This window comes from Corynebacterium hesseae, assembly GCF_037850265.1.
GTDB lineage: Bacteria > Actinomycetota > Actinomycetes > Mycobacteriales > Mycobacteriaceae > Corynebacterium > Corynebacterium hesseae.
Genome location: NZ_CP137211.1, coordinates 56,549 through 109,899, shown reverse-complemented (window position 1 = coordinate 109,899; position 53,351 = coordinate 56,549). Strand labels below are relative to the sequence as shown.

General features: G+C 60.7%; 60 protein-coding genes and 1 tRNA gene (2 of these 61 running past the window's edge). 27 read left to right on the top strand and 34 right to left on the bottom strand.

Translation table 11 applies throughout. The features are described 5' to 3' along the window. Together R3O64_RS00590 and R3O64_RS00585 are read left to right on the top strand one after the other, a co-directional pair. Positions 1–327, top strand: partial view of a DUF1648 domain-containing protein gene (locus tag R3O64_RS00590; RefSeq protein WP_070533423.1) — the 3' end only. 405 nt of this gene lie to the left of the window's left edge; only the last 327 of its 732 coding nucleotides appear in the window; its start codon lies beyond the left edge, outside the window; the stop codon is at positions 325–327. A gap of 4 nt (positions 328–331) precedes the next feature. Further along, positions 332–1,099, top strand: a complete 768-nt coding sequence (locus R3O64_RS00585; protein ID WP_154762314.1) for an NAD-dependent deacylase — start codon at positions 332–334, stop codon at positions 1,097–1,099. On the opposite strand, the gene R3O64_RS00580 is transcribed toward R3O64_RS00585, so the two are convergent. Together R3O64_RS00580 and R3O64_RS00575 are read right to left on the bottom strand one after the other, a co-directional pair. Continuing rightward, on the bottom strand, positions 1,068–1,322 hold the full coding sequence (locus tag R3O64_RS00580) for a Txe/YoeB family addiction module toxin (RefSeq protein WP_070596290.1): 255 nt from the start codon (positions 1,320–1,322) through the stop codon (positions 1,068–1,070). The two genes, R3O64_RS00585 and R3O64_RS00580, sit on opposite strands and share 32 nt — an antisense overlap. Further along, the gene (locus R3O64_RS00575; RefSeq protein WP_070818031.1) at positions 1,323–1,574 is read right to left on the bottom strand and encodes a type II toxin-antitoxin system Phd/YefM family antitoxin; all 252 of its coding nucleotides are present in this window, start codon (positions 1,572–1,574) and stop codon (positions 1,323–1,325) included. A gap of 101 nt (positions 1,575–1,675) precedes the next feature. On the opposite strand from R3O64_RS00575, the gene R3O64_RS00570 reads away from it, so the two are divergent. Continuing rightward, entirely contained in the window at positions 1,676–1,954 is a 279-nt protein-coding gene (locus tag R3O64_RS00570) for a hypothetical protein (RefSeq protein ID WP_154762313.1), read from the top strand. Positions 1,955–2,462: 508 nt separating this feature from the next. Here R3O64_RS00570 and R3O64_RS00565 read toward each other — a convergent pair. After that, positions 2,463–2,550, bottom strand: a tRNA-Ser gene (locus R3O64_RS00565). Between the two features lie 153 nt (positions 2,551–2,703). Here R3O64_RS00565 and R3O64_RS00560 point away from each other — a divergent pair. Beyond that, positions 2,704–3,600 (top strand): NAD(P)/FAD-dependent oxidoreductase, encoded by an 897-nt coding sequence (locus R3O64_RS00560; RefSeq protein WP_339017114.1) that lies wholly within the window; start codon positions 2,704–2,706, stop codon positions 3,598–3,600. A 15-nt stretch (positions 3,601–3,615) separates the two neighbouring features. Then, positions 3,616–4,572, top strand: a complete 957-nt coding sequence (locus R3O64_RS00555; RefSeq protein ID WP_339017113.1) for an NAD(P)H-quinone oxidoreductase — start codon at positions 3,616–3,618, stop codon at positions 4,570–4,572. Here R3O64_RS00555 and R3O64_RS00550 read toward each other — a convergent pair. Then, the gene (locus R3O64_RS00550; protein WP_070520243.1) at positions 4,569–5,780 is read right to left on the bottom strand and encodes an aminotransferase class V-fold PLP-dependent enzyme; all 1,212 of its coding nucleotides are present in this window, start codon (positions 5,778–5,780) and stop codon (positions 4,569–4,571) included. The genes R3O64_RS00555 and R3O64_RS00550 overlap by 4 nt on opposite strands. 196 nt (positions 5,781–5,976) lie before the next feature. Between R3O64_RS00550 and R3O64_RS00545 the strand changes: the two genes are divergently transcribed. Further along, positions 5,977–6,828 carry an ABC transporter permease gene (locus R3O64_RS00545; protein WP_070533525.1) on the top strand — a complete coding sequence of 284 codons (852 nt, stop codon included), beginning with the start codon at positions 5,977–5,979 and terminating at the stop codon, positions 6,826–6,828. Positions 6,829–6,840: 12 nt separating this feature from the next. Beyond that, the gene (locus tag R3O64_RS00540) at positions 6,841–7,638 is read left to right on the top strand and encodes an ABC transporter ATP-binding protein (protein ID WP_070561654.1); all 798 of its coding nucleotides are present in this window, start codon (positions 6,841–6,843) and stop codon (positions 7,636–7,638) included. A 111-nt stretch (positions 7,639–7,749) separates the two neighbouring features. Here R3O64_RS00540 and R3O64_RS00535 read toward each other — a convergent pair whose 3' ends face one another. Beyond that, a complete protein-coding gene (locus tag R3O64_RS00535) occupies positions 7,750–8,355 on the bottom strand; it encodes a GNAT family protein (RefSeq protein ID WP_339017112.1) in 606 nt (201 codons plus the stop codon). A 187-nt stretch (positions 8,356–8,542) separates the two neighbouring features. On the opposite strand from R3O64_RS00535, the gene R3O64_RS00530 reads away from it, so the two are divergent. The 3 genes from R3O64_RS00530 (at position 8,543) to R3O64_RS00520 (ending at position 10,520) form a co-directional block, all read left to right on the top strand. Further along, complete coding sequence (locus R3O64_RS00530) at positions 8,543–8,941, top strand: hypothetical protein (protein ID WP_070564145.1); 399 nt, start codon at positions 8,543–8,545, stop codon at positions 8,939–8,941. Positions 8,942–9,089: 148 nt separating this feature from the next. Next, positions 9,090–9,554: a hypothetical protein gene (locus tag R3O64_RS00525; protein ID WP_339017111.1), complete on the top strand. Its 465-nt coding sequence runs from the start codon at positions 9,090–9,092 to the stop codon at positions 9,552–9,554. Between the two features lie 60 nt (positions 9,555–9,614). Next, entirely contained in the window at positions 9,615–10,520 is a 906-nt protein-coding gene (locus R3O64_RS00520) for a glycosyltransferase family 2 protein (RefSeq protein WP_339017110.1), read from the top strand. Here the strand turns inward: R3O64_RS00520 and R3O64_RS00515 are convergent. The 4 genes from R3O64_RS00515 to R3O64_RS00500 are packed head-to-tail and all read right to left on the bottom strand — an operon-like array spanning position 10,517 to position 12,706. Further along, the gene (locus tag R3O64_RS00515; protein ID WP_239248773.1) at positions 10,517–10,972 is read right to left on the bottom strand and encodes a GtrA family protein; all 456 of its coding nucleotides are present in this window, start codon (positions 10,970–10,972) and stop codon (positions 10,517–10,519) included. The two genes, R3O64_RS00520 and R3O64_RS00515, sit on opposite strands and share 4 nt — an antisense overlap. A 2-nt stretch (positions 10,973–10,974) precedes the next feature. Then, positions 10,975–11,364: a GtrA family protein gene (locus R3O64_RS00510; protein ID WP_070520260.1), complete on the bottom strand. Its 390-nt coding sequence runs from the start codon at positions 11,362–11,364 to the stop codon at positions 10,975–10,977. Positions 11,365–11,396: 32 nt separating this feature from the next. Next, positions 11,397–12,263, bottom strand: a complete 867-nt coding sequence (locus R3O64_RS00505) for a hypothetical protein (RefSeq protein ID WP_070533529.1) — start codon at positions 12,261–12,263, stop codon at positions 11,397–11,399. A 20-nt stretch (positions 12,264–12,283) separates the two neighbouring features. Further along, on the bottom strand, positions 12,284–12,706 hold the full coding sequence (locus R3O64_RS00500; protein ID WP_101736500.1) for a hypothetical protein: 423 nt from the start codon (positions 12,704–12,706) through the stop codon (positions 12,284–12,286). A 36-nt stretch (positions 12,707–12,742) separates the two neighbouring features. On the opposite strand from R3O64_RS00500, the gene R3O64_RS00495 reads away from it, so the two are divergent. The 5 genes from R3O64_RS00495 (at position 12,743) to R3O64_RS00475 (ending at position 20,722) form a co-directional block, all read left to right on the top strand. Then, the gene (locus tag R3O64_RS00495) at positions 12,743–13,021 is read left to right on the top strand and encodes a hypothetical protein (protein WP_101736501.1); all 279 of its coding nucleotides are present in this window, start codon (positions 12,743–12,745) and stop codon (positions 13,019–13,021) included. Positions 13,022–13,169: 148 nt separating this feature from the next. Further along, positions 13,170–14,585 (top strand): FAD-binding oxidoreductase, encoded by a 1,416-nt coding sequence (locus R3O64_RS00490; RefSeq protein WP_339017109.1) that lies wholly within the window; start codon positions 13,170–13,172, stop codon positions 14,583–14,585. A gap of 14 nt (positions 14,586–14,599) precedes the next feature. Continuing rightward, a complete protein-coding gene (locus R3O64_RS00485) occupies positions 14,600–15,358 on the top strand; it encodes a decaprenylphospho-beta-D-erythro-pentofuranosid-2-ulose 2-reductase (protein WP_070520274.1) in 759 nt (252 codons plus the stop codon). Positions 15,359–15,396: 38 nt separating this feature from the next. Then, positions 15,397–17,349: a galactan 5-O-arabinofuranosyltransferase gene (locus R3O64_RS00480; RefSeq protein WP_339017108.1), complete on the top strand. Its 1,953-nt coding sequence runs from the start codon at positions 15,397–15,399 to the stop codon at positions 17,347–17,349. Positions 17,350–17,380: 31 nt separating this feature from the next. After that, positions 17,381–20,722, top strand: coding sequence for an arabinosyltransferase domain-containing protein (locus R3O64_RS00475; protein ID WP_339017107.1), 3,342 nt, complete (start codon positions 17,381–17,383; stop codon positions 20,720–20,722). Positions 20,723–20,725: 3 nt separating this feature from the next. On the opposite strand, the gene R3O64_RS00470 is transcribed toward R3O64_RS00475, so the two are convergent. Beyond that, entirely contained in the window at positions 20,726–21,556 is an 831-nt protein-coding gene (locus tag R3O64_RS00470) for an alpha/beta hydrolase (RefSeq protein WP_339017106.1), read from the bottom strand. Between the two features lie 14 nt (positions 21,557–21,570). Next, complete coding sequence (locus R3O64_RS00465) at positions 21,571–23,487, bottom strand: M13 family metallopeptidase (RefSeq protein WP_339017105.1); 1,917 nt, start codon at positions 23,485–23,487, stop codon at positions 21,571–21,573. A gap of 42 nt (positions 23,488–23,529) precedes the next feature. Between R3O64_RS00465 and R3O64_RS00460 the strand changes: the two genes are divergently transcribed. After that, complete coding sequence (locus R3O64_RS00460; protein WP_070520291.1) at positions 23,530–24,021, top strand: hypothetical protein; 492 nt, start codon at positions 23,530–23,532, stop codon at positions 24,019–24,021. Next, positions 24,018–24,860 carry a PrsW family intramembrane metalloprotease gene (locus R3O64_RS00455; RefSeq protein ID WP_339017104.1) on the top strand — a complete coding sequence of 281 codons (843 nt, stop codon included), beginning with the start codon at positions 24,018–24,020 and terminating at the stop codon, positions 24,858–24,860. Before R3O64_RS00460 ends, R3O64_RS00455 begins: the two co-directional genes overlap by 4 nt. Before the next feature lies 1 nt (position 24,861). Here R3O64_RS00455 and R3O64_RS00450 read toward each other — a convergent pair whose 3' ends face one another. After that, entirely contained in the window at positions 24,862–25,464 is a 603-nt protein-coding gene (locus tag R3O64_RS00450) for a hypothetical protein (RefSeq protein WP_101736505.1), read from the bottom strand. Between the two features lie 101 nt (positions 25,465–25,565). Further along, positions 25,566–26,339: a hypothetical protein gene (locus R3O64_RS00445; RefSeq protein WP_101736506.1), complete on the bottom strand. Its 774-nt coding sequence runs from the start codon at positions 26,337–26,339 to the stop codon at positions 25,566–25,568. Positions 26,340–26,664: 325 nt separating this feature from the next. Here R3O64_RS00445 and R3O64_RS00440 point away from each other — a divergent pair, with 325 nt between their 5' ends. Then, positions 26,665–27,924, top strand: a complete 1,260-nt coding sequence (locus R3O64_RS00440) for an HNH endonuclease signature motif containing protein (RefSeq protein ID WP_339017103.1) — start codon at positions 26,665–26,667, stop codon at positions 27,922–27,924. A gap of 47 nt (positions 27,925–27,971) precedes the next feature. Here R3O64_RS00440 and R3O64_RS00435 read toward each other — a convergent pair whose 3' ends face one another. From R3O64_RS00435 to R3O64_RS00410, 6 genes are all read right to left on the bottom strand, one after another. Next, positions 27,972–28,271, bottom strand: a complete 300-nt coding sequence (locus R3O64_RS00435; protein ID WP_339017102.1) for an MGMT family protein — start codon at positions 28,269–28,271, stop codon at positions 27,972–27,974. After that, positions 28,243–28,947, bottom strand: coding sequence for a VOC family protein (locus R3O64_RS00430; protein WP_339017101.1), 705 nt, complete (start codon positions 28,945–28,947; stop codon positions 28,243–28,245). Before R3O64_RS00430 ends, R3O64_RS00435 begins: the two co-directional genes overlap by 29 nt. Then, positions 28,947–29,225 carry an RNA-binding S4 domain-containing protein gene (locus tag R3O64_RS00425; RefSeq protein ID WP_046648682.1) on the bottom strand — a complete coding sequence of 93 codons (279 nt, stop codon included), beginning with the start codon at positions 29,223–29,225 and terminating at the stop codon, positions 28,947–28,949. The genes R3O64_RS00430 and R3O64_RS00425 overlap by 1 nt, the downstream gene beginning before the upstream one ends. Before the next feature lie 19 nt (positions 29,226–29,244). Then, on the bottom strand, positions 29,245–29,892 hold the full coding sequence (locus tag R3O64_RS00420) for a LysE family translocator (RefSeq protein ID WP_339017100.1): 648 nt from the start codon (positions 29,890–29,892) through the stop codon (positions 29,245–29,247). An 80-nt stretch (positions 29,893–29,972) separates the two neighbouring features. Then, positions 29,973–30,665 (bottom strand): SDR family oxidoreductase, encoded by a 693-nt coding sequence (locus tag R3O64_RS00415; RefSeq protein ID WP_339017099.1) that lies wholly within the window; start codon positions 30,663–30,665, stop codon positions 29,973–29,975. A 5-nt stretch (positions 30,666–30,670) separates the two neighbouring features. Then, positions 30,671–31,207 (bottom strand): NADPH-dependent FMN reductase, encoded by a 537-nt coding sequence (locus tag R3O64_RS00410; protein ID WP_070683127.1) that lies wholly within the window; start codon positions 31,205–31,207, stop codon positions 30,671–30,673. Between the two features lie 139 nt (positions 31,208–31,346). On the opposite strand from R3O64_RS00410, the gene R3O64_RS00405 reads away from it, so the two are divergent. The 3 genes from R3O64_RS00405 to R3O64_RS00395 are packed head-to-tail and all read left to right on the top strand — an operon-like array spanning position 31,347 to position 35,258. Next, positions 31,347–32,432, top strand: coding sequence for a Fic family protein (locus tag R3O64_RS00405; protein WP_339017098.1), 1,086 nt, complete (start codon positions 31,347–31,349; stop codon positions 32,430–32,432). A gap of 23 nt (positions 32,433–32,455) precedes the next feature. Continuing rightward, positions 32,456–33,070 (top strand): sugar O-acetyltransferase, encoded by a 615-nt coding sequence (locus tag R3O64_RS00400; protein WP_339017097.1) that lies wholly within the window; start codon positions 32,456–32,458, stop codon positions 33,068–33,070. After that, positions 33,063–35,258, top strand: coding sequence for an ATP-dependent RNA helicase (locus R3O64_RS00395; protein ID WP_339017096.1), 2,196 nt, complete (start codon positions 33,063–33,065; stop codon positions 35,256–35,258). Before R3O64_RS00400 ends, R3O64_RS00395 begins: the two co-directional genes overlap by 8 nt. Here R3O64_RS00395 and R3O64_RS00390 read toward each other — a convergent pair. Continuing rightward, complete coding sequence (locus tag R3O64_RS00390) at positions 35,255–36,031, bottom strand: TSUP family transporter (protein ID WP_425248925.1); 777 nt, start codon at positions 36,029–36,031, stop codon at positions 35,255–35,257. The genes R3O64_RS00395 and R3O64_RS00390 overlap by 4 nt on opposite strands. 16 nt (positions 36,032–36,047) lie before the next feature. On the opposite strand from R3O64_RS00390, the gene R3O64_RS00385 reads away from it, so the two are divergent. Continuing rightward, positions 36,048–37,100 (top strand): AbrB family transcriptional regulator, encoded by a 1,053-nt coding sequence (locus R3O64_RS00385; protein WP_425248910.1) that lies wholly within the window; start codon positions 36,048–36,050, stop codon positions 37,098–37,100. On the opposite strand, the gene R3O64_RS00380 is transcribed toward R3O64_RS00385, so the two are convergent. The 3 genes from R3O64_RS00380 to R3O64_RS00370 all read right to left on the bottom strand — a co-directional run bounded on the left by R3O64_RS00380 (position 37,080) and on the right by R3O64_RS00370 (position 40,715). Then, positions 37,080–38,330 (bottom strand): ATP-binding protein, encoded by a 1,251-nt coding sequence (locus R3O64_RS00380; protein WP_339017094.1) that lies wholly within the window; start codon positions 38,328–38,330, stop codon positions 37,080–37,082. The two genes, R3O64_RS00385 and R3O64_RS00380, sit on opposite strands and share 21 nt — an antisense overlap. An 83-nt stretch (positions 38,331–38,413) precedes the next feature. Further along, positions 38,414–40,075, bottom strand: a complete 1,662-nt coding sequence (locus R3O64_RS00375) for a DUF885 domain-containing protein (protein WP_339017093.1) — start codon at positions 40,073–40,075, stop codon at positions 38,414–38,416. A gap of 70 nt (positions 40,076–40,145) precedes the next feature. Beyond that, positions 40,146–40,715 (bottom strand): TIGR00730 family Rossman fold protein, encoded by a 570-nt coding sequence (locus tag R3O64_RS00370; RefSeq protein ID WP_339017092.1) that lies wholly within the window; start codon positions 40,713–40,715, stop codon positions 40,146–40,148. 98 nt (positions 40,716–40,813) lie between these two features. Here R3O64_RS00370 and R3O64_RS00365 point away from each other — a divergent pair, with 98 nt between their 5' ends. Then, positions 40,814–41,890, top strand: coding sequence for an ROK family protein (locus R3O64_RS00365; RefSeq protein ID WP_143334501.1), 1,077 nt, complete (start codon positions 40,814–40,816; stop codon positions 41,888–41,890). Here R3O64_RS00365 and R3O64_RS00360 read toward each other — a convergent pair. The 6 genes from R3O64_RS00360 to amn all read right to left on the bottom strand — a co-directional run bounded on the left by R3O64_RS00360 (position 41,887) and on the right by amn (position 46,878). Continuing rightward, a complete protein-coding gene (locus tag R3O64_RS00360; RefSeq protein WP_070520350.1) occupies positions 41,887–42,465 on the bottom strand; it encodes an HAD-IA family hydrolase in 579 nt (192 codons plus the stop codon). The genes R3O64_RS00365 and R3O64_RS00360 overlap by 4 nt on opposite strands. Then, positions 42,398–42,793 carry a hypothetical protein gene (locus R3O64_RS00355; RefSeq protein WP_070520352.1) on the bottom strand — a complete coding sequence of 132 codons (396 nt, stop codon included), beginning with the start codon at positions 42,791–42,793 and terminating at the stop codon, positions 42,398–42,400. Before R3O64_RS00355 ends, R3O64_RS00360 begins: the two co-directional genes overlap by 68 nt. 63 nt (positions 42,794–42,856) lie before the next feature. Continuing rightward, positions 42,857–43,339 (bottom strand): ferritin, encoded by a 483-nt coding sequence (locus R3O64_RS00350; protein ID WP_070520355.1) that lies wholly within the window; start codon positions 43,337–43,339, stop codon positions 42,857–42,859. Positions 43,340–43,457: 118 nt separating this feature from the next. Continuing rightward, complete coding sequence (locus tag R3O64_RS00345; RefSeq protein WP_339017091.1) at positions 43,458–44,906, bottom strand: SulP family inorganic anion transporter; 1,449 nt, start codon at positions 44,904–44,906, stop codon at positions 43,458–43,460. Then, the gene (locus R3O64_RS00340; RefSeq protein WP_070520361.1) at positions 44,906–45,421 is read right to left on the bottom strand and encodes a phosphoribosyltransferase; all 516 of its coding nucleotides are present in this window, start codon (positions 45,419–45,421) and stop codon (positions 44,906–44,908) included. The genes R3O64_RS00345 and R3O64_RS00340 overlap by 1 nt, the downstream gene beginning before the upstream one ends. A gap of 53 nt (positions 45,422–45,474) precedes the next feature. Next, positions 45,475–46,878 (bottom strand): AMP nucleosidase, encoded by a 1,404-nt coding sequence (gene amn / locus R3O64_RS00335; protein ID WP_070520364.1) that lies wholly within the window; start codon positions 46,876–46,878, stop codon positions 45,475–45,477. Positions 46,879–47,046: 168 nt separating this feature from the next. Between amn and R3O64_RS00330 the strand changes: the two genes are divergently transcribed. Further along, positions 47,047–47,796, top strand: coding sequence for a triacylglycerol lipase (locus R3O64_RS00330; protein WP_339017090.1), 750 nt, complete (start codon positions 47,047–47,049; stop codon positions 47,794–47,796). Here R3O64_RS00330 and R3O64_RS00325 read toward each other — a convergent pair. The 3 genes from R3O64_RS00325 to bioB are packed head-to-tail and all read right to left on the bottom strand — an operon-like array spanning position 47,793 to position 49,962. Next, on the bottom strand, positions 47,793–48,716 hold the full coding sequence (locus tag R3O64_RS00325) for a Sir2 family NAD-dependent protein deacetylase (protein ID WP_339017089.1): 924 nt from the start codon (positions 48,714–48,716) through the stop codon (positions 47,793–47,795). The genes R3O64_RS00330 and R3O64_RS00325 overlap by 4 nt on opposite strands. A gap of 11 nt (positions 48,717–48,727) precedes the next feature. Beyond that, entirely contained in the window at positions 48,728–48,982 is a 255-nt protein-coding gene (locus tag R3O64_RS00320) for a hypothetical protein (RefSeq protein WP_101736513.1), read from the bottom strand. Next, positions 48,982–49,962: a biotin synthase BioB gene (gene bioB, locus R3O64_RS00315; protein ID WP_070745377.1), complete on the bottom strand. Its 981-nt coding sequence runs from the start codon at positions 49,960–49,962 to the stop codon at positions 48,982–48,984. The genes R3O64_RS00320 and bioB overlap by 1 nt, the downstream gene beginning before the upstream one ends. A gap of 78 nt (positions 49,963–50,040) precedes the next feature. On the opposite strand from bioB, the gene R3O64_RS00310 reads away from it, so the two are divergent. After that, positions 50,041–51,363, top strand: coding sequence for a M20/M25/M40 family metallo-hydrolase (locus R3O64_RS00310; RefSeq protein ID WP_339017088.1), 1,323 nt, complete (start codon positions 50,041–50,043; stop codon positions 51,361–51,363). A gap of 35 nt (positions 51,364–51,398) precedes the next feature. Beyond that, complete coding sequence (locus tag R3O64_RS00305; protein ID WP_425248909.1) at positions 51,399–51,902, top strand: hypothetical protein; 504 nt, start codon at positions 51,399–51,401, stop codon at positions 51,900–51,902. Between the two features lie 4 nt (positions 51,903–51,906). Here the strand turns inward: R3O64_RS00305 and R3O64_RS00300 are convergent, their stop codons facing one another. Further along, complete coding sequence (locus R3O64_RS00300; RefSeq protein WP_250223937.1) at positions 51,907–52,197, bottom strand: CHY zinc finger protein; 291 nt, start codon at positions 52,195–52,197, stop codon at positions 51,907–51,909. Continuing rightward, positions 52,194–52,916 (bottom strand): hypothetical protein, encoded by a 723-nt coding sequence (locus R3O64_RS00295; protein ID WP_339017087.1) that lies wholly within the window; start codon positions 52,914–52,916, stop codon positions 52,194–52,196. Before R3O64_RS00295 ends, R3O64_RS00300 begins: the two co-directional genes overlap by 4 nt. Positions 52,917–52,985: 69 nt before the next feature. On the opposite strand from R3O64_RS00295, the gene R3O64_RS00290 reads away from it, so the two are divergent. Further along, on the top strand, positions 52,986–53,351 hold the 5' portion of the coding sequence (locus R3O64_RS00290) for a VC0807 family protein (protein ID WP_339017086.1). It continues 267 nt past the right edge of the window; only the first 366 of its 633 coding nucleotides appear in the window; it begins with the start codon at positions 52,986–52,988; its stop codon lies off the right edge, out of view.

Sequence of the window (53,351 nt, the reverse complement as noted above, 5' to 3'; positions counted from 1 at the left end):
TCGGGCTTTCTCCTCGTGGCCGCGTGGATAGCCTTCACCGTGTTCATCATGATTCAGGGCGTCCGGTTAACGCTGACATCTGCGAAGGCTGTGAAAGCCATACCAACCGACGATGATGAAAAGGTTCGCAACGAAGCACTTCGTTTTGCCGGTGGCATGGGCGTCTACAACGAGCCCACAGACCCCATGTGCATGGCAGTCTTCCCCACGAATCCATCGAAGCTGCAGATCAACACCGCGCACGAACCGGGCCGGCGCTACCTGTGGCGCATGGGCATCGCCCTCACTGCATCCATAGCATTCTGCGTGCTCATCGACGTACTCTAGGCATATGGAGCACCTGTTTGAGCGCGCACACTCGATTCTTTCTGATGCCACCCACGTCGAGGTGTTCACCGGCGCGGGCATGAGCGCGGATAGCGGCATCACCACGTACCGCGATGCGCAGACGGGGATTTGGGAGAATGTGGATCCGGTGGCGATGGCGTCGATAAGCGCATGGCGAACCGAGCCAAAGCCCATGTTCGCCTGGTATCTGTGGCGCGCACAGCTTGCGCAGCGGGCCGAGCCCAACGCCGGGCACCGCGCGATTGCTGCCGCACGCGGCATGACGGTGACCACACAGAACATCGATAACCTGCACGAGCGTGCAGGAAGCCAAGACGTGGTTCACCTACACGGCTCCTTGTTCTCCTTCCGCTGCACCGACTGCGATACGCCTTATGACGAGGACATTGCACTGCCGAACGAACCGGTCGAGAGCATCACGCCACCCGAGTGCCCCGTGTGCGGCGGGCTCGTGCGCCCGGGCGTGGTGTGGTTCGGCGAGGCCCTGCCCGACGACGAATGGGCTGAGGCCGAGCGCCGCATGTCCACCGCGGACGCGCTGCTCATCGTGGGTACCTCCGGCGTGGTCTACCCCGCCGCCGGCCTGCCACAGATTGCCCACGCACGCGGCATCCCGATCGTGGAAGTCACCCCGCAGCCCACCGACCTCTCGCCGCTTGCCAGCGTGGTGGTCACCGCCACCGCAGCGGAGGCGCTACCTCGCATCTTGGCGGGGCGAATCAGTAGTGATAGCGAGCCTGCAGGATCCTAAGCTCGCCGTCTTCGACTAGATAGACAATCCTGTGCTCGTCCGTGATTCGCCGCGACCACGCATTCGGAATTCCGTACTTTAACGGTTCCGGTTTTCCGATTCCTTCAAAAGGGTCCCGCATCATGTCCTTCAAGAGTTGGTTGACCCGCTTGAGGACTTTCCGATCCTTGCGCTCCCAGTACAGGTAGTCATCCCACGCGTGCGGGGTCCATGACAAAAGCATTTACGCATCCAGATTGATGTCGTGTTCTTCCGCTTTTCCATTAAGCGCTTGCTCGTAAGACTCCAATAGCCGGCGGGCATTAGCTGGAGATCGGAAAAGGTAAGCAGTCTCCACCCACGCCGAATAGTCGTCCGCTGACATCAAGACAGCGTTCCCATTGCGGGACACGATCTCTACGGCATCCCTATCCTGATTTACCTTCTCAATCAGGGGGAAAAGAGTACGGCGAGCTTCCGAAGCACTAATCGACATGTCCAACCTCCACGTTGTGGTACAACAATACGGTACCAGAACACTTGTAAGGTGCTCTGTTCGTCGCTACAATCTTTTCCTCCTCCAAAGGAGATGAATCCATGCTCTACCTTGTTCCAGGAGCCTTAGCGGGAATCGTCTTTTATGTCATTCTCACAGCAGTGAGCTGGGCCATCGGGAAAGCCTGGCCACAACGACGTCTAGGCGCACATAGCCGGTTAGCCATCCACTGCCTTGCCGCAGTTGCATTTTCAATTTTTCTCGCCTTGCCTGGCGGCGGCGGAAACTGGGCCACCCACCTGCAAATTGGCGGATTCCTATTGGCAGGATGCGTTCTGAGCTGGGTGACTGCAGCGATGAACAACGGAGACAATGCCTGACGCCGTAGAGCGATAACTTCCCTTAATCGTCATTCCTCACATCCCTAATGGATACAAACCCTGTGAGTTGTTCTCCGGGGAGGCATAAGGGCTTCTTCCCTGCATTTTCTCTTCGCTCATTAACGGAGAAAACGAATTGAGCGAACTGGGGAACAATCTGTACCGATGGAAAAAGCTCCCTTAATTGGTGAGTAATACGCCATCCCGCGTCGTACCATCGAAATCTATCGAATTGGTCCTTCCAACGCGGACGCTGGCGAAAGCTATCGGGTTTCTCGAGGAAATTCTGCTGAAACTCCTCCGTCCACTCAAGGATTTCGCATCCCAGATCGGACTCAATTCCTAAGTCTTCAGGAAGATAGAATCCGATTCTATTGGCCCCAGAAACTATGAGTTCTTTAGACGGCCACAGCGAGCTTGGGTGGCTGTACTCTGGGCGGAGGAATATTTGCCGATTGGCCATGGAACTAGAATAGCCCAGCGCCACTGCTAAAAATACGAAAGCTTTTGGCGGAGGCGGCGGGATTTGAACCCGCGGTGAGTTTCCCCACGCTGGTTTTCAAGACCAGTGCATTCGGCCGCTCTGCCACGCCTCCTCGTCACGCGTCAGCATGCACCGCGCGCAACACGTTCAGAGTACTAGACTCCGCCGCGGGAGAAGAATTCGCCTCATCACGTTGTGCAAAGCGCCCGACACAACCTACCGAAAACCATTGCCGCACGCACCTTGCTCTGGTTTACTCGGGCCCATGCAGACAGTCGATTCCCTCATCATCGGCGGTGGCGCAGCCGGCCTTCAGGCAGCGCTGGTCATGGTCCGCGCCCGCCGCAGTGTCCTCGTTGTTGATTCCGCCACTCCCCGCAACCGCTTCGCCCACGAAATCCACGGTGTCATCGCCCTCGAGGGCACGCCACCCCTTGAGTTCCAGGAGCGCGGCAAAGAGCAGCTGCGCAGCTACGGCGTAACAATCGCGAACGCCACCGTAGATTCCGTTACCGATAATGACCGCACGCTCACCGCCACGTTGAGCAACGGGGAGACCGTCGCGGCCCGCTCCATCATCGTCGCCAGCGGCGTGGACGACGTACATCCAAACATCCCGGGCCTCGAAGAAAACTGGGGAGATACAGTCCTTCACTGTCCTTATTGCCACGGGTTCGAGGTGGCGGACAAGAAGCTCGGCGTTCTCTGCATCGGCGAGTTCTCCCTGCACCATGCGGCACTCCTGCGCCAGTGGTCCAAGGACATCACCTTCTTCACCAACGGCATGGAGCTCACCGAGGAGCAGCGCGCGGACCTGACTCGGCGCGGCATTGCGCTTGTCGACGGCCCCGTCACCTCCTTCCAAGATGGAAAGGTCCTGGTTGGAGACAGCGAACATGCCGTCGACGCCCTGTTCTACATGCCTGTTCCTCACCCGCACGATGAGTTCCTCGCTGACCTCAACCTCGAACGCCACAGCCCGCCGGCTGCGATGGGCGGAAGCCTCATCAAGGTGGGCCCCGCCGGTGCCACCAGCCACCCGCGCATCTGGGCCGTGGGCAACGTGGTTAACCCGCCGGCACAGATGGCAGTAGCGATGGGCGAGGCCAACGCCGCAGCCATCGCGGTCAACGCGTTTCTCGTCGAGGATGATTGGATTTAAGTACGGTGGTGTGGCATGAAAGCCATCATTCAGACCAATCTGGAAGACCCACACTCACTGGAGTTGGGGGAAGCCGATAAGCCACAACTCCAAGCCGGCGAAGTCCTCGTTAAAGTCAAAGCCGCCGGTGTGAACCGCGCCGACCTGCTCCAGGCCCGCGGGCACTACCCGCCGCCGCCGGGCGCTTCGGAGATTATTGGTCTCGAAGTCGCAGGCGAAGTCGTCGATGCAGGCGACACCGACGTCGAGGTTGGCTCCAAGGTCGGCGCACTGCTGGCCGGCGGCGGCTATGCCGAATACGTCGCCGTACCCAAGGGCCAGCTGCTGCCCATCCCCAGCGGCTATTCCTTTGCCGAGGCCGCATCCGTCATCGAGGTGGCCTGCACCGTGTGGTCGAACATCGCGATGGAGGCGAAACTAAATAAGGGCCAGACCATCCTCATCCACGGCGGCGCGGGCGGCATTGGCACCTTCGCCATCCAGGTGGCGAAAAACCTCGGCGCCACCGTCGCGGTGACGGCTGGCTCGGACGAAAAGCTCGAGACCTGCAAGGAACTCGGCGCGGATACCCTCATCAACTACAACGAGCAGGACTTCGCCGAGGAACTGAAGAACCAGTGCGATGTCATCCTCGACATCATGGGTGCGAAGTACCTCAAAAAGAACCTCATCGCGCTAGCTAAGGGCGGCCACATGGTCACCATCGGCATGCAGGGCGGCACAAAGGCCGAGCTCAACATGGGCATCCTCCTTAACAAGCGCCTGACCCTGCAGGGCACCACGCTGCGCTCCCGCTCGCTGGAGGGCAAGGCCGCCATCGTTGCGGATACCGTTAAGAACGTCTGGCCTTGGCTGGAGAACGGCAGCGTCAAGCACCATTTGCACGCTACCTACGCGCTTGCCGACGCCTCCGAAGCCCACCAAGCCCTCGACTCCGGCGAGGTCACGGGCAAGCTTGTCCTCGAGGTCTAAGCCAGGGACGCGACCACGCGGGTCAAGTGCTCAACGTCGTGGTACGTGCTAAACGGACTCAACGAGACCGTGACGGCACCGCCGACCTCTTCCACGCCCATCTCCGTGAGCAGCGGGGTGTGCGGGGCGATGGTAGTAACCAAGCCATTGTCGAAGAGCCGGCGGTGGATCACATCCGCAGGCACGTCGCGCACGGCGAAGGTCAGGCGCGGGAGGCGATCATCGGAGGCGTCGGCAGCCGCCTCACCCGTCACGCCCAGGATGTGAACGGCCGGCAGCGTGCCCAACAAGCTATAGAGATCCCCCGTGAGATCCTCCATGTAACCCGCGAGGGCTTCCATCGAACGCGTCAGGCGCACGCGGCGCGAACCGCGCTCCCCGCCGGCAAGTTCTGCCAGATGATCCACCAAGGGCCCAACGCCACCCGCCAAGCCCGCGGAGACCGGACCAACGACAATCTCATCGAGGCGGCGGAACATCGCGGTATCGCGGAAGACCAGCGCCGCCATCTGCGGGCCACCCAGCGCGCCCACATCCACACCAAGAATGTCTGCCCCAATCGCATCAAAGTCGAGGAGACGGTAGGGGGCGATCGATGAGACGTCGACAAGCGCCCATGCGCGCGAACGCTCATGGACCGCATCAACTATGTCCGAGGCCGGCGTGACCGTGCCCAGCAGCTCGTGCGCGGCGGAAAAAGCGACGAATCGCGTCGAGCCATCAACCAGATCGGCGTATTGGAAGGCTGGGAGCTCGCCCGTACCCAAATCCGGCTGCGCCCACCGAATATCAGCACCCACGTGCTCAAACGCGCGTGTCATCTCCGGCGAATCAAAGCGGGAGAGCACCACCGAAGACTGGCGGCGCAGCAGCGGGCGCAGTGCAACGCCCAAGGACTGGTAAAGCACCGGCAAGGACGGGCCCAGGATGACCCGTTCCGCCGTGGCACCCGTGAGATCCGCCACCGCCCGGCGCGCGGAGGCATACATGTCTGCCGCGTGGAGCTCCCCCGGATCGTTGTGCGCCGAGTGCGCACCCACGGCGTCCTCCAGCGGCTTCACCGTGGCGGACATGCGGAAAGAACGGGCAACACCAGAGGCCACGCGCTCCGCAATCTGCGGCGCGGCATGCGCGTTCAGGTAGGTCCAACCATCGGACAGACCAGTGTAAAGACCTCGCACGCTGGCGACGTCATACTGTTCCGTCATGCTTCAACCCTTCCTTCCGATGCGGATGAACGCCCCCTACTCTATACGCCCCACCTGAATCTTTCCTAACCCTCGGTTTTCCCAGCTCGCCCGTGTTTTCCCAGGTTACGGGCGTGTGTGTAGGTGTTTGTGGGACGTGCGCGCTAGGGTGAAGGGCGTGCAAGACAAGAAAAACCTGCGTGACGACGTCGCCCGCATGACCTCCGCGCCTGCACCCGGCGAGGAGCCGGCCTCGCGTTCCATGACCATGTCGGCGGCCTTCGCCGATCTCCTGCAAGGCGCTCGCCAGCGCGAGCTGTGGTTCAAGCTGGGCATCCAAGACATCAAGCAGCGCTACCGCCGCTCGGTGCTGGGTCCGTTCTGGATCACCATCGCGACCGGTGTCATGGCCGCGGCGCTTGGCCTGCTGTACTCCATGCTCTTCCAGATCCCCGTGGCGGAGTTCCTGCCCCACGTGACCGTGGGCCTGATTATGTGGAACTTCATTTCGGGCGCCATCAAAGAAGGCTCGACGGTCTTCATCGACAACGAGGGCTTAATCAAACAGCTGCCCGCGCCACTGTCGGTGCACGTCTACCGCCTGGTCTGGCGGCAAACCCTTTTCTTGGGTCACAACCTCATCATCTGGCTGTTGCTCATTCTTATCTTCCCGCGCCACTTGGGCTGGGAGTTCTTCCTGTTCATCCCTGCGCTAGGACTCTTCCTGGTTAACGGCGTGTGGGTTGCCATGTTCTTCGGTATCATTGCCACCCGCTTCCGTGACGTTGCCCCGCTGCTGGAGGCGCTGACCCAGCTGCTCTTCTACGTCACGCCGATCGTGTGGATGACCAACACCCTGAAGGATCAGGGAGGTGCCGTGGCCAGCCGCGCACGCATCGCTGAGATCAACCCGCTGTATCACTACATGGAGATCATCCGCGCCCCCATGATCGGCGAGCCCGTCGCCGGTTATCACTGGCTCATCGTCATCGCCTGCACCGTCGCCGGTCTGCTCATCGCCGGCCTGGCCATGCGCCAGTGGCGCTTCCGCGTCTCCTACTGGGTCTAGAAAGGATCGTCCATGGTTTCCATTGATACGTATAACGCTTGCGTGGACTTTCCCATCTTTGATGCCAAGTCCCGCTCTCTCAAGAAGGCGATGCTCTCCACGGCCGGTGGCTCCATCGGCAAGAATGACCAGAACGTGGTCATGGTGGAAGCGCTCAAGGACATCAACCTCCACCTGCGTGAGGGCGATCGCGTCGGCCTCGTTGGCCACAACGGCGCGGGCAAAACAACCTTGCTGCGCCTGCTCTCCGGCATCTACGAGCCCACCCGCGGCGCCGCCGATGTCCGCGGGCGCGTGGCCCCCGTCTTCGACCTCGGCGTGGGCATGGACCCGGAGGTCTCCGGCTACGACAACATCATCATCCGCGGCCTCTTCCTGGGCCAGACCATCAAGCAGATGAAGGCCAAGATGGATGAGATCGCGGAATTCTCTGAGCTGGGTGATTACCTCTCCATGCCGCTACGCACCTACTCCACCGGTATGCGCGTGCGCCTAGCGCTGGGCGTGGTGACCTCCATTGAGCCGGAGATCCTGCTTCTCGACGAAGGCATTGGCGCCGTCGACGCCGCCTTCATGGCCAAGGCCCGCGTCCGTCTTCAGGACCTGGTGAAGCGCTCCGGCATCCTGGTCTTTGCCTCCCACTCCAATGACTTCCTGGCCCAGCTGTGCGATACCGCCCTGTGGATCGACCACGGCCAGATTCGCTCGGTGGGCGAGGTCTCCGAGGTCGTCGGTGAATACGAAGGCCCTGAGGTGGGCCAGTACGTGCGGGATTTACGCAAGCGCTTCGACAACGAGGAGAACGCCTAAGTTTCCGTGAAAACAGGCAACAATTCACTTGCTTTCACGGAAATCTTGCTGTTCCTACTGCCCTAGTTGCCAAACTTTTCGGGCCTCAGCGAATGGTCGGCCATACTTTCGTCACTTAGGGCACCTCACCCCAAGCAGCTCGCCCAGTTCCTCGCTCATGCCACGCACATTCACTTCCGGCCACGGCTGGTAGTCCTCTTTGCGCAGCACGGCCTTGTTGCCTTCGATGGTGTAGCCCAGCTTGCGCGATACAGCCTGCGACGCCTCGTTCCCCGGCTCCCATTCTGAGCGCAGCCGGCGCGCACCCAGGTATTCAAAACAAAAGACCGCAGCGGCGTGGCGGACCTGCGTACCTATCCCGCGGCCCTGAAGGCGGTGGTAGATCCACGATCCGGTTACGACCTCATGGTTATCGGGAAAATTCTTCGCCCGCAGATCCACCGAACCAATGACTTCACCATCAAGATGCACTCCGAAGTCGAGCGACCACTCCTCCGGGGACATCTGCGCGCGGTGCGCCCACCGGAAACTCGGATCCGGCTTCTGCTTCAACCACGGAAACGTGTAATCCGGTAGCGGCTCACCAAAAATCTCAGCGGCGGTAACGCCATGAATCGCGGCAATGTCACTATCACGCAGCACGCGTAAGGTCAGCTCACCCACGTGGATGGAAACTCGAAAGGGAGCCCACATTTCTTCAACGCTTCTCGCAGTCATAAGGCCACTCTACTGTGCACTGACCCCAGCCATTGGGCCCATGCGCTGGAAAAATGCATACCCCTGTATGGGTGCAGCGCGATAGAAACTTTTTCTATTTGCTTCTTTTCCTCAATCCAATCCACTTAAGATAAGCAAGATCCTGAAGCACAGGAATCGTTCTCTCTAGACTCTAAGGAGCCCTATCATGAAGCGTTTCGCTGCTGGCGTTGTTGCCGCCGCTACCGCACTGTCCCTGTCCACTGGTGTTGCCTCTGCACAGACCCAAGGCGATTGGGAAGATGCAGGCACGCTGATTGGTGCTGGCTTCGTCGCAGCCGCAAACGGCATCTCCGACCCTCACCAGGAATCTTCCAAGACCAGCTCGGATGCCATCGACGATATGGACTCTGACGCAGCTCGCGGCTCTACGAAGGCTCACGCTAAGTTCTACAAGTCCTCTTGGAAGAACGACGCCGAGAACGACTACGCTCTTGGCACCACCGCTGACATCCTCTGGGGCGTTGGCATCGCCGCTGCCGTCCTCGGCGCTGCTTACACTGCAGTTCAGAACGGCCTGATCCCGGGCGTTTCCCTTCCGTTCTAATTTGAACGCATCAAGCTTTTAGCTTTGAAGTTCTAGCTCCAGTCCTTTAAGGGCTGGAGCTTTTCCATATCGCATACTTTTTAGCCTTCACTTCTTTATCATTTTCTTTACTTTCGCTACCTCTACCTTTCTTCCAAGGAGTACCTCCATGAAGCGTTTCACCGCCGCTGCCGCTGCCGTTGCCGCCGCCACTGCACTGTCCCTGTCCATCGCCCCGGCTACTGCTACTGAGAAGGGTTCTTCTGAGGTCTCCGAGGCTGAGGTCTTTGGCTACATCCTGAAGCAAGGGGCTAAGGAACTCGTCGGCGGTGACGGCTTCGCCTCCTCCGTGGATTACGGCATTGAGAAGGGCGCTGAAGCTATCAGCAGCAAAGGCAGCAGCGAGGGCAGCAGCACTCCTGAGGAAATCAAAGAAGGACTTGAGACTGCCGGCTCCGCCAAGGACGTGGCCATGTCTTCCCTGAAGAATGACACTGCCAAGGAATACCCGGTGGGCACCACCGCTGAGATCATCGTTGGCACCTCCATCGCCGCGATTGTGCTGGGCCTCATTGCTGGTGTTGTCAATGCTGTGAACTCCGGTCTCATCAAGATTCCGGGCTTCAACGCCTAAACCTCGGCCACCTCCATGTCACGCACCTGAGCGCCACATGCGGGTGGCACAATAGAACCCATGACTGCCACCCTGTCCCAGGCCGGAACAACGGCCGCTGTGATCGTCACCCACCAGCGCGTGGAGCTGCTGCGCGCCTCCCTTGAGCAGGTGGTGAACCAGACGCACCCGGTGCAGTGGGTGATCGTGGTGGATAACGGTGCGGAAGCAGCAGTGAAGGAGCTCCTCCACGAACTGGCCGGCGAGCGCGGCGTCTACGTGCCTTCCGAAACCAATCTGGGCGGTGCCGGCGGCTTCGCGTTGGGATTCCTGACGGCTCTGGCCCTGGGCGCGGATGCGGTGTGGTGTGCGGATGATGACGGACGGCCCGCCGACCACCAGGTGCTAGAGGAGCTCTACCGTGTTGCGGAAAACCACGCACTCCACGAAGTCTCCCCCGCCGTGTGCAATATCAATGAGCCCGCCAAGCTGGCCTTCCCACTGCGCCAGGGCCTGGTGTGGCGGCGCTACATGAACGAGCTGGAGGGTGACTTCCTCCCCGGCATTGCCTCCCTCTTCAACGGCGCGCTCATCTCCGCAGAAGCCATGGAGATCATCGGTGTTCCGGACTACCGCCTGTTCATCCGCGGCGATGAGGTGGAGTATCACCGCCGCCTGGTCAACTCGGGCCTAAACTTCGGCACCGCGCTGACCACGAGCTACCTGCACCCGGATGGCTCCGATGAGTTCAAGCCCATCCTCGGCGGCAAAATGCACACGCAATACCCGGAGGGCGAGTTCAAGCGCTTCTTCACCTACCGCAACCGCGGCTACCTTCTGTGGCAGCGCGGCATGCGCAAGCTGCTACCGCAAGAATTCGCGCGATTTGGCTGGTTCTTCATCGTGCAGCAGCATGACGTGAAGGGATTCATGGAATGGCTGCGCCTGCACAACCGCGGACGCAAGGAAGACTTCCGCCGGCCCTAAACCTCAAAGGACTTGCGCGTGCTGCGGAAGATCACCCACCGCTGCACAAAGAAGTTGATAAGCGTTGCCGTGCCCTGGGCAATCACGAAAGCGACCGCCAGCGCCCAGGACGAAGGCCAGTCCAGCGTGTGATCAAAGAAGGGGAAAGCCCAGCGATACAGCACAATGTTGATCGCATAGGTCATGGCGTAGGTGGCAAACACGGCAGCAAAGCGGCGCTTCGATGCCCGCGCGTTGAAGGTCCACCGCCGGTTCAATAAATAAGCCACCAAGGTGCCGGCGGCAAAGCCAACGGTCCGCGAGGCCACATCGCCGAACATACCTAAACCAATTTGAAAGAGCCAGGTCAGGGAGACGTCGATAAGCGCGGCAATGGCTCCCGTGATTGCAAACTTCGCGCCCTGCGCCTGCAGGGAATTCGACCGTGAGAGGCGTTCGGCGCGACCAGCCATGGTTACTTTCCTTTGAAGATGAAGGCGCGCTGAATGGCGAAGTTGGTCACCGTGGCAACGCCTTGTGCGATGACGAAGGCGATGGTGTCCTTGACCGCGCCTTCAAAGCCCAAGCTGATCAGCGGGGCGTTGAGCACCCAATACAGGAAATTCTGTACTGCAAAGGTGGACAGGTACAGCAAGCCCACGGCACCGGCGGTGCGGCCGGAAACCTGGGCACCAAAAGTCCACCGGGCATTGGCCACGTAGGCGGCGATGGTGCCGAAGACCCAGCCAATCGCCTTCGCCAGGGAACGATGCAAACCCAAATAAGTAAGGAAGAGGGTCAGGCCATAATCAATCGCCGCGGTGAAAACACCAACGGACACGAAGCGCACGAGTTGGGTCTTCATGCTAGAGGTAGGTTCAGTCACGGCGAAATACTCTACCCGCGGATAAGGGCGCGGTAAATGTCCAGGCGGTCCACGGGCGCGACGGCATCTTCGCCATAGGCGCCGAGGGATGACAAAACCTTAAGCGACGCCGAGCACAGCTCCCGAATCGCCGAACCGCGTAATTCCTCACCGTCATCGTCGACCCAACCCAGCGCCGCCATGGCGGTCTCTACGACGGAATCAGTCAACTCGCGCCCGCCCATGCAGGACAGTGCCAGAGCCATGGACCAGAAAGCATCCTTGCCCTCATTCGTCACCTCGCGCGGCAAGGTGCGCAGCTGGCGGAACGCCTGAGCATCAATGCTTACCTCACGCTTCAGGTCCAGTGCTTGGAGGAGCGGAACGAAGTCGTAGAGACGGGTTCTCTCAATCAGCGCGCGGACGGGACTAATAACAAGATCCAACACCTCATCGATGGTTTCCTGGCCCGTTAGCTCCGCATTCACGGCGGTGAGATCAAAGGGGGTCTGGAAAGAGCCGGAACCGCCCACGCACAGGGCCTCCGGCGTCCCGCTATCGCGCGGGTAGGTCTCCACCACAACGATTTCAAAGTCCCACAGCCCCCAGGCGTAATCAACCTGTTCGCCTTCGCGGCTCAAGAATTCGCGCACGGTGTGGCTCGGATCGATGCGCTGGCCGCGGGCATCTGTGTGCTCAAAGAAGTGCCACGGTGAATCCTCTTGCGGCAGCCCGAAGCAGATTTCAAGAATGTGGTGGAGCTCTTCCAACGTGAGCGCGTCAGAGAAACCGATCTGGCGGTGAACCTCTGCTTCTGCGCGAACATTGGATACCTGGCACAGGAGGGTTTCACCACGATTGGCGCGGACCTGCGCCAAATCTGTGACCTGTGAGCTCATGTGCCCCACCATACGCATTTTTAGTTACGCGCGGTGAGCTCGCGTGCTTCAAGCTCGCTAAGGATGAGGACGATGGCAGCACTAATTCCGCCCCATACCGTCCAGGGTTTTGCCGCCCCACGGCGGCGAATAAACCGGACCACGCTTTGCTCAGTCTTCACGGTGATCCATCCACCAAGCAGCAGAATGGCGAAGGCAACCGGGATGGCCCACACGGGAACGTCGGGGGTCTCCGGCTCCGGGCGGTCCTCGTGGCTCTCTGCATTAGTGATAGCCACGAGCGCGCCGAATCCGAGGAAGGACAGCACGTAGGCGAAAACGAGCGCAGTCTTATTCTTGATCCAGTCAGGGAACGCGGTCATGATGCCCACGGCCGCAGCTTGGGTGATGCGTCCGGCAAGGGTGTCATCCAGCGCATAATTGTCTTGCTTGGGAGAAGTCATACCGCCCCACTTTAGGCGGGCGGTAGGCTACCGTGCATGTACTCCTCCAAAAAAGAGCACCTCACCCCGGCCCAGCGAGCAGCGCAAGATGAGCGCGCCGAGGAAGACAAGCGCCACGGCCACTATCTGGCCACTGAACACACCTCGCTGCCGCTCAATGGTTTCATGACGCGGCTCATCGCCGAGGAACTCCCCATCCTCGACTCAGCTTCGCGCGGGCGCGTCTATGAGATCCTGCGCGCCTACGAAGGCCCGGAGATTACCTCCCAGGAAGAGCTGCCGGAAGAGATCCGCGAGATTATGGATCTGTACTAATTCCGAACTAAAACCACATAACCGGACAGTACAAATGTTCCGTTTACTTGGCTTTTGTACCTAATCTCACGTTTTCACTCACGCCACAGGCACTGTCACCTAGGTAGGGTAGAGAACCGACCCATCACATCGAATCAAAGAGTAAGAGATGGAACTGCATACTACTGAGAAGTCCCTCCACGGTTGGGGCCGCACGGCGGCGACAACCGCCCACGTTTTGTCCACCCCAGACGTCGACGTCATCAAGACTGCCGTCGCCCAGGTGGCTGAGGACAACGCTGATAAGCCCGCCCACCTGCGCCGTGGCGTCATCGCCCGCGGTATGGGCCGTTCCTACGGTGACCCCGCGCAAAACGCCGGTGGCCTCGTCATCGACATGCAACCCCTCAACAAGATCCACTCCATCGATCCGGAGTCGGGCATTGTCGACGTCGACGGTGGCGTCACCCTTGACCAGCTCATGAAGGCCGCTCTGCCCTACGGCCTGTGGGTTCCTGTCCTGCCGGGTACCCGCCAGGTCACCATCGGCGGCGCTATCGGCCCGGACATCCACGGCAAGAACCACCACTCCGCCGGTTCCTTTGGTAACCACGTCACCTCCATGGAGCTGCTCGTCGCCGATGGCCGCGTACTACATCTGAGCCCAGAGGGCTCAGATGAGGATCCAGAAGGAGATCTTTTCTGGGCCACCGTCGGCGGCATGGGCCTGACCGGCATCATCCTGCGCGCGCAGATCAAGATGACCAAGACCGAAACCGCCTACTTCATCGCGGATACCGACCGCACCGATAACCTCGATGAAACCGTGGCCTTCCACTCCGATGGCTCGGAGCACAACTACACGTACTCCTCCGCGTGGTTCGACGTCATCTCCCCGGAGCCGAAGCTGGGCCGCTCCACCATTTCGCGCGGCTCTTTGGCCACCTTGGAGCAGCTCGAGGAGCTCGCCCCGAAGCTGGCGAAGGACCCGCTGAAGTTCAATGCTCCGCAGCTGATGACGGTTCCGGATATCTTCCCGAACTTCACCATGAACAAGCTCTCCCTCATGGCTATCGGTGAGGCCTACTACCTCATGGGCGCCCCGGCGCGTAACCAGGTCAAGAACCTCACGCAGTTCTACCAGCCGCTGGATCTCATCGGCGAGTGGAACCGTGGCTACGGTTCCAACGGCTTCCTGCAGTACCAGTTCGTGGTGCCGACCGACGCCGTCGAGCCCTTCAAGGAGATCATTCTGGACATGCAGCGCTCCGGCCACTACTCCGCGCTCAACGTGTTCAAGCTCTTCGGCCCCGGAAACAAGGCCCCGCTGTCCTACCCGATGCCAGGCTGGAATGTCTGCGTGGACTTCCCCATCAAGCCGGGCCTGGGCGCCTTCCTCGACGATCTGGATAAGCGCGTCATGGAATTCGGCGGCCGCCTCTACCTGGCCAAGGAGTCCCGCACCTCGGCGGAGAACTTCCACAAGATGTACCCGGGCCTCGAGGGCTGGCTCAAGACCCGCAACGACATCGACCCGACCGGCGTCTTCGCCTCCGATATGTCCCGCCGCCTCGAGCTGCACTAGAAAGGAATCACCTCATGCTGAATGCAGTAGGCCAAGCACAACACATCCTCCTTCTCGGCGGCACCTCCGAAATCGGCCTGGGCATCGTCGAAGAATTCCTCGAGCGCGGCCCGGCCAAGGTCACCCTCGCGGCACGCGCCGACTCCCCGCGCATCGCGGATGCCCGCGCGACCATCGAGTCCCGCGGCGGCGACGTCGAGGTCATCGACTTTGACGCGACTGACTTCGAGGGCCACGGGGACGTCGTCAAGCGCGCCTTTGAGCGCGGCGATGTCGACGTCGCCATCATCGCCTTCGGCACCCTCGGTGACCAGGAAGAACTGTGGCAGGACCAGGCCAAGGCCGTCGCCTCCGCCCAGACCAACTACACCGCACCGGTCTCCCTTGGCGTCTTGCTCGGCCAGAAGTTCAAGGAGCAGGGCCACGGCACCATCGTGGCGATTTCCTCCGTCGCCGGCATGCGCGTGCGCCGCTCCAACTTTGTCTACGGCGCCTCCAAGGCCGGCGTGGACGGCTTCTTCATCAACCTCGGTGAGGCCCTGCGCGGCTCCGGCGCCAACGTGCTCGTGGTTCGCCCGGGCCAGGTCCGCACCAAGATGTCGGCGGAAGCCGGCGAAGCGCCACTGACCGTCAACGTCTCCGACGTGGCCAAGGCCACCGTCAAGGCGGTCCTGGACGGCAAGCAGTCCATCTTCGTGCACCCGCTGTTTGAGTACGTGTCCTTGGGATTCAAGTTCATCCCGCAGGCGATCTTCCGGAAGCTGCCTTTCTAAAGTTCCGCTATGTCCACGGCGTGTGGGAAACTACTTACATGACTGAGTCTCCCACCATGTCGTCTCCCGCCGTGTCCCCCACCATGGAATATGACGTCGACCGCCTATCGCGTCGCGCCACCCTCGTGGGTATCGCCGCCGCCGCTCTAGGTGGCGGCCTTGTCACGCTTCTTGGCTTCTTTGCCTTTAAGACGGTCTCCCTCCCGGCGTTCAGTACGTCGATGGTGACCCGTGCGCTGAGCACCGCGGGAACTGCGCTCACCGTTCTCCTGGTGGGCGCTCTGTGCGTGTGGTGGGTTATTGGTGCCTCGCCGCGGCCCCGCTGGCGGACGTGGCTCACCACCGCCCTGTGCTATATTTCTCCGGCGCTTCTTACGCTGACCAGCATTGGCCTGCCACTGTCGGCCTCCCGTCTCTGGCTCGACGGCGTCCAGGTCGATCAGGTGTTCCGCACCCAGTTCCTCACCCGCGTCACGGAAGCCAGCTCCTATGCGGACATGAACTACGAAGGCCTGCCCACCTTCTACCCGTTGGGCTGGTTCTGGTTGGGCGGCCGGCTGGCCAACATCCTCAACATGCCCGGCTGGGAGGTCTACCAACCCTGGAGCCTCATCTCCCTGGCTGTGGCCGGGTGCATCCTGGTTCCGCTGTGGCAGCGGCTTGCCGGTTCCCTACCTGTGGCCACCGCCATTGCCTTGACCACCACAGCGGTGACCCTGACCATCGGCGCTGAAGAACCGTATTCCGCGGTCATCGCAATGGGCGTACCAGCGGTAGCTGTCCTGTGTTCACACGCCTTCTACGGCTCCTCGTGGTTCTCCGCCGCCGCAATCGCCATCTACCTCGGAATCTCCGCCTGCTTCTACACGCTGTACACGGGAGCCGTGGCGCTTACCATCGTCAGCCTCATTGCACTCGTCACGTGCGTGGGCGAGCGTACGTGGACTCCCCTCGTGCGCCTCGCCGCCATCGCGGCCGGATCCCTGGCCATCGCCGCGATTGCTTGGGCACCGTATCTGCACGCCGTCCTGCACGCCACCGCCCCGCTAGAATCCACCGCGCAGCACTACCTGCCGGAGGAGGGCACCCAAATCCCGGCGCCCTTCCTCTCTTTGTCCGTCATCGGCGCCCTCAGCCTTATTGGCCTGATCTACCTCATCTTGCGCGTCGATGAGCCCGAAATCCGAGCTATGGGCACCGCGCTCGTCGGTACCTACCTGTGGACTTTAGCTTCCATGGTCATGACTCTTGCCGGCAGCACGCTGCTGGGCTTCCGCCTGGAGCTGATGGTCGCGGTGCTCTTCGCCACGGCGGGCATTCTCGCGCTGGCCGACGTCCGCCTCATGGGCCTGCCCACCCTCTACCCGGCGGGCATTACTGAGACCACCAGCAAGCGCGTGACCCTGGTCTTTGCCATCATCATGGGGCTGGGCGGTATTTACTATGCGCAGCAGATCCCCGCGACGAACGTGACCGCCTTGGATCACGCTTATACCGATACCGACGGCTACGGGGAGCGCGCGGACCGCTACACCAGCGATTCTTCCGCTAATTACGGAAAGATCCGTGAGTTCATCGACGCCCAGGGCTACGCGGCCGACGACACCGTCGTCCTCACGGACGAAAAGCTCTTCATGGCCTATAACCCCTACTACGGGTTTAACGCCTTCACCAGCAACTATGCCAACCCGTTGGGAGAGTTCAGCACCCGTAACCTGCAGATTGAAGAGTGGGCTTCCAATTCCTGGGACCAGACTCCGAAGGAATTCTCGCATTCCCTCGAGTCTTCACCGTGGCGCGGCCCAGACGTGCTCATCTTCCGCGGTGATATCGAAGAACCCGGGGATGGCTACAAGACGCACTTGGCAGAAGACATTTACCCCAATCAGCCCAACGTGCGCTACCGCGCGGTGTTCTTCAACCCGGAGGTCTTTGAAGAAGGCTGGACCACTAAACAAATTGGCCCCTTCGTCGTCGCGGCCAGATCTTAATAAGCCATGGCGGTGACGTAGACTGATCGCCGTGTCAGATCGGAATACCTCTTCACTGCGAGCACCGCAGTCTCTGCGGCTCACCGCCATCATCGCTGGATTCATCGGTTTCCTGTGCTTTGTGGCCACGCCGCTGCTGCCGGTGAACCAAACCCAATCTTCCTTCGATTGGCCCCAGCAGGAGTCCCTGCAGTCCATCAACGCCCCGCTCATCTCGGTGGCGCCGGAGGAGATCGATGCAGAGATCCCTCTGAAGGCCGTCGATAAGCTGCGCGATGGCCAGGACCTGCTTTACGGCACCGTGCCCCCAGAGTCCAAGAAGGCCTCCAACCGCGGCATGTTTGTCCGCGCCGGCGAGGATGGTCTCTCGGTGACCAGCCTCGATGAGGTCATTTTCTCTCTCACGGCCGAGCAGGTGGCGAAGCTGCCTGAGGACTCCACGCTCCGCATCCAATCCACCGGTGACGGCACCACCGTCTCCTTGGGCAAGCACAAAGAGACCTCCGAGGAGGATCTCCGCCCTCAGGTCACCGGCGTCTACACCGAAATCGACGACACTCCGGAGAACCTCGCCGAGCTTGGCGACGACCTCCGCATCCACGTGGAGATCAACTCCCGCTTCACCTCCTCCCCGACACCGCTCAAGCTCATCGCCATGTGGCTGGGCCTGGCCATGGTGGTCATCAGCCTGGTCTGCCTGTGGCGAATCGACCGCCTCGATGGCAAACGCCTCGGCTTCATGCCCGAAACCTGGAAGCAGATCCGCCCGCTCGATGGCGTCGTGGCGGCTGTTCTCGGCTGGTGGTACATCTTCGGTGCTAATACCTCCGACGATGGCTTCATCCTCACCATGGGACGCGTTTCCGATCACGCGACCTATATGGCGAACTACTACCGCTGGTACGGCGTCCCCGAGGCCCCGTTCGGCGCGCCGTACTACGACCTCGTGGCATGGCTGGCGCAATTCTCCAGCGCGTCTATCATCGTGCGCCTGCCTGCGCTTATCTCAGCGCTCATCATCTGGTTTATCTTGTCGCGCGAGATGCTTCCGCGCTTCGGCGCTCGCGTCAACGAGCGCCGCCTGGCGCACTGGACCGCCGCGTTCATGTTCCTGGCTTTCTGGCTGCCCTATAACAACGGCATCCGCCCCGAGCCCATCGTGGCCCTCGGCGTCATGCTGACGTGGGCCTCTTTCGAGCGCGCCATCTCCACCCAGCGCCTCCTTCCGGCGGCGGTGGGCACCATCATCGCCACCATCACCCTGGCCGCTGGCCCCACCGGCCTCACCGCGGTGGGCATCTTCCTGGTCTGCCTGCCCGCCCTGTTCCGCATCATGGGCAAGCGCGCTCCCCAGATCGGCTGGACAGCTCTCATCGCCCCGTTCCTTGCCTGCGGCACCGCTGTCATGGTCGCTGCCTTCGGGGACCAAACGCTGGCGTCGGTCCTCGAATCCACTCGCGTGCGTTCCACGGTCGGCCCGTCCCTGCCGTGGTACTCGGAGTTCGTGCGCTACTCCACGCTCTTCGAGCCCTCCGTGGACGGCTCCCTGACGCGCCGTTTTGCCATGTTCACCATGCTCTTCTGCTTGGCGCTCATCATCTATGCCTTCATCAAGGACCACCGCGTCGTTGGTGCGGAGGCAGATCCCACCAAGCGCCTGCTGGCCATCATGGCGCTCTCGGCCTTCTTCCTCATGTTCACGCCGACGAAGTGGACGCACCACTTCGGCATTTACGCCGGTGTCGCCGGTGTCATCGCCGCGCTCGGCTCGGTGGTCCTTTCCCAGATTGCCATGCGCTCCCCGCGTGCCCGGACCTTCTCCATCGCCGCGGTGATCTTCCTCCTGGCCATCTCCCTGGGCGGCTGGAACGCCTGGTGGTACGTGTCCTCCTTCGGCATCCCGTGGTGGGACCGCACCGTGCAGTTCAAGGGCATCGAGGCCAACACCGTGGTGCTGGCCATCGCCATGGTGGTCCTGGCGATTGGCCTCTACCAGTCCCTGGTTCACAGCTATCGCAAGAACAAGGCCGAAGCCGCCGGCACCCTCGAGGAATTCGAGGCCGCCAATGCCGCCAAGGTCTCGCGCTGGGCGGGTGTCATGTCCGCACCGATTGCGGCGGCCTGCATTATCATCGTGGCCTTCTCGTGTGCCTCCTTTGCCAAGGGCTACGTGGCCCAGGCGGATTCCTACTCCGTGGGCAAGGGCAACCTGGCTTCCCTGCGCGGCGATACCTGCTCGCTGGCGGATTCCACCATGGTGGAGACCAACACCAATGAATCCTTCCTCACGCCAGTCGAGGGCGAATTCCAGGACTCGCTCGTTGACAAGAAGGAGGACAACTTCGGTTTCGGCCCCAATATGATCAAGGAAGATATTGAGCCGGAGAACCTCAACTCGGCGTCGGTAGGCGCTATTGCCAACACCACCAGTGATGACTCCGCTGCGTCTAACGAGCAAACCGAGACCGAAACTGAAGAAAAAGCAACCGAAGTCACCGACTCCTCCGCCGGCGGCGTGCGCGGAACCCTGGGTGTCAACGGCTCCGAGATGCACCTGCCGTTCAACCTGGATTACCGGAAGGTCCCGGTCATGGGCTCCTACGATGAATCGCAGCGCTCGACCGCCACCATCACCACCCAGTGGTATAACTTGCCGGAACCTGGCGAAAACACCCCCGTCCTCTCGGTCGCTGCCGCCGGCAAGATTTACCACCACGACGTCAACGGAGTGGAGCAGGAGGGCACCGAGCTCACCTTGGAGTACGGAACGCTCAAGGATGGCAAGGTCACCAACAAGGGTGAGGCCGAGCTTTCCGACGTCGGCGCGACCCCCAAATGGCGCAACCTCCGCATTGCTCTAGACGAGCTCCCAGAGGAGGCCAACGTTGTGCGCCTCGTCGCGGTCGATGATTCCACCGATGAAGACGATTGGATGGCGTTTACCCCGCCGCGCGTCCCGGAGCTTGCCACCATCAACTCCCAGTTCGATTCCTCTACCCCGGCACTCCTCGACTGGTCCGTCGCCCTGCAGTTCCCCTGCCAGCGCACCTTCGACCACTACGCCGGCGTGACCGAGATCCCGCAGTTCCGCATTCTTCCTGACGCCGCCGCACAAACCTCCCTCACGGACTTCCAGTCCTTCTCCGGTGGTGGTGCGCTGGCAACCGCGGAGGCAGTGAACTACTCCTATGAGATCCCGAGCTACCTCAACAACGATTGGGCGCGCGACTGGGGCTCCATTGAAAAGTATGAGCTGCGCACCAACTCCCGCGGCGAGGCCCCGCTCGAGGCAGATATCGACCAAGAAATTATCCAGCGCTCCGGCCTGTGGAAGAACTCCGAGATGAAGATTCGCCCGGAGGGCGAACAGTAGGGATTAGAGAAACTCGGCCGAATCTTTAACCCGCTGACGCGCCACGGCCGGGGTCGAAATACGGTGCATGGACACGTACTCCGCGGTCTGTGCACCGGGGATCTCCACGCGCTCAGCAATCTCGTCCTGCGCCGCGGTCTGGACCAAGATGTCAGAATACAGCCCCGGCAGCTTCTCAACATCGAGGACGTAGTCGCCGCGGATCTCCTCCGGCAGCTTGGCCAGCGCGCCGAAGTCGGGGAAGGTGAGGAGGAGGGCGTCGGCAGGCACCAGCGCTGCGAGCGCCCCACCGGAGGAATATCCCCACACCGTCACGCGCTCGGCACCATGCTCGCGGGCATAATCGACGGCCGCCTGAACCGACTGAACCATCTCCGCCACGGTGTGCTCCGGCGCCAACGGATAATCGACATCAACGATCGTCGTGCCCGACAACTGCGCTGCGGCAGCAACTTCGGGCCGCCATTGCATTTCTAGCGCCTTGCCGTCACCGCGCCACCAGCCGCCGGAGTGCAGCGACACCGCCCAGCGACCAGACTCTTCTGACGGCCTAAAAATCGCTCCAACCTCAGCGTCTTCAACGCTCACGCCTTCCGTAAAAACGGTGCCGGGCAGCGAGTGATCCACCGCGGATCCCAGCACCATCATGGAGGCCTGCACGATACGGTCCGGCAGCAGCGCGCAATAGCGGTCCGCCTCCGGCGAACCTCCACCGGCCCACGGCGGGCGGAAATCCGGCAGCGGGTAGTGCACCTCCATGTAGGAGGAGAGCTGCTCGAGCTGTTGTTCTGGACTTAGCTGGCGATCCTGGCCGCCGATATTCCACTCACTCATGGCCCCCAAGGGTACTACCAGATGGTGACGCGCTCCTCTGGGACCAGTCCACCCTCGACATCAAAAGCCTCGTAGAATTCGTCGATGTTCTCGGCGATGATGTTGCAGCGGAACTCCGCCGGCGAGTGCGGGTCAATGGCCAAGTACTGCGTGGCCATCTCCGGACGAATAGCAGTGCGCCACACGCGCGCCCACGCCAGGAAGAAGCGCTGCAGACCGGTGTACTCGTGCTCTGCCAATTCCGGCTCAGCGCCCTCGGCCTCAAACGGTGCTACCTGGCCGTTGATGTCCAAGCCCTTGTCGGCGCAGTAATTCTTGTAGGCCACCACAGCAATACCCAGTCCACCGAGGTCACCGATGTTCTCACCCAGGGTGAAGCTACCGTTGACACCCGCGGAATCGGTGCCCTCCAGCACCTTCGGCACCTGGCCCTGGAACTGGTCCACCAGCTTCGCGGTCAACTTCTCGAAGGCCGCGCGGTCCTCATCCGTCCACCAGGAGTTGAGGTTGCCCTGGCCGTCATACTGCGAGCCCTGATCATCAAAGCCATGCCCAATCTCGTGGCCAATCACCGCGCCGATGGCACCGAAGTTCTCCGCCGCGTCCGCGTCCGGGTTGTAGAAGGGCGGGCGCAGAATCGCCGCCGGAAAGGTGATGTCATTAACTACTGGGTTGTAGAAGGCATTAACCGTCTGCGGGGTTGCGAACCACTCGTCGCGGTCGGCCGGCTTGCCAATCTTGGCCAGCTCATAATCGTGGCTCCACGCACTGCCTGCGCGCACATTGGCCACCAGGTCCGCACCCTTGGGAGAAAACTCCAGGTCGGAGTAGTCACGCCAGGTGTCCGGATAACCGATCTTGGCCTTGAACTGCGAGAGCTTCTCCAGCGCGCGCTCACGAGTGGCCGGGGTCATCCACTCCAGCTGCGAAATCCTCTCGCGGTATGCGGAGGTAAGGTATTCCACCAGCTCATCCATCTCGGACTTCGAGGACGGCGGGAAGTGCTTGTCCACGAAAACCTTGCCAATCTCCTGACCCACCATGTTCTCTGCCAGGCCCACGGCGCGCTTCCAGCGGTCACGCTGCTCCGTGGCACCGGAAAGCTTGGTTCCGTAGAACTCGAAATTCTTCCTACCGATCTCCTCAGTAAGGTACGGCGCGCGCGACAGCAGAATGTGCCACGTGGCCCACAGCTGCCAATCCGCCATGCGGCCGGCGGTAAACAGACCCTCCAGGTGCTCAAAATACGACGGCATCATGGCCACCGCGCGGTGCTCCGGCAGTCCCCCACCGTTCAGGATGGCGCGGGCGATGCTGGGCAGCTTGGCGACGTCCACCGGGTTATACGTCTTCACCGCATCACGCGAGGCCACCACATCCCAATGCCCTGCAGCAATTTCCTTTTCCAGATTCACGATGCGGGTAGCTGCAACCTCCGCCCCCAAGCCGAAGAGGCGAGCCGGATCCAGGAATCCAAGCATCGCCGCGACGTGTTTCTCGTAGGCCTCAAGCGTCTCCGCATGCGCTTCTTCGCGGTAATAAGCCTCATCTGGAAGGCCCAGGCCGGACTGGATAATGTAGGCCACTGCCTCCTCGGAGCCGGAGTCCTTTTCTACCCAGAAGGTAACCGGGGCGCCGACGCCCTCGCGCTCCAGCACGCCCAGGTTGTGCGCCAGCTCTTCCGGGTCCGCCGCCACCAGCTTGTCCAAATCTTCGGCCAAAGGCGCCGTTCCCGCAGCGTTCACTCCCTCAACGTCCATGTGGGAGGAATACACGATCCCCGGACGGCCTTCGTCTTCCTTAACGATGTCATGGACGAGTTCCTCGGCTTCGTCGCGAAGCGCGTGAAAAGTCCCGTCAACACCGCGGTCATCGGGAATAACGTGGGACTCAATCCAGGGGCCATTAACAAACTGATACAGATCCTTCATGCACTTCACTCTATGTCAGATGTACCCGTTAGTGTGGTGTGCATGACTTCTTATCGTTTCCCGCCAGCGAAGATGACGGGGCCGTTTTTCGCTGTGCTTGGGGTGACCCTCCTCGTGCTCGGCACGCCCGCCGTCCTCAGCTTGGCGCTGCCGGACCACGATCCTGAAACCGAGCCTGTTGTCCTCGACGATCCTGAGTGGCGTCAGCCTATCGACGGCGTCGAATGCAGCGTGAACTACGATTCCGTGGCCAACCAGGCGTGGGATTGCGGCGATACCTTGGTCGAGGCCTACCTCACCTCTGATGTCGACGATGACGAGCTGGCCCTGCGCCGAGCTGTGCGCGCCACGACCTTCGGGTCGATGCCGAAAGAAGAAGTAGAAAACCAAGACGGCATCCTCGTACTGCGAACGTATACATACATCCCGGTCGTTGCCTTTAGCGTGGCCAAGGACGATCTCAACTACGAGCTCGTCTTTTCAGACGGAAACCCAGAAGAAATCGCCGATCAGTTTATGGAGGCCTTCAAGTGAGCAAGATCTTCCGCGTGGCGCTGTGGGTCATCATTGGTATCTGCCTGCCTGCAGCTCTGATCAACCTGTTAGGTGCTTTCCTCGTTGCCCCGCTGCCGGGCCTAATAAGCCTGCTGATCGGCTTTGCTTTCTTGGCGCTGGGGCTGTATCTGTGGCACCTCAGCCCGATGTGGGCGCGACCTGCCAAGGGATGGGCCACAGCCAGCGTGCTGTGGGGAGCCGGCACCGCGGTGTCTTTGGCGCTCCTATCAGCACTTCCGTTCAGCTCCCTCACCAAGGGCGTGGGATGGGAAGAATCCATGATGTCATGGTCCGGAGCTTATCCGGAGGAGTTCGCCAAGGCGCTGGGCGTGGTTTTTGTGTTACTCAGTTTCCGCCAGCTCAACCGCCCTTGGCATGGTTTCATCGTCGGCGCGCTTGTGGGCTGGGGTTTCGAGGTCTTTGAAAACGTCCTCTACGCTTCTCTCGGCGCCGTCATGCACCCGACGTCTGATTGGATTGGCATGCTGCAGATGTGGGGGCTCCGCCTTGTGGCGGGCCCAGGCCTACACATGTCACTGACGGCCATCGCAGGCTTTGGCATCGGCTGGGCCATTTACGCCGCCCACAAAACGTGGTGGTGGCGCCTCGGAGTGGGCGTGGGCGCGCTTTTTGTTTCCTTCTGTCTCCATTTCGCGTGGAACTACATGTGGGATGAAACGTGGCAGATGGTCACGCAGTACATCGTGGTCGCGCTCATCCTCTACCCCATCGTCATCACCCTGGGGCTTCGCGCCCACCGCCTAGCCAAGGCGGACGATACCTACTCGCACTCGCCCGGCTCAGCCAGCCTGCGCTGAATTAGTCAAACTGCCCCTGCAGGACAGCCACGGCGTCAAGCGGAGTTACGTGATAGGAAATGGGGTTCTGGTTTGCGCCGGCCATGAGGGCGTGGGCGCAGGAGTGGCCCGCCCCCATCATGTGGCCGAGCTCGTGAGCGATGGTTCCCTGAAGCGCCTCTGGGTACTGAGCGGTGGCCGCCTTGATGAAGAGCATCCCGTGGTCCGGGTAGGCCGTACCCTGGACGTAACCATTCGGCTCCGGCTTATAGATGATGGCGATGGTGTCATCATCGGCCTCGGACGGCGCTACTTCCTTCAGAGAAGCCTTGCCGTCGAGAGCATCGTTCCACTCAGCTACCGCGGCATCGAGCTGCTCGCGGTAGGGGAAGTTATCCGCCACCTTGTACTTGAGCACGCCGCTCTTGAAGTAGGAAGGAACGGAATCAGCATCGTGCAGAATCGACGGATCCGGAACCGGCTTTCCTTCGTTTGCCAACTTAGTGATGGAGGCGCATGTAGCAGGGGAAATGAGCGAACGAGTTTGGTCGCTCTTCGCCGAAGCTGACGGGGCAACGGTCAAAGCCACAACAGCAATGGCCGCGATGGACAGGGCCTTACGCATAGGGAATTACCTTTCGGGTTAGTAACCGCTTATTTGGTAGCCGAGAATATATTAATTTCTCAGTTTCCGCAAAGGTAAAACTTAGCTAAACCCGTGGACAATCAGCACACGTGCGATGAACTAGGCACAGCGCGCTTCAGCTCCGCACACGCCCTATCGCGCAGGTCCTGAGGGGGCGTCGGCAAGTTCGGCGCTTGCGGCTGTACCTCCACCGCACCGAGCACATCTGCGGTGAGATCCGCGGGAGATCCATAGGTATTTGCCGCCACACTATACCCAGGACCGAAAGAGGCGCTCGCATGCACCTGCCGGTCATCTGACCACCCAAATTTCGTTCCGATAATGCCTGGAATCCGCGCGGTGCCGAAGTCCTGACGATATCCGTCGAATGCCACAGGCGCTGCCGTCGCCATACCTTTCATGAGCGGTGCAGCAACTGGGTCGCCAAATATCACCCCAATAAAGCGAGCGAGATCCTCCGTCGACGTCGTGGTATTGCCCCAGTAACCGTTGTGATGGGTCTCCCCCAAGCGATATTCCCCGATGATGGAAGGTATGGCCTGCGGATACTTCCGCTCCAGATCGCTAGCGGTGCCATCCTCAGAGAAGCGAACCATGTTTTCCACCCGCGCTTTATCCTCCGGCGCGCCATATTTCAGGACCCACATTCCTAGGTACAGCTTCGCGAGGGATAGCGCAGGACGAGACTCGTGGCCATTTCCAGTGGAAACCGAGTTTCCGTCGGCATAGCGCACGGTCATTTGAGTGCGTGGCGGAACCTTCCCAGGATCAAACGTCAGGGCCTGGGCGGATGGCGCAGCGACGGTCGCTAGCGCAAGACCAGCAATAAGGGAGCGGAGTTTAAGCACTTTCATAGATTAACTCAAGCCACAGCTTCAACAGGCTTGATTGGTACATAAGCGCCGCTGCCCAAGGGATTCAGCGCGCACCCTTCCCCACGCTAGGGTTCGAACAGTAATTTTATTAGCTTCTTACCCAACAAGCCCCTCCCAACGAAGCTCAAAGCGGCGGAAGGCTGGGTAAATGCAATATCAGTAGGCACATTCACCTCTCTAATCACAACTTTCCGCCAGGGTATAGACTTTCCAAACGGTACAGAATAAACTCATTTTTCGAAAAGGGATTCGGACAGTGGGGGTTCGGTCCTTCTCAATATCTCTAACAAAAGAGGGGGTTGAATTGTCTTCCGCTACAGAAACCGTTGTTTCCTATTTTTCTCATTCCAATCCGAACGACCCGGTCTGCATGAGAGGTAAAGCCATACGCCAAGCAGACTACGAATTTTGGTCTAGCATCCTTCCCGCCTTGGACGAGGACTCAGATACAGCGTGCATGCGCCTTGGGCTAAAGACCGGCAAAGCGGCCGGGGCGGTTGCTCGCATAATCATGGGGATTTACCGATTGAAAGAGCTACCCCAGCTCAAGGCCCTGCAAGATGCAGATTTTTTGCTGGACTTACCCGCCTTGATTGCCATCGACCAGGTCATGGCTAAACTCGGCCAACCTTCCACTGAGGTAGTGGCCGCCATTGACGCTGCGTTGGCCCGTTGGCTTACACCTACGAAGCCAAATCAGGTATTTCCCACCACGTCGCAGATTCGTCGTCGCATGCGTGACCTTGTCAAGGTCCATGACGACTCCATCGCAGTGGAGGATAAACGCACAAAGAATCGATATTCCATTCTCACCCGCGACCAACGCGCCACCATAGAACTAGAGGTGGATAGCAGCGTTGGAATCATCATCCATGAGGCCATTAAGGCAGCTGCTGAAAAGCATGAAGTCTCGATGGCAGAAGCACTAATCCTTTTAACGACTGGAAAGGTAGAACCAGAAGCTGCCCGAGTAGTGCTCCACACTTATCAAGCGAGTGACGTCGAAGACGCGCCAGTATATGTAGAAGGGCACGGCTGGCAGGTAGAGAAAATCCCAGCACAAGCCGTAACGAAAAGGGACTTGAGCACCAAGCCGGAAGCCACTAATGGCTACGGACCAGCCACGTTGGTTCGCAAATATGTTGAAGGGCGCGATGGCACCTGCCGTGCAGCTGGCTGCGGAATGCCGGCGTGGCTGTGTCAGTTAGACCACCGTATTAACTACGCCGATGGTGGGCCAACGCATCCGGACAACATGGTGGCGTTGTGCCAGCATCACCACAACATGAAGACCGATGGGCGGGCCTTCTATATTTTGGACCCAGATACCGGGGATGTGATCTGGCTCTTTGAGGATGGAACCTGGGCAATCACGGAACCTTCCGGGCCTCTAGCACCAAAGAACAAGCGCTGGGCGCGAAGCGTTGCGCAAGATATTGAAGGCTACCGCGCTAGGAAGCACCGGGAAGCTCAGGAGCTGAAAGCCGAGATAGATCAAGAACAGCAAGCCAACACAAGTAAAACGACCACTGACGGCAAAGGAGATGAAGAAATCCCCTTCTAGATAACTAGGTTCGTCGCTTAAAACGACGAACCACATTGGCGCTCGGCTTAGAGGAGGTAATTGAGGTCCGCCGCATCCAGCCCGCATTCAGCGAGCACCACACTGTCACCGCGGTGTGGAATGCCTTCGGCATCCCAATGGGCTTGGGCAGCGGAGGTGTGCGCGCGACCAGTACTGTTGACCACACGCCACCAGGGCAGATCTTCGCTTTTCGACATCACCCAGCCCACATACCGCGCACCGACCCCTACGACTTTGGCGATCTCTCCGTAGGTGGAGACGTTGCCAGGCGGAATGCGGAGAACGACCTCCGCAACCCTAGAGCTCGATGGGTTCTTCGGGGGCATCCTCGACCTCGCACAAGGTAAGCGTCGCACCCGTGGAATCCTCAATCAGGCACAATCGGCCGAATGGTGAGTCGTGGGGCTCGCGGATAACCTGCCCGCCATTCTCCACAACAGCCTTCGCTGCTTGGTCGATGTCCCGCACACCCAAGTATGTTTGCCAGAAACTCGGCAAACCTACCGCATGCCAGAACCCAGCGAAGGCAGCGCCTTCTTCCTCCGCAACTGCATAATGCTCATCACCACGGATTTCCCAATCGAAGAGCTCACCATAAAAGTCCAGCGCTGAGTGAAAATCCTCCGAGACCGTCAGCTCGTGCCACACCGGGGTGCCAGGCTCACCGCCGGCGACGAAGCGGTCGAGCTCCGGCTGCGTCAAGCCAAACATGGCACCGGACTTGTCGAGTACGAGCGCCAGCGGGGCACCTAAAGCGAGGATTTTTCCGCCGAGTTGTTCTACTCGGGCGCAATCGGCTTCCAAGTCGCGGGAGAGGAAATAGGTAGCCCAGGTGTCCTGGCCCGGAACAATTTCTGCAATCGGCAGACCTTGAAGGCGGGCGATGCCATCTTCGAATTCCCAGCCCAGCACGGCCGAGTAAAACTTCTCGGAGGCCTTCACATCAGAACTGGCCAGAGTAATCCAGTAGGGCATTCCTACTTCAGCTTCAAAAGCGGGCATTAAAGGTTCCTCCACTTCTCCGGGTCGAAGTCATCATCGGCGGTAGCCTCATCAAAATAATCGTCGTCGTCTTCGACGACGCGGGCGCAAGTGTCGGAGACGCAGATGACGTCGCCAAGCGCCAGCGTTGCTCCGCGCTGCTTAGTTACTTCCCCATTGACGGTGACCTGACCCTGCTCGATGAGTTCTTTGGCCTCACCCCCGGTCGCGACCAAGGAAGCCAGTTTGAGGAACTGGCCAAGCTTAATGGATTCTCCCTTAATTGAGACTTCTAGCATGTTGACCAGCATACCCAGCTCAAAGCGCAAGAATTCCCTCTGCCAGAATGATGACGCCAAGCAGGGCAAACACGACTCCGCTGAAGATATCTACCCCGGCGGAGTTCTTTGCCATCCACTTCGCCACCGCACGGGTGCACAACGCAACGCCGACAAAAATAATGAGGCTTTCAATAATCAGCACAGAACCAACCGTGGCATTCGCGCTCAAGCCCATGCCCGGATCGATGAAGTTGGCGAAGATAGCGCCGAAGAAGATGAGCACCTTGGGATTAGAAAGATCGCTGACCAGGCCCATGCGGTACGCCGTGCCGAGTCTAATTATGCCGTCCGGGGTGAACCCGCGCGGTTGAGGATTCATGGTTGCTGGAGCACGACGCTCTTTAATGCCGCTACTTATTGCAGAAAATGCCATCCACAGCAGATAGCTACCGCCGGCAACCTGCAGCGCCACAAGGATTTCAGGATGCGCCGAAATCAGCGCAGTAAGCCCCGCCAACGAAGCAACGGTCCACAACATCAAGCCAGTCGTGCTACCAATTGCGGCCCACACCGCTGCACGCGTGGAACGCGCACCCAAACGAATAATCTGAACCACATCTGGCCCCGGCGAAGCCATCGCCGCGAACCACACACCCATCAAGGCCACTATGGCGCTGAAAGCCACCTAACACCCCCATACTCACATGCGTTTTCACTAACACATGCCACTATAAGAGGCGTCTCACCTGCAGCGAAACAGGTAAATTAGCTTTGCGTACGCGGCTTAATAGTCATGGTGTCAATGTTGACGTGCTCCGGCAGGGACGCCACCCAACGCACTGCCTCAGCGATGTCTTCTGCGGTGAGGTTGAGCTCGCCGTCATAAACTTGTGCGGCACGTTTGGCGTCACCCCGAAAACGATTGAGGGAAAACTCCTCCGTGGCTACACGGCCCGGGTCAAGTTCGGTAACGCGAACGCCGTGTTCCTCAATACGCAGTGCACGAGAAATCACGCGGACGCCATGCTTAGCGGCGTTGTAACCGGAACCGCCCTCGTAGACGTTCCACCCAGCCACGGAGCCCATGTTGATAATGAGCCCGCCTCGCAGCTTCGGCATGAGTGCCTGGATCATGCGAACGGTGCCAAGGACGTTGACCTCATACATCCACTGCCAATCCTCGATGGTGGTGTCCACGAGGGGCTCCAGGCCCTTAGCGCCACCGGCGTTGTTGACCAAGAGGTCAATGCGGTCGAGGTGGGAAACGAACTCGGCCACGGACTCGTCCGAGGTTACGTCGAGGGCATATGCCTCGCCGCCGATGTCGTTCGCGAGGGCCTCAAGGCGCTCGACGCGCCGCGCGCCGACGACGACACGCCAGCCGTCAGCCGCCAACGCTCTTGCCGACGCCTCCCCAATCCCCGAAGACGCTCCTGTAACGACTGCCACTTTTTCCATGCGCCCTAGGATAGGGCTTCTTCCAGCTCGGCGCAGATGTTTTCGACGATTCCACTCTTGAAATCAGCCGGGGTGAAGGTGCCATCCTTCATGTCGGTATTTAGCGAGATATCCAACTGAGTGCGCAGCTGCGGCATGGAGAAGTTCGCCATGATAAGGCGCCACGCCTCTACCGCGCGGATGCCGCCGCTGAAGCTGTAGCCCACGTAAGCAATCGGCTTGCCTACCCACTCGGCACCGAGGGAATCAACGGCGTTCTTGAACGCGCCCGGCACGGAGTGGTTGTACTCCGGGGTGACGAAGATAAAGGCATCGCAGGAATCGATAGCATCGGACCAGGCCTGCACATTCGGGTCCTCGTAGTTTTTGTTTGCCGCCATAGGAATGACAGAGGTGGTGAGGATCGGGACATCGAAAGCCTTGAGGTCAATGAGCTCGTAGTCCACGTCGCGGCCCTGAGCGAGGTCGGTGACCCACTGGGCGATGGCCAGCCCGGCGCGGTCGTCGCGGGTAGAGCCGAGGATGATGCCGATTTTCGCCATTAAAGTACCTTTCTTAATTTGTTAACGCGTCAACGTCTGAGGGTACGCCGATATGTCGACGCAATCGACAAGTCACCCAGATATGTCGAAAATTCTAGAAAAAATCGACATATCCGCTCAACATGTCTATTCTTTTACCATGCCAACCTATAGCCCGGACACCCCCTACAATGGGCTTCCGCCCCTCCCACCAGCAGAAGTGGTGGAAACCGTTCCCGTGCTTAAGGCCATCATCGATGCTAAGGAAAAACTGGCTGAACTGCGTACGGCCTGCCAGCTCATTCTCAACCCGGAGATCATCACCTCAACGATTCCACTGCGTGAGGCTCGTGCTTCCTCCGAGATTGAGAACATCGTCACCACTAATGACGAGCTCTTCCGTGCGGCGTGGCACGTCGATGCTGAGCCGACTCCTGCCACCAAGGAGGCTCTTCGCTATAACGCCGCGCTCCACGCTGGACTTTCCTCGCTATCGCAGCGACCTCTATCCGAGAAGACGGCAAAAATCGTATGCAGCACCCTTCTAGATACTCAGGCCGAGGTGCGTTCACTTCCGGGCACATTTATCGGTAACCCTGTAACGAAGGAGCGGCTCTACACCCCACCTGAAGGAAAGGAGATTATCGAGGGCCATCTCGCAGCGTGGGAGGACTATATATATTGCAGCCACGACGTTGATTCCCTCGTAAAGATGGCACTGCTTCACTATCAATTTGAAGCAATCCATCCTTTCTACGATGGCAATGGGCGCACTGGACGAATCCTTAACGTCCTCTACCTCATTCAAGAAGATCTTCTTGAGCTGCCGGTTTTATACCTGTCCGGGTATATCGTCGACAACAAAGCAGACTACTATCGCTATCTCAACGCTGTTACAGCCAAGGGAGCATGGCAAGACTGGCTTCTCTTTATGATCCGCGGCGTTCACGCAGCGGCTGCCGACGCCTCCTCGATGATTACCCAGCTTCGGGCTATCCAGGAAAACACTGCGCAACGAATACGTTCTGCGGGCGTGATTAACCATCCGCTCGAGATGGCCGAGCTCATTCTTATCAAGCCCTATGTACGCATTACTGACGTGGTAGAGACGGGCTTCGTCAAACGCCAAACTGCCAGCGCGTGGCTGGCACATCTCGTAGATTTAGGAATCCTCGAAGAAATCCAACAAGGCCGCTCCAAGGTTTTCCTTCACCGTGCCGCTCTCGATGTTCTGACTCGAGACTAAGACGAGGGAATAGGATGGCTGACATGCATCACCCAGACGAAGGATCCTTTGAACGCATGACCAGCGGGCAGTGGTTCATGCCCGGTGTCAACGAGGAGGCCAGCGCCGAACATCGACGCGGCTTCCTGCTGGTCAAGGAGCTCAATGAGCTGCACAACACCAACCCAGAGCGCGCGAAGGAGATTTTGCGGGAGCTGTTATCACCCGAGTCTAAGGTTCCCGGGCTGCACGCGCCGCTCAACTTGGAGTATGGCTGCAATGTGACCATCGGAAAGGGCGTCTTCATCAACTTTGGCGCGACGATCCTGGCGCAGGCGCCTGTAACCCTCGGAAATCACGTCATGATCGGTCCGAACTGCTCGCTTATTACCGTGGGGCATCCTGTCAACGATCATGAGATGCGAGCAGAAGGTTGGGAGATTGCGAAGCCTATCAGCGTCGGCGATAACACGTGGTTTGGTGCCAATGTCACTGTGCTGCCGGGCGTGACAATCGGCAAGAACTGCGTCGTGGGAGCGGGCACGCTGGTGACTAAGGATATCCCGGATAACTCGCTGGTCTTGGGCTCACCGGGACGTGTGGTGCGCAAGCTGGAGGACAACGAAGATAGGTGGGAGCGCCAAGATCTCGATGTTTGATCTCAAGGCGATCGGCACAGGACTTCCCGTCCTGGAAACCATCGATTCTCTGCCTTCCGCCGGTCACGTCGTCGTCCAGGCCCCGCCCGGCACGGGTAAGACCACGCTCATACCGCCAGCGCTGGCTAACCAAGTGGAGGGCAAGGTTCTCGTCACCGCGCCGCGCCGAGTAGCTGTGCGTGCGGCGGCAAACCGCCTTCAAGAGTTGTCAGGCCAGCGCATCGGCTATGCGGTGCGCGGTGATTCCCGCAAAGGCGCGGACGTCGAGTTTGTTACCCCCGGCGTGCTGTTGCGCCGACTGTTGCGGGATCCGGAACTTGAAGGGATTTCCGCCGTAGCCATCGACGAGGTGCATGAACGCCAGCTCGATACCGATCTGGTGCTGGGCATGTGCTTGGAGTTGGCTCAGCTCCGCGATGATTTCCGGGTCATTGCCATGTCCGCGACTGTCGACGCCTCTCGCTTCTCCCAGCTCATGGGAGGGGCGCCGATCCATTCCACCGAGGCCGTAACGTACCCGCTCGACATTTCCTATGAACCGATTCCGGGACGTGCCGCGGGCGATCGAGACTTTTGGAAAAGCGTGGCCAAGGTTGCCGCGCGGCAGCACGAGTCCACTCTGGTCTTTGTGCCGGGTGTGCGCGAGGTCAACCTGGTGTGTGATGCCTTGAGCGGCCACAACGTTTTCCCACTCCACGGCCGCCAAACCACGCAGGAGCAGGACGCGGCCCTGTATACGCGAGAACAGCGCATCGTGGTGGCGACGTCTATTGCGGAGTCCTCGCTGACCGTGCCGGGCGTGCGCACCGTCATCGATGCTGGATTGTCCCGCGTTCCCAAGCGGGATGCGCAGCGCGGGATGAGTGGGTTGGTGACGGTGTCGACGTCGAAAAGCAGCGCCGATCAGCGCGCTGGACGTGCCGGGCGTGAGGCGCCGGGTACCGTCGTCCGTTGCTATTCGCAGGAGGATTACCAGCACTTTTCTCCGCACGTGATTCCAGAAATCCTTTCCGCGGACCTCACGCAGGCAGCGCTGTTTATGGACTGTTGGGGCGCGGGACCGGACTTCCCCTTGCTTGATCAACCGCCGAAGGCCGCGCTTGCCGACGCCCACCGCACCCTAGATCTGCTTCATGCCACTGAAGAGTTGGCGCTTTTGCCGGTGCACCCGCGATGGGGCGCGGCACTGTTGAAGTACGGTGCGGGGGCAGCACGCACGATTGCTCGTCTGGATGATTCGGACCCGAAGCGGCTTGCCCGCCTGGTGCCCGACAAGGGGCCGGTGGACCCAGGCGTGGTGGTCGCTACCGCTTTCCCAGAGTTCGTGGCTAAGCGCGTGGGTGACAAGGAGTACTTGTTAGCGAGCGGTACCCGCGCGCGGCTACTCAACGGTGAACAGGGAGCTGACTGGTTGGCGGTGGCTGAGGTGTCGTTGGCGCAATCCGGTAACGCCGTCATTCGTGAAGCAGTGCCTATCGCGGACAAGGATGCGCTCGAGATCGTCGGCGTCACGGAGGAGACGCGAGCGTTTCTCGACGGCTCCAAGGTCCGCGGCGTGCGCGTGCGTGCGGCAGGTGCCATCGTGTTGTCGGAGACGCCAGTGAAGGTCTCCGGCGATGAGGCGGTGGAGGCACTGCGCAAGTCCGGACAGGGCTTAAGCTTGTTCCACTTCAGCGAGAAGGCCCAGAACCTGCGGGAACGTCTGCGGCATCTGTATCGGGCCTACGGAGAGCCCTGGCCAGATATCGACAATGCCAACCTTGAGTGGCTGGATCCGGAGCTGCATGAGTTGGCGATTGGCGGGCGCCCAGACATGTATCCGGCGCTGCAACGATTGCTTCCGTGGCCCGAAGCCAGCCGCTTGGACGAGCTCGCGCCGGAGCGTTTGCCGGTGCCGTCCGGGCGTGATGCAAAGATTGATTGGTCCGGCGAGCGTCCGGTGGTTTCCATCAAGTTGCAGGAGTGTTTTGGTTTGGCGGAGTCCCCCGAATACTGCGGCCACCGCGTGCAATTCCATCTACTGTCTCCCGCCGGGCGGCCGCTTGCTGTGACCGATGACTTGGCCAGCTTCTGGTCCGGGCCCTATGCCGGGGTGCGCGCCGACATGCGCGGGCGCTACCCCAAACACCCGTGGCCCGAGGACCCGTGGAATGCGGTAGCAACCGCAAAGACGAAGAACCGGATTTAACCCCACTGCTGCCAGGCCAGGTACACGCTCATCACCACGACGAGCGTGAGGAGTGCATAGCGGATGAGCTTGGTGCCGCCGCCGAGGACGGTTCGCGCGCCCAGCTGCGCGCCGAGGATATTTGCTGCTGCCAGAACTAAGGCCAGGCCCCATACCACGTGCCCGCCCAGAATGAAGGCGATGAGCGCGCCAACGTTGGTGCACGTGTTGACCACCTTGGACATCGCGGCGGAAGTAAGGAAGTTCTGGGAGAAGATGGCTGTAAATGCCATGATGAGGAACATGCCGGTGCCGGGGCCAAAGACGCCATCGTAGAAGGCAATGGCCGCCACGGCGGCTAACCCCGCCCACGTGCGCCAACCGCCGCGGATTCCCTCTCCTTCGCCACTGCCGAAGTCTGGGCGAAAGGCCACGAAGAGGCCGACTGCCACCATAAGCACGATGATGACCGGCCGCATGACGTCCTTGTCCATGAGTGCGGCTGCTGCAGCGCCGAGCCCGGAGCATAGGAGGGCGATAAGACCCATACGGATGAGCTCGCCCTTCGGCGGGCGGACTTTCCTGACGAGCGTAATGGCCGCGGACGCTGTACCAGATACCGCCGCCACCTTGTTCGTGGCCAGCGCGGCGGCGGGAGCAAGCTGCGGTGCCACCGCCATGATGAGCGGAATAAGGACGAGGCCGCCGCCACCAATAACGGCGTCGATCCATCCGGCCACGGCAGCTCCAATAGTGAGAATCGCCCAACCACTCAATCCAAAGCCCATGACCATCATTAAACTCGATTGCATGTCTGTGCGTGCAAGGTGGGCCATCGTTGCCCCGGGATCTGTGGCTCTCGGGGCATTGTTTAGCTACCTTCACGTACCCGCAGCCTGGATCCTCGGCGCCATCGTGGTCTCCGGCGCCATGGCACTGACGACGGGCAAGGAACTCGCCGTCAACGACCGCTTCTATTCTGTCGCTCGCGGTTTCATCGGAATGATGGCGGGCATACCGCTGACTCTTGTGCCTGCCTCCACCCTCATTGGCTTTGTGCCGGCTGCGGTGACGATGTCCCTTATCACCGTGCTTATCGGTGTCGCCGGCGGTGTTCTGCTACACCGCTCACAGCCGAAGGATATTTCCTGGGAGACGGGCATTTTATCCATGCTGCCCGGCGGGGCCTCGCTCATGCCCGCGCTGGCTAGCGAGCTGGGTGCGGACTACCGCTACGTGGCGCTGACGCAATATCTGCGCCTTCTGGCGGTGTCGGTATCGCTCCCTTTGGTGGTTTCTTTGTTAGATGCTCCTGCGGGCGAAGGCGTTGACATGAGCGTTGACGGCGAGGTCACGTGGTGGGTTGTGCTGCTGACCCTCGCTATCGCCGTGGTTGGTGAGAAGCTAGGCAAGCTCGTGCGTTTGCCTGCGGCTGCGGTGCTAGGTCCGCTCATCTTGACGGTGCTGGTCGCGCAGATTATCCCAGCCGGCCACACTTTGGAGCCGCTCTACGTGTTCAAGATCATGGCATTCATGTCCATCGGCTGGGTCTGCGGTGGCGGGCTTTCCGTGCCGGCCTTGCGGGCCTTCGCCAAGCAGCTGCCCGCGACGATCCTCTTCATTGTCGTGGTCATCGGCGTGTGTGCGCTGACCGCCCTGCCATTGACCGCATGGCTGGACATCACCTACTTTGAGGCTTACCTCGCCACCTCGCCCGGCGCGCTGGAGACGGTTCTCGCGCTGTCCGCAGAAGGAGGGGCGGGTCCCGCCGTGGTGGCCGTGCAGATTATCCGACTCATCATCGTGCTGGTCATCGCCGGCTACCTGCCGCAGATTCTGGGGCTATTCCGCAAGCGCCGCTAGTGGTACCACCCAGACCCCATCCGGACGTTGGAAAGCTGGACCGCTGGGAATCACAACTATCAGCGCTGCTGGAGGCGAAGAAAGCTTAGCGGCTACGTGCTTAAGGTGTGCTGCCGCTGCATCGACCTCGTTGTGCGAAAGTTTCGCCTCAAATCCCACCCACGAACCATCTCGAAGCTCCACTACTGCATCAATTTCTTCGCGCCCCTTCATATCCCTCAGGTGGAATACTCCGCGCGCACGCAGTGCCTGCGCATAGACGCGCAGATCGTGCACAAGTTGCGCCTCGAAGAGGATGCCTAATGTCTCTAAATCCCCAAGCAGTTTATCTGGACCCGTTCCCAACAAAGCAGCAGCCAAACCGGGATCGGCAAGCTGGCGTTTAGGCATTTGGACCATGGAAGTCTTCGACCTCGTACGCGGTGACCAAGCTGGTTGATCCTCAATAAGGAAGAGGCGCGTAGCAAAATCGTGAATGACGTTCACAGTTTCTGCGGCTGGTGTCGAGGTAGCGCTGCTGAGTTCTCCTATGCGTTTACGAATCGCTGCAGCGGTGGCCGGCTGGGCAACTAGTCCGGCATAGGCATGAAGGAAAGACTGGAAACGGCGCGGATGGCGGCGCGGTCCGCCAAGCTCCGGATAATCGTGCTCGCTCATCTCCGTGAGGTAGGATTCCATCCCTTCCTGCGCGTCGAGCGGATCAAGGTCAAAGAACTCCGGAAAACCACCAGCAACGATCCATCGGGCATAATCCGCCACGGTGGCGTCCGTCCCGGCTGTAGGCTCTTGATTGCCAGCAATGATGGCGCCCAGTGATACCCGCTCAGCAGCAAGTTCTCGCTCTGCCAAACTCAACGTGCGCAATTGAATAGAACGAATACGGCCTGCGCCCGAATGCCTGGTGGCATCGTCATTGGGCGTGGAGGAGCCTGTAAGGAGAAACTGTCCTTTCTCCGGTGAGTCATCAACTGCATGGCGCACTTCATTCCAGATAGCAGGGACAACCTGCCACTCATCAATAAGCCGCGGCCGCGCCCCTTGAAGCCCCAAAGCCGGTTGCATGCGCGCAAGGTTTGCTTCTGGGGAGTCACGGTCAAGTTGAATGACGGACTTTGCGAATTGGCGTGCTGTTGATGTTTTCCCACTTGCACGGGGGCCTTTGAGGAAGAGGGCTCCCGAAACACGGAGCCCTCTCTCGACTTCTGCATCAACGATTCGGGGCAGGTACATACCACGCATGTTAGCCCGACAAGTGGATAAATCCAAGAGTCAGGTGTGGATAAATCCAAGAGTCTAAGAAGCGACCTGGGGTTTTAGTCCAGAATTGTCTCACGCAGGATCGACATCGGCACAGAGCCTAGGGCCAATGCCTGGGAGTGGAAATCGCGTACTTCCATGCCCTGCTCCACCGCAGCGTCGCGGGTTTGCTGCCACAGGCGCTGGCCCAAGGCATAAGACGGAGCCTGACCCGGCCAACCCAGGTAGCGGGTGACCTCGAAGGAGAGGTTGGCATCATCCATCGCGGTGTTTTCACGCATGAAGGTCTTGACGTGGGACTTATCCCAGACACCGGACGCGGTGCAGTCCGGTAAGGGCTTACCCAAGTGGAGTCCGATGTCCACCACGACGCGGGCGGCGCGGAAACGTTGGGCGTCGAGAAGCCCCATGCGGAAGCCCGGGTCATCCATGTAACCCAGCTCCGCCATGAGCGCTTCCGCGTACAGGGCCCAGCCTTCGCCATGGCCGGAGTTCCACGTCACCGCGCGGCGCCACAGGTTGAGGTCAGGCTGCGTCAGCGCGGCACCAATCTGCAGGTGATGGCCCGGCGCGCCCTCATGGTGGACGGTTGTGAGCTCCTGCCAGGTGTGGAAGAGCTCCTGACCAGCAGGTACGGACCACCACATGCGGCCGGGGCGGGAAAAGTCATCCGACGGCGAGGTGTAGAAGATACCGCCGGTACCTGCCGGGTCGATGCAGCACTCGATTTCTTTAGCGGCCTCCGGAATGTCGAAGGCGTTGCCGTCGAGGTCCTTGATGACGCGGTCCGCAGTGGACTGCATCCACTCCACCAGCGCGTCGGTGCCGTGGAGCTGGTAGCGCTCCTCCTCGTTGAGCTTGCGCATCGCGGCGCGGACCGTCACGTCGGAGCCATAGAGCTCGTGGGCGATCTTTTCTTGCTCCGCCCTGATAGAGCGCACCTGGTCCAGGCCCCACTCATAGGCTTCGTCGAGGTCCACGGTGTCACCGACGAAAAGCTTGGAGAAGCGTTCGTAGCGCTCGCGACCCACCGCGTCCTGGGATGGGGCCTGCGGCTGGAGCTCGTTGGAGAGCCAATCGGCGAATTCGCCGAAGGCTTCCTTGGCGGCGTCCACCTCGGGGCCCTCGACGCCTAGATCCTCGAGCATGGAGCCGGCGTCGGCAAGCCGCTCGCATTGCACGAAGACATCGGAGATCTGACGCTGCGGGGCCACCATGCCACGCGACGCCGCCTCGGTGAGGGACTCCTTGTAGCCGCTGAGGGATGCCGGCACCTTCGACAGACGCGAACGCAGGGCGTCGAGCTGTTCCGGAGTGTCCTTCGGCATGAGCATCAGGGTGTCGCGGATGGTCTGCACCGGCGAGGCAATGTTGTTAAGACAACGGATGTCCTCACCAGCATGGTGCAGGTCAAGATCCAGGCAGAGACGGTCGCGCAGGACGGCGGCGGTGACGTAGTCCACCTCGTCGAAATCGTCGTCATCGTCGGATTCGTCGGTGGTGTCATCGAGTGCATCGAGATCCGCCATCATCTCACGGGTGCGATCCGCCACGGAGGAGTAGTACTCCGGGGAGAAATCCTCCAGCTCCCCATCGAAGCCGGGGATTCCCCACGCGGTGGCATCGGTGGGCGTGAGCTGCGCGAGGTCGTGGACGAAGTTATCGCACGACGCGTCCAGCAGCGAAGGCTGGCGCTCTGCGTTCTGGTCAAAACTCATAAGGGCGAAGTCTAACGAAGATCTGGGGCTTTGGGCCAACCCGGCGCCGCCTTATTTACCAGGTTGTTAGCTAATTGTTGCTCCACTTGCTACCCGGGCTCACCCAGGATGCGAATTCGTTCAGCACTTCAGCTGCATCGGCATTGACCACGAGCGCATCGAGGAAGCGTTTTTGAACAAACCCCTCCTGCACCATTGCGGAGTACATTTTTGTAAACGGCTGCCAGTAGCCGTTCACGTCTACGAGTCCCACCGGGCCATCGATGTTCCCCAACTGCTGCAAGGTGAGGACCTCGGTGAGCTCCTCCAAGGTCCCCACGCCACCCGGCAGGCACACGAAGGCATCGGCGAGCTCCTCCATGCGCGTCTTGCGCTGGGCCATGGTGTCGACCACCTCGAGCTGGGTTACCCGCTGGTGGGAAAGCTCGTAATCGACGAGCTGGCGCGGGATTACTCCAATGACGGTTCCGCCGGCGGCAAGGCAGGAGTCCGCAACGATACCCATCAGGCCTACGTCACCACCGCCATAGACCAGGGTGAGGTTTCGGCGCGCGAGCTCCTCCCCCAAATGGTGCGCGGCTTGGCTATAGGCCTCAGAGTTTCCGGCGGCGGAGCCGCAGTACACAGCAACAGAATCCATGGGTATCACTCTATCGCAGGCGCATTTCTAGACCATGATGTCTACTGAATCCTAATTTCTATTAGACAATGCGGTCTGGTGAATTTATACTTGACGCCATGATTAAATCCGGTCCCGTGTTCACGCGCCCCCGCACCCCAGCGGCGAAGTGCCTCCACATCATTCGACTCAACCCCGTTGTCACCCGCAGTGAACTTGTCGAAGCCACGGGACTCTCCCAGCCCACAATCACCCGCGCCACCGCCGCGCTTTTGGGTGCTGGACTGATCCGCCAGCGCACGGATTTGACGCAGTCCCGCGGTCGCGGGCGCCCCACAGTGCCCTTGGAGGTAGCGGATAATGACTGGATGCTGGCCGGCATTGCCGTCGGTACCGCCTTTACCCACATCGCCTTCTTTGACACGCAGGGACGCACACTCCGCGAGGAAGACGTGGCTACACCGGTTTCTCGCCTGAGCGCGAGTGACGTCATCGAGCACATCATCGCTGGCGTTAATCGCCTCATGGCCGGCCTGGATCGCCGCTTGGTGTCAGTCGGCGTGACCACCTCCGGCAGCGTCAACGAGGCCGGGCGCATCACCGCCCACAACCTGGGGTGGGACGAAATGGACATCGCCAGCCGCCTGGAGTATCAGTTCGGTGTTCCGGTAGTTGTGTCTTCCGTCATCCCGGCCATCCTCGGCTCAGAGACGCAGTCGACAGAGATGGGGGCGGAGAAGCCCGTCATGGTGCTCTACGCGGATGACTCCGTTGGTGCGGCGCTCACAGTCGGCGATGAGATCGTGCAACTCGACATCGATGACCCTGACTCTCTCGCTACGCAGGCGGTACTCTCTGCAACTGGCGGTGACTCCCTCCCAGACGTGGTTGCGAATGCTGACGATGAGACGCGAGCGCTTCTCGACGACCGCGCGCGCTCCCTCGGCGCCACCGCCGCTGAGCTTTTGGCTGAGCATAAACCGGACACCCTCGTGGTAGCCGGCGGCGCCTTCTCAGATGATCCGGCAGCGCCGAAGCTCTTTGCTTCCGCTGTACGCCAGGCCACCGACCACCCAGTGGAGCTGCGCATGGTTCCCTCGCACACCGAGATTGTTCGCGCCTGCACCCGCGCTGTGGCGCTGGATCCTCTGCTGCGGGTGCCGCTCGATCTCGGCCGCGAGGCCAAAGCTGCCTAGAAGGGGATTGAAGTAATTCCCGTAAAAAGGTGGGCCTTGAGCCCAAGGTGCTGAGCACCGGCGACGAAGTCCGGCCGATCGTCGAAGAAGTGGGTGTCCTTGGCCTGGGCCCCGAGGGCATCCACGGCCACGAGGTAGGCTTCCGGATCCGGCTTGGCCACCCCGATATCGCAGCTCAGCGTCACGGCGGCGCATTCTTCCAGCCAGGGCTGCGTCTGGCGGATCCTGGTTCCCAATGCCGCTGGCACATTCGCCAGGATGCCAACACTATGGCCTTGGCCAATAAACCCTAGGACCGCACGAACCATTTCTTCGTCGGCTACCAGCAAATGCTCGGTGTCCAATTCGATAGCGTGGCTGACATCAAAAGGAGCAAGACCGGCCAGCGCGCGAATGCGGCCCCAATATTGCGCATCGCTCAGGTGCCCAGCGTCATATGCAGGGCGAAACTCCTCATAAAGAGACCAAAAGTGCTCTACATTGTCGGGACGGAGGTAATCCTCCAGCTCAGCGTTCCCGGCGGGCGTAGCTGACCGCATGAGCACGCCGTAGAGGTCGAAGAGCAAAGTGGCCATGCGCCCAGTGTAGCCAGACCGCAAGAGCGCCAGTCAGCGTGCCCGCTACGAAAAGCGGAAGCGATAGTGTGCCATGTGCCAACAGCGTCGAGGTTGCCCCCACTAGGAACAAGCCGCCGACGCTAAACAGGGAGCGGCTCAGCGCCGTCGCCGCCGCGGCGGCGCACAATAAGAGGGCGAGGCCCGCAAATGGGCCGAGCATCACGGCGAGGGCGAAGAAAAAGGTTCCCAGAGCCATGTTGGTTGCCGCCAGCCACATGCCACCGACCAATGCAATCGCTAGCCCGGCAAGGGCACCGCAGATGAGCATGAGGCGCGTTGTAGTCATAAAAAAAATCTCCCACCAACCGCAGGGGGCCGTGGGAGAATCCGCGCAAACTATATGGCTTCGTTACCGTTGCGCCAGCGAGCCATCGACGCGCAGCAGGCCAGAACCGTCATTGCCCACCAGCTTGAGCTGGTCAATGATCTCAGACACGGAGGACTCTTCCTCAACCTGCTCCTCGAGGAACCAGTTGATGAGACCACGGGAATCCAGGTCCCCAGCCGCATCTGCGGTGCGGGCGATCTCTCGGATCTGCTCCGAGACCTTCTGCTCATGCGCGAGGGATGCCTCAAAAGCATCGAGCGGGGTGGCGGCCTTGACGGAGCCGACCTGGATATCCTCCAGCTCGACGCGGTAGCCGCGGTCCAACAGGTGCTCGGCGAACTTCTGTGCGTGCTCGCGCTCTTCCTCTGCCTGCTTGAAGAACCAATCGCGCATGCCTGGGAAGGACAGGTTGTCCATCTCGTAGGCCAGCTGAGTGTAAATCAGGGCTGCGCCGTGCTCATTATTGACCTGGGCGTTGAGGAGCGTTTGCAGTTTCTCATCCATGAGGGTGCTTCCTTTCATCCGTTTTTGTGTTACCCACAATACAGGAAAACTCAGGACGCGCTAGCAAGGCGATCTTAAGCAAACTCGCACGTCATAACACTTTTTCTGGTAGGTTTACCTAACCCAAACCAGAAATCCTCTGATAGCGCTGAAGGCTTGCGCCATCGAGGCCCCGGAATTCCACCGCTATTCCGCGGCTCGCATACTTGCTCTGGACGGAATCGAGTACAGCCACGGTCGAAGCGTCCCAAATATCGGCCTCGGAGAAATCCACGATGACCTTCTCCACCGGCAGGGTGTAGTCGAAGGCATAGACCAGATCGTTCGAAGAGGCGAAGAAGAGCTGGCCGCGCACGGTATAAACGTTGCCCTCTAGCTCCACCGACACGAGGTGGGCGACGCGGCGTGCAAAGGCCACCGAGGCAGTGAGCACACCGAGGATCACACCGACCGCCAGGTTATTCGTGGCCAAGGTGCCAATCACCGTCACCAGCATGACGAGGGTTTCGCTCAGAGGCATGCGGTGAATCGTGCGCACCGAGCGCCAATCCACGGTGTGAAAGGACACCATGAACATGACCGCCACAAGAGCAGCCATGGGGATTTTCCCTACGGTGTCCCCCAACACGAGGATGAGGATAAGGAGGAAGACGCCGGCGAGGAACGTCGACAAGCGCGTGCGTGCCTGGGATTCCTTGACGTTGATCATGGTCTGGCCAATCATCGCGCACACGCCCATGCCGCCGATGGCGGCGGCGAGCATGTTGCCGATGCCCTGGCCTACGGATTCGCGCGTTTTATCGGAGTGGGTATCCGTGAGGTCGTCGACAAGCTTGGCGGTGAGCAGGGATTCCATGAGTCCGACGAGGGCCACGCCCAATGCATAGGGAAGGCAGAGGAGGAAGGTATCGCGGCTAAACGGCACGTCTGGAATGACGAAACCGGGCAGGGAAGTCGGCAGCTCGCCTTGATCCGCGACGTCGGGAACCTGCCAGCCGAAAATCACAGTCAACATGGTGACAACCACAATCGCCACGAGGGGCGCGGGGATCACCGTGGTGATTCGCGGCCACACCACCATGATGACGAGGCCCAGAGCAACGAGAGGATAGACCAGCCACGGCACCTGCCACAGGTGACCCAGCTGCGCGGTGAACATGAGGATGCCCAGCGCGTTGACGAAACCCAGCATGACGCTGCGGGGGATGAAACGCATGAGCTTGGCGACGCCCAGCATTGCCATCACTACTTGCAGGATGCCCGCCATCCAGATGGTCAGGAGCACGTACTGCAGGCCATGCTCGTGGGCCAGGGGCGCGATAACCACGGCGACAGAACCAGCTGCAGCGGAGATCATGGCTGGGCGCCCGCCAGTGATGGCGATGGACATCGCCATGATGACGGAGGCGAAGAGCCCCACCTTGGGGTCGAGCCCGGCGAGGATGGAGAAACTTAAGACTTCCGGGATGAGGGCCAGCGCAACAGCAAGCCCGCCAAACATCTCCTTGCGGAAGCGGGCGGGCGAGCTGAAGGCCGCGCGGAAAGAACCGGCGGAACGGTCAGACATTAGTGGCCGTCTTTGAAGGAACCATCGCGGGTGATGACCGGCAGGACCGACCAGGCAAAGTTGATCCACTGGTCGGTCTTCTTCCACGAGAAGTCCGGCTCAAAAATGGTGGTCGGCTTGGTGTAGATGACGGCGGACTTGACCTCGGAGGCGGTCTGCTCGAGCAGGTTGACCACGAGGTCGAGGGTCTTTCCGGAATCCGCTACGTCATCGACGACGAGGACCTTCTTGTCCTTGAGCGAATCCGTATCCAGCTGCGGGTTAAGGAGAATCGGCTCCGGCAGGGTCTCACCGATATCGGTGTAGAACTCCACGTTGATAGCGCCCATTTCTTTGACGCCGATGGCATAACCAATAGCGCCTGCAGGGATCAGGCCTCCGCGGGCCACGCCCACGATGAGATCCGGGAACCAGCCCGAATCCACGATTTGTTGCGAAAGGTAGCGGCTGGCCTCACCGAAGACCTCCCACGTCAGGTTCTCGCGTTCCGGGTTCCACCACTCCGGGGTGCTCATCGTCTAGGTCTCCTTCGCCAGATTGTGCATTTCCCTCAGTCTAATCATCTACCTCAGCGGAACGGAACCTCCGCCACCGTTCGGCGCAGTTTGCGGGTGCGCAGCCGCTCCGGATTCTCCGCCAAAGCCTCCACCGCGCGCACCGCACACATGACATGGGCTTCCTTCGAGTTCGAGTAAAAGGCCTGCGCTTGGGCGGGAAGCTTGGGCACGGCGTGCAAAGGTAGATCGGACACCGACAGCAGAGTGCCATACGGGATGCGGTAGCGGTAGCCGTTGGCAGCGAGGGTGCAGGATTCCATGTCCACGGCCACCGCGGTGGAGTGGCGCAGCCATTCCCACAAGTCCCGGGAGGTGCGCCACTCCCAGTTGCGGTCATCGGTGGAGAGCACCGTGCCGGTGCGCATGAGCGAATTGTCTTTCCCATAGACCTCTTCGACGGCGGCCTCCAGCATGCGCTGGATTTCTGGAATGGCGGGAATCGGGTTGCTGGTGGTGACGGTGCCATCGAGGATGTGGTCCTCGCGCTGATAAGCATTGCCCAGGATGAGGTCGCCGATGCGCATGCGGCCATCGAGCCCTGCGCAGTGGCCGATCATGATCCAGGCCTCCGGGCGCAGCACCGCCAGGCAATCTGTGATGGTCTTGGCGTTAGAGGGGCCCACGCCAATGTTGATCATGGTGATGCCATCTCCGCCGGCGGTGATGAGATCAAAACGGGGCATCTGGTAGCGGGAGGTGAGGGTGAGCTCGTCGACGTCGAGAAGCACCGCGTCATTGGAGTGGATGGTCTCCCCCGTGGGCAGCACGAGCGCGGTGTAGCGTGAATCCTCACGTGAGAGTTCGCGCAGGCCGAACTTGACGAACTCGGTGGTGTGCATGGCGTAGTTGGTGAACAGGATGTACTTCTGCACGGTGTCCACCTCGATGCCGGTGTAGTGCTCGATGCGAGCACAGGCGATGTCGAAGCGCTGCGGGCCGAAGTGGAACAGCGGCTTTTCTTTCCCGTGAAAGGCCTTCCACGCGCCGTCAACGATCCCGTCATGAACCGCATCGAGGGTGGGCCGGGGTATATCGCCGCGGTCCTGGGGAATTTCTGTAATCCCCCGGATATATTCCGGCGGGATGCGCTCATCCGATTGACCGACGTAGATATCGCAGGGGTAGTTATTGGTGAGCCGCGTGAGCTGCTCCGTGAGGTAACTACGAATCAGCCATGGTTTTGATATCACTGCCGAGTAGCGGCCCTCTTGGTCCACGTAGCCGAAGGGCTCAGAGCGGTCGATGGGTGTCCATTGGCGGATATCCACGGTGATCTTCGGGTAGACCACGTGGCGGTAGGCGTCGTGGTCCCCCGAGGCGAGAGCGTGACGTGCCAGCTCGCAAGAACTGTCATAGAGCTCGCTGAGGCGGGAAATCGCTTCATTGACGGAGTGGACATGCTGCAGGTCGGTCATGCTCGCGAGTGTATCCATGAAAGAAGCCCGCCGCGGTGAGGCGGCGGGCTCTATCCCCATGACTAATCCGGTAACGCGTGCGGTGTGGAGCTCACCGCCCGGCCCGTATTAGGCAAGCCTTAGCTTAGTAAAAAAGTTGGAGGGGCGTCAAGGGTAAACTGCAATCCCATGACCACACTCCCCCTCGGTGCCCGCAGGCGGACGCGAGGCGTGTGCGAAGACGACTGGTCCGCGCGCCCCACCGCCGAACGACCCTGGCCGGTTATTTTGATCCACGGAACCTGCGACAGCAAAGGCGTCTGGCAAGTCCTCGCAGACATGCTCCGCGCCGCTGGCTGGGCCACCTTCGCCCCTGACTACGGGACCCGCGCCACCGCTCCCCTGCAGGAATCCGCCCGGCAGCTCGACGCCTACATCAACGCCGTCCTTGCCGTCACCGGCGCGGAAAAGGTGATCCTCGTGGGGCATTCACAAGGTGGGTTATTGGCTCGCTATTGGATGCGCATGCACGATAGCGCGGGGTTTGTACGGCACGTCGTCTGCATCAGTGCGCCCAACCACGGAACGACCCAGGGCGGAATTGCCAGCCCCCTCTTCCGTGGCGAGCGCCAGGAGGAGGTCGTGCGCACGCTTATCGACGGCTGGTTTGGCCCCGCCGGCATGCAGCAAGTAGTCGGCAGCGAGGTCGTGGAGGCAACGAACCGCGACAGTGAGGTCGAACCCGGTGTGAGCTATACGTGCATCGCCACGCGCTCCGATGCCGTCGTGGTTCCACCCAACACCTGCTTCCTCAACGGCCCTCAGGTGCGCAACATTTACATCCAGGACATCGAGCGCCGCGCGATAATCCGCCACGAAGACATGCCCTTGGACAAGCGGGTATGCCACGTGGTGCTCGAAGAACTGGAGCAGCTTTAGAGTTCTAGCTCATCCAGGATCGCGTCGAAAGCCGGGCCCACCTGGGTGCGCCACAGGGTGTCGACGCGATCGTCGGCGCGTCCCGGCCCTCCATTGATGGTGGCCACGCGCTTGCCTTGTTTCTTGGCCTCTAGGACGAACCGAAAGCCGCTCATGACCGCCAACGAAGAACCGGCAACGAGCACCGAGTCCGCCGCGTTGACCATCGCATAGGCGGCGTCCTTTTTGTAGGTAGGCACTGGCTCACCGAAATAGACTACGTCTGGCTTCAGGCGCTGCGAGCCGCACTGCACGCAGCCGGGCATGACGAATTCTTCCACTGCTTCCTCGCTGAGGGCGACGTCGCCGTCGGGGTTCACGTCCGCTTTGTTGACTGCCCAGCGTTGGAGGAATTCCGGGTTGGCTGTGGCCGCGCGGGCGTCGTAGTCCGCGCGTGCTTCTTCGTACCCGCAGCTCAAGCACACGACGTGCTGCATATCCCCATGCAGGGCGATGAGGTTGCGCTGCCCAGCTTCCTCGTGCAGGCCATCAACGTTCTGCGTGACAACGCCCGTGAGAAGCCCGGCGCGCTCGAGCTCGACCAAAGCGTAGTGCGTGCGGTTGGGGTGTGCGGCCTGCATGACCCGCCAGCCCACAAAGGCGCGGGCCCAGTAGCGGTGGGAGGCCTGCGGGTCGTGCAGGAACTCCTGGTAGGTCATGGGGCGGTGCCGGCTGAGGGAGCCGTTCGGGCCGCGGTAATCCGGCACGCCTGATTCCGTAGATACACCTGCTCCCGTGAGGACCATGACGTTGCCATGGCGCAGTTGCTCGGCGACGGCGTTCAACGCTTGTTGTGGAGGCGTCGGGGTCGCAATCTCGGTGACGACGCGGGAAATCGAGCGCAGCGCAGACTGATGGGCGTGGGCAACAGCGGGATCCATGGTGCCCCAGCTTACGGAAGTGCCTCCTCATAAAGGTGATCCGAGTCGAGCTCGCCGTGCCGCGAACAGCGCGCGTTCCAACCATCCGGGCGCACCTGCACCACCATGCGGCGCCCGCACAACTGGCAATAGCGCGGGACGTCCAGGCCGGCCGCGGCTGCCGGGTGCAAGGTGAATTCCTCGCTCAGTGGTTTCCCAGTGTTGGGGTGAAACAGCGGCTCCTCGCCGGCGAGTACGGCAGCGGCCAGCTCCGTCGAATTGTTCATCAGAGGGCCTTGATAGGCAGGTCGATGCGGCCGAGCATGTCGACGTCCTTCTCGATCTGCTTGCCCAGCGTGGTCAGGTAGTTGCCGGCGATGATGGCGTTGATGCCGCCGAGGAGGCCCTTTTCGGTGCCGTCGTCACCGAGGGAGAGCTCGCGGCCGCCTGCAAAACGGAGGGTCACGGATGGCATGGCCAGGCGGAATGCGGCCACGGCGCGCAGTGCCTCACCGAGCGGGACCAGCGGGTAGTCCGCGAATGGTGTGCCCGGGCGCGGGTCAAGGAAGTTCATCGGCACCTCGCAGGGCTCGATCTGGGCCAGCTGGTAGGCGAACTCGGCGCGGTCCTCAAGGGACTCGCCCATTCCGATGATGCCGCCGGAGCAGACTTCCATGCCGACTGCACGGACATTCTCGAGGGTCTCTTTGCGCTCCTCCCAGGTATGCGTGGTGACCACGTTGGGGAAGAAGGACTTGGAGGTCTCCAGGTTGTGGTTATAGCGCTGGGCGCCCATGTCCTTGAGGCGCTGGGCTTGCTCGCGGGTCAGGGTTCCGAGCGAGAGGGAGATCTCGATGTCCACTTCGTCGAGGATGGCCGGGATGGCTTCCGCAACCTGGGAGAGCAGGTTTTCATCCGGGGCTTTCACAGCTGCCACGATGCAGAACTCCGTGGCGCCGGTCTTGGCCGTCTTCTTGGCGGCCTCCACCAGCTCCGGGATGTTGAGGCGCGCGGCACGCACGGGGGACTCGAACAAACCAGACTGCGAGCAGAAGTGGCAATCCTCCGGGCAGCCGCCGGTCTTAATGGAGATGATGCCTTCCACGGACACGTCCGGACCACACCACTTGAGGCGGGTCTTGTGGGCGATGTCCGCGATCTCTTCCAGCTGCTCATCCGGGATCTGGAGAACCTGCAGGAGTTCTTCTTCGTTGAGGCCGATGCCCTGCTCCAGGGCCTTCTCGCGTGCGATGTCTACGATGCTCATGCCGGAAACCTTACTTGAACACCGTTCAAGTTGTGGTAAATCTGCCGGTTTTATGTAGTCCGGGCTACCCTTTAGGCCATGGATTCCACGCTCTACGACGACACCCTCGCACTGCTTCAGCAGCTCATTCGCAATGCCTGCATGAATGACCTCACTCCGGATTCCGGCCACGAGGTCCGCAATGCCGACACGTTGGAGCGGTTTTTCGCAGGCACCCCGGTGGAGATTCAACGCTATGAATCACACCCAGGCCGCGTCACCATCGTGGTGACCGTTCCGGGTGACCCGGACAAGGAGCCGCTCACGCTCATGGGCCACACCGACGTCGTGCCCGTCGACGAGCCCAAGTGGACCAAGCCACCTTTCGACGCCGTCATCGAGGATGGCAAGCTCTACGGCCGCGGCGCGGTGGACATGCTCTTTATTACGGCGACGATGGCGGCGGTGACTCGCGATGTGGCTCAGCGCGGCAACCCCGGCGGCACCCTGGCGTTTGTGGGTATGGCGGACGAGGAGGCCCGCGGCGGTTTGGGCTCCATCTGGATGGACAAGCACCACCCGGAGGCCTACTCGGTGCGCAACTGCCTCTCGGAGACCGGCGGCAGCCACCTGCCCGGCGCGCTCGGCTTCAACGTGGGTGAGAAAGGTGCTGGCCAGCGCCGTCTGCACGTGCATGGCGATGCCGGCCATGGCTCGACGCCGTTTGGGAAGGACTTTGCCATCGTCAAGATTGGTGAAGTTGCTCGCCGCATCGCCGTCGCCGAGCCACCAGTGGCCACGGATGAGGTGTGGCAGGGATTCGTCAAGACCTTCCGCTTCGACCCCGCAACGGAGGCAGCGCTTCTCGACGGCTCCGCTACCGCCGCCGACTACGAAAAGTTCGGTAATTTGTCTGCCTACGCCCACGCCTTCTCGCACACGACAATTGCCCAAACCGTCCTGCGCGCAGGTGGCGCCATCAACGTGCTGCCTTCCCACGCCTACCTGGAGATGGATATCCGCCCCTTCCCTGGCCAGACCCAGGAGGAGCTCGACGAGTTCCTGCGTGAGGCCCTCGGCGATATGGCCGAGGAGGTAGAGATCGAGCACCTTATTACGGAGGACGCCACACAGTCCTCGACTGATACTGAGCTGTGGCGCTGCATTGAAGAGACCGCCCACGAATTTTTTCCGGATAAGGAGGTGCTGCCGGTGCTGGCGACGGGTGGTTCCGACCTGCGCGTGGCTCGTCGCCGCGGCGGCAACGCCTATGGCTTCGCGCTGCATGCGGAGGATCGGGATATGGCCAGCGCAAACTCTCAGCTGCACAGCCACGATGAGCACCTCTACCTGGAAGACTTGGATTTGACTGTGAAGGCGTATTTTTCGCTGGTAAATCGTTTCTTAGGAAGCGAGCACTAACGCAAACGTGTAAAAGCTGTGGCACAATGTGGCGCATGAGAAATAAGCTTGTCCTCTGCTCCGTTGCTGCTGCCATCGGCCTGTCCGCCCCTACCGCCTCCGCCGACATGGTGGATGACTACCTGGCCAAGGTTCCGGCCGGCCAGATTTCCTGTGAGCAAGCCACCAAGTACTACACCAATCCGTCTGACTACAACAGCAAAAAGTCCCAGGCGCTGGCTGCTGCCAACTTCCACCCGCGTGGTCCCGAGATCCGCGACGCCGTCGCCCGCGCCGACGAGGCCATCGCTCGCTGCGGCCTGAACGGTGGCAATGCTGCCCCCGCGAACAATAATGGCAACAACCAGGGCGCACCGGCTCACAACAACCAGCCAGCCCCGGCAAACAACAATGGAAACGGTGGCAATAAGGCCCCGGCCAACAACGCTTTTCCGACCTTCCCGGTGACCATCGGCAACTTCACCTTCAACGTCCCGGACATTCTGGCGTACCTCAAGACCCTCGTCGAGGGCACCCCGCTGGCCCAGCTTTTGCCGTAGAAGACTACCGGAAATACGTCCCCGCGTGCAGCGCACAGCCTGTATTGAAGGCATGCCCACACGCGGGGCATTTATATGCTGAGTATTCGGCGTAGGTCATTGTTCGGCCGCAGGCCCCACACATGACGCACAGCTCGTCCTTCGGCATGGGTCCGAAGTCATGATCTGTTAGCTCCGCATGACAAAGCGAACACGCGAACCATCCGCCGCAGGTGTGGCACTTGTTCGCAATGACGTCGACAAGCGTGTGCCAGTGACGGCACCGGCCCTCCGCGTCGATGGCTCCCTGGATCATGGCCACGACTCTAACAGCCGCGCCATCGCCTGATAGGCCGGCGTGATGTCCATGCGCAGGCGGCTGACCAGTAATTCCGAGGGGAAATCGGCGGGGAGAAGCTCTGCGGGGAAGGGCGGGGTGCGGCGCAGCGCCGCGAAGGCGGCGGCGTGGCGGCGCGTGGTTTCGACGACGATGCCAACGTCATCGGTGGGCAGAGGGGGGACGTCGCCCAGCGCGCGAATGCGGGCAGCACTGTCCTCAAGGTCCCACGCGGTGGCAATAACGTCGCGGGCAGTGCCCTCATCCACGGACCAGGTGCCGATAAAGGTTTTCTGCGCCCACTCCCCCGGCGCGTGGGCGCCCACCAAGACTCCGGGCCGCAGCTGCCGGAAACCGCTGGCATGGGCGGCGCGCAAAAGCGCGTCCCTTTCCGTACGGCGATCCTCGCCGATATCGAAGATAACGGTGTGAAATGCCCCCTCCCAGTGAAGGCCGCGTGGCGAGCCTAGGTGACGAAACTCCGCGAGGTAGTCGCCCACCATGGAGTACACGGAATAACGCCCCGCTCGCCGCGAGGATAGATCACCCGCACGCACCATGCGGGACAGATAGGTGCGCGCGCCGGCCGACGACAAGCCCAGCCCAGTGAGGATCGGTGTCAGCACTGGCCCGGGGAGCTCCTCGCGGCGGGCCAGCCCACAGAGGTATCCAAAGGTTCCTGGTCCAACGTCAGCCATGCCCCAACCCTAAGGTTTTTATGTGTCACAAACAAACCGTTTCGTAGGTTTTGTGGCACACTATGTGGCATGAGTCTCAATCCGCGCCTGCTCAACTTCCTCATTCTCGGCGTCTTCGACGTTGGCCTGGCCATCCTCCTGTTTCAACTGGTTGATTCTGCAACCGGCAACCACGTCTACGCCTACGTAGCCGCTAGCATCGGCCCGCTGCTCGGCGGCATCATTCAACATGTGCGCCAAAAATCCTTTTCTGGGATTTCTGCACTGATCTTTGCCTTCAACGTTGCTGCAGCCTTGGCCACGCTGGTCGGTGGCACCGATGAACGCCTCCTGCTAGTTAAGAGCAGTGTTGTTACCGGCATTATTGGCTTGCTCTTCCTCGGCAGCCTTGCCCTGGGCAAGCCCCTTGCCTTTTACTTTGGCCAGCGTTTTGGC

What these genes read in the sequence shown, in the direction of transcription:
- R3O64_RS00585 (WP_154762314.1), top strand. Translation starts at nt 332, where the DNA reads ATGGAGCACCTGTTTGAGCGCGCACACTCGATTCTTTCTGATGCCACC.
- R3O64_RS00500 (WP_101736500.1), bottom strand. Translation starts at nt 12,706, where the DNA reads ATGACTTCTCCCAAGCAAGACAATTATGCGCTGGATGACACCCTTGCC.
- R3O64_RS00575 (WP_070818031.1), bottom strand. Translation starts at nt 1,574, where the DNA reads ATGTCGATTAGTGCTTCGGAAGCTCGCCGTACTCTTTTCCCCCTGATT.
- R3O64_RS00570 (WP_154762313.1), top strand. Translation starts at nt 1,676, where the DNA reads ATGCTCTACCTTGTTCCAGGAGCCTTAGCGGGAATCGTCTTTTATGTC.
- R3O64_RS00350 (WP_070520355.1), bottom strand. Translation starts at nt 43,339, where the DNA reads ATGGATGAGAAACTGCAAACGCTCCTCAACGCCCAGGTCAATAATGAG.
- R3O64_RS00300 (WP_250223937.1), bottom strand. Translation starts at nt 52,197, where the DNA reads ATGATCCAGGGAGCCATCGACGCGGAGGGCCGGTGCCGTCACTGGCAC.
- R3O64_RS00560 (WP_339017114.1), top strand. Translation starts at nt 2,704, where the DNA reads ATGCAGACAGTCGATTCCCTCATCATCGGCGGTGGCGCAGCCGGCCTT.
- R3O64_RS00525 (WP_339017111.1), top strand. Translation starts at nt 9,090, where the DNA reads ATGAAGCGTTTCACCGCCGCTGCCGCTGCCGTTGCCGCCGCCACTGCA.
- R3O64_RS00515 (WP_239248773.1), bottom strand. Translation starts at nt 10,972, where the DNA reads ATGGCTGGTCGCGCCGAACGCCTCTCACGGTCGAATTCCCTGCAGGCG.
- R3O64_RS00580 (WP_070596290.1), bottom strand. Translation starts at nt 1,322, where the DNA reads ATGCTTTTGTCATGGACCCCGCACGCGTGGGATGACTACCTGTACTGG.
- R3O64_RS00410 (WP_070683127.1), bottom strand. Translation starts at nt 31,207, where the DNA reads ATGGCGAAAATCGGCATCATCCTCGGCTCTACCCGCGACGACCGCGCC.
- R3O64_RS00465 (WP_339017105.1), bottom strand. Translation starts at nt 23,487, where the DNA reads ATGAAGGATCTGTATCAGTTTGTTAATGGCCCCTGGATTGAGTCCCAC.
- R3O64_RS00510 (WP_070520260.1), bottom strand. Translation starts at nt 11,364, where the DNA reads ATGAAGACCCAACTCGTGCGCTTCGTGTCCGTTGGTGTTTTCACCGCG.
- R3O64_RS00330 (WP_339017090.1), top strand. Translation starts at nt 47,047, where the DNA reads ATGACCACACTCCCCCTCGGTGCCCGCAGGCGGACGCGAGGCGTGTGC.
- R3O64_RS00450 (WP_101736505.1), bottom strand. Translation starts at nt 25,464, where the DNA reads ATGCGTAAGGCCCTGTCCATCGCGGCCATTGCTGTTGTGGCTTTGACC.
- R3O64_RS00485 (WP_070520274.1), top strand. Translation starts at nt 14,600, where the DNA reads ATGCTGAATGCAGTAGGCCAAGCACAACACATCCTCCTTCTCGGCGGC.
- R3O64_RS00490 (WP_339017109.1), top strand. Translation starts at nt 13,170, where the DNA reads ATGGAACTGCATACTACTGAGAAGTCCCTCCACGGTTGGGGCCGCACG.
- R3O64_RS00365 (WP_143334501.1), top strand. Translation starts at nt 40,814, where the DNA reads ATGATTAAATCCGGTCCCGTGTTCACGCGCCCCCGCACCCCAGCGGCG.
- R3O64_RS00535 (WP_339017112.1), bottom strand. Translation starts at nt 8,355, where the DNA reads ATGACTGCGAGAAGCGTTGAAGAAATGTGGGCTCCCTTTCGAGTTTCC.
- R3O64_RS00435 (WP_339017102.1), bottom strand. Translation starts at nt 28,271, where the DNA reads ATGCCCCCGAAGAACCCATCGAGCTCTAGGGTTGCGGAGGTCGTTCTC.
- R3O64_RS00545 (WP_070533525.1), top strand. Translation starts at nt 5,977, where the DNA reads ATGACCTCCGCGCCTGCACCCGGCGAGGAGCCGGCCTCGCGTTCCATG.
- R3O64_RS00385 (WP_425248910.1), top strand. Translation starts at nt 36,048, where the DNA reads ATGTCTGTGCGTGCAAGGTGGGCCATCGTTGCCCCGGGATCTGTGGCT.
- R3O64_RS00430 (WP_339017101.1), bottom strand. Translation starts at nt 28,947, where the DNA reads ATGCCCGCTTTTGAAGCTGAAGTAGGAATGCCCTACTGGATTACTCTG.
- R3O64_RS00530 (WP_070564145.1), top strand. Translation starts at nt 8,543, where the DNA reads ATGAAGCGTTTCGCTGCTGGCGTTGTTGCCGCCGCTACCGCACTGTCC.
- R3O64_RS00550 (WP_070520243.1), bottom strand. Translation starts at nt 5,780, where the DNA reads ATGACGGAACAGTATGACGTCGCCAGCGTGCGAGGTCTTTACACTGGT.
- R3O64_RS00480 (WP_339017108.1), top strand. Translation starts at nt 15,397, where the DNA reads ATGACTGAGTCTCCCACCATGTCGTCTCCCGCCGTGTCCCCCACCATG.
- R3O64_RS00460 (WP_070520291.1), top strand. Translation starts at nt 23,530, where the DNA reads ATGACTTCTTATCGTTTCCCGCCAGCGAAGATGACGGGGCCGTTTTTC.
- R3O64_RS00355 (WP_070520352.1), bottom strand. Translation starts at nt 42,793, where the DNA reads ATGACTACAACGCGCCTCATGCTCATCTGCGGTGCCCTTGCCGGGCTA.
- R3O64_RS00540 (WP_070561654.1), top strand. Translation starts at nt 6,841, where the DNA reads ATGGTTTCCATTGATACGTATAACGCTTGCGTGGACTTTCCCATCTTT.
- R3O64_RS00555 (WP_339017113.1), top strand. Translation starts at nt 3,616, where the DNA reads ATGAAAGCCATCATTCAGACCAATCTGGAAGACCCACACTCACTGGAG.
- R3O64_RS00360 (WP_070520350.1), bottom strand. Translation starts at nt 42,465, where the DNA reads ATGGCCACTTTGCTCTTCGACCTCTACGGCGTGCTCATGCGGTCAGCT.
- R3O64_RS00310 (WP_339017088.1), top strand. Translation starts at nt 50,041, where the DNA reads ATGGATTCCACGCTCTACGACGACACCCTCGCACTGCTTCAGCAGCTC.
- R3O64_RS00395 (WP_339017096.1), top strand. Translation starts at nt 33,063, where the DNA reads ATGTTTGATCTCAAGGCGATCGGCACAGGACTTCCCGTCCTGGAAACC.
- R3O64_RS00405 (WP_339017098.1), top strand. Translation starts at nt 31,347, where the DNA reads ATGCCAACCTATAGCCCGGACACCCCCTACAATGGGCTTCCGCCCCTC.
- R3O64_RS00325 (WP_339017089.1), bottom strand. Translation starts at nt 48,716, where the DNA reads ATGGATCCCGCTGTTGCCCACGCCCATCAGTCTGCGCTGCGCTCGATT.
- R3O64_RS00340 (WP_070520361.1), bottom strand. Translation starts at nt 45,421, where the DNA reads ATGAGCACCCCGGAGTGGTGGAACCCGGAACGCGAGAACCTGACGTGG.
- R3O64_RS00445 (WP_101736506.1), bottom strand. Translation starts at nt 26,339, where the DNA reads ATGAAAGTGCTTAAACTCCGCTCCCTTATTGCTGGTCTTGCGCTAGCG.
- R3O64_RS00390 (WP_425248925.1), bottom strand. Translation starts at nt 36,031, where the DNA reads ATGGTCATGGGCTTTGGATTGAGTGGTTGGGCGATTCTCACTATTGGA.
- R3O64_RS00295 (WP_339017087.1), bottom strand. Translation starts at nt 52,916, where the DNA reads ATGGCTGACGTTGGACCAGGAACCTTTGGATACCTCTGTGGGCTGGCC.
- R3O64_RS00505 (WP_070533529.1), bottom strand. Translation starts at nt 12,263, where the DNA reads ATGAGCTCACAGGTCACAGATTTGGCGCAGGTCCGCGCCAATCGTGGT.
- R3O64_RS00400 (WP_339017097.1), top strand. Translation starts at nt 32,456, where the DNA reads ATGCATCACCCAGACGAAGGATCCTTTGAACGCATGACCAGCGGGCAG.
- R3O64_RS00370 (WP_339017092.1), bottom strand. Translation starts at nt 40,715, where the DNA reads ATGGATTCTGTTGCTGTGTACTGCGGCTCCGCCGCCGGAAACTCTGAG.
- R3O64_RS00470 (WP_339017106.1), bottom strand. Translation starts at nt 21,556, where the DNA reads ATGAGTGAGTGGAATATCGGCGGCCAGGATCGCCAGCTAAGTCCAGAA.
- R3O64_RS00425 (WP_046648682.1), bottom strand. Translation starts at nt 29,225, where the DNA reads ATGCTAGAAGTCTCAATTAAGGGAGAATCCATTAAGCTTGGCCAGTTC.
- R3O64_RS00320 (WP_101736513.1), bottom strand. Translation starts at nt 48,982, where the DNA reads ATGAACAATTCGACGGAGCTGGCCGCTGCCGTACTCGCCGGCGAGGAG.
- R3O64_RS00305 (WP_425248909.1), top strand. Translation starts at nt 51,399, where the DNA reads ATGAGAAATAAGCTTGTCCTCTGCTCCGTTGCTGCTGCCATCGGCCTG.
- bioB (WP_070745377.1), bottom strand. Translation starts at nt 49,962, where the DNA reads ATGAGCATCGTAGACATCGCACGCGAGAAGGCCCTGGAGCAGGGCATC.
- R3O64_RS00345 (WP_339017091.1), bottom strand. Translation starts at nt 44,906, where the DNA reads ATGTCTGACCGTTCCGCCGGTTCTTTCCGCGCGGCCTTCAGCTCGCCC.
- R3O64_RS00495 (WP_101736501.1), top strand. Translation starts at nt 12,743, where the DNA reads ATGTACTCCTCCAAAAAAGAGCACCTCACCCCGGCCCAGCGAGCAGCG.
- R3O64_RS00415 (WP_339017099.1), bottom strand. Translation starts at nt 30,665, where the DNA reads ATGGAAAAAGTGGCAGTCGTTACAGGAGCGTCTTCGGGGATTGGGGAG.
- R3O64_RS00520 (WP_339017110.1), top strand. Translation starts at nt 9,615, where the DNA reads ATGACTGCCACCCTGTCCCAGGCCGGAACAACGGCCGCTGTGATCGTC.
- amn (WP_070520364.1), bottom strand. Translation starts at nt 46,878, where the DNA reads ATGACCGACCTGCAGCATGTCCACTCCGTCAATGAAGCGATTTCCCGC.
- R3O64_RS00380 (WP_339017094.1), bottom strand. Translation starts at nt 38,330, where the DNA reads ATGTACCTGCCCCGAATCGTTGATGCAGAAGTCGAGAGAGGGCTCCGT.
- R3O64_RS00375 (WP_339017093.1), bottom strand. Translation starts at nt 40,075, where the DNA reads ATGAGTTTTGACCAGAACGCAGAGCGCCAGCCTTCGCTGCTGGACGCG.